The following is a 54335-nucleotide window of genomic DNA, read 5'->3' as shown; positions in this document are numbered from 1 at the left end:
AAAGCGTGCCACCAATCCCGCTTGCCATAAAATGCGCTGCGCATTATTCCGTTTGAAATCAAAGTAACAAAGCCACCTAAACGGGTGGCCTTTGTGTTTTCGCGCCGGTTAATCCAGCTTGGGATGCTGGTCGATCAGGATCTGCTTTTTCTTTTCCAATTCGGCGATCTGCGCGTTGATGTCCTCGACTTTCTGTTCGATGTTGTCGTAGGTCTCCTGCAGCAGCTCTTTCGCTTCTGAGCGATCCGAAGCGGCCGGCGTCGCGCCGCGCAGCGGCTTGTTGGCGGTTTCTTTCATGTACAGACCGGTGATAAGACCGATCACCGCCACAACCATCAGGTAGTAGGCCGGCATGTACAGGTTGCCGGTCGCTTCGACCAGCCAAGCGGCGGCGGTCGGCGTCGCACCGGCGATCAGCACCGAAATGTTGAACGAAATCGCCAGCGCGCTGTAACGGATGTGCGTCGGGAACATCGCCGGCAGAATCGAGGCCATCACCCCGGTGAAGGAGTTGAGCAGCACCGCCAGCACCAGCAGACCGACGAAGATCAGGCCAATCACGTTGCTGTTGATCAGAATGAAGCACGGGATCGCCAGCGCCAACAGGCCGATGCTGCCGCCGATAATGAACGGCTTACGGCCGATGCGGTCGCTGGTCAGGCCGATTACCGGCTGTACGAACAGCATGCCGATCATGATGGCGATGATGATCAGAACGCCGTGATCTTCCGAGTAGTGCAGGTTATGCGACAGGTAGCTCGGCATGTAGGTCAGCAGCATGTAATAGGTCACGTTGGTGGAGATGACGATACCGACGCACACCAACAAACTTTTCCAGTGTTTGGCCGCGATCTCTTTGAACGAGGTTTTCGGCGGATTTTCGATGGCGTTGCGGTCATCTTTTTCCATCTTGTCCACGTGCTGCTGGAACGCCGGGGTTTCTTCCAGCGCATGGCGCAGATAGAGACCGATCAGGCCCAGCGGTGCGGCGATGAAGAACGGGATACGCCAGCCCCAGTCGAGGAAGTTGGCTTCGCCGACGATGCTGGAGATCAGCACCACCACGCCTGCACCCATCACAAAGCCGGCGATGGAACCGAAGTCTAACCAGCTACCCATAAAACCGCGTTTGCGATCCGGCGAGTATTCGGCGACGAAGATCGCCGCACCGGAATATTCACCGCCGACGGAGAAGCCCTGCGCCAGTTTGGCCAGCAGCAGCAGGATCGGCGCCCAGATGCCGATCGACGCATAGGACGGGATCAGGCCGATACAGAAGGTGCTGACCGCCATAATGATAATGGTGATCGAGAGCACTTTCTGGCGACCGAACTTGTCGCCCATGGCGCCGAAGAACAGGCCGCCGAGCGGACGCACCAGGAAGGGCACGGAGAAGGTCGCCAGCGCGGCGATCATTTGCACGCCGGGAGAGGCGCCGGGGAAGAAGACCTGGCCAAGCGCATAGGCGACAAAGCCGTATACGCCGAAGTCGAACCACTCCATCGCGTTGCCCAGGGCCGCCGCGGTGATCGCCTTCTTGAGTTTGCTGTCATCGATGATGGTGATGTCGTTAATGTGCATCGGTTTATGTCGTTTTTTTCTTAACTTCATATAATCATCCCTTAATGAATTATTCGTTGTTCGTGAAAGCGTAATCTCCGTTCACTGTTGTTTTCGAGTTATCAAATCGGCTAATCGAATCGCGGTTCAAGACGATTCATTATCCACATTTAAGTTGGGATGTGGATCACAAAATATCGTCGTTTATGCCAAGGTTATGTCATTTAGGTGACTAATTATTTTGCATCTATAGCTTAACGTTATATCTTGCGCCGATCAAATCCAGCAGTTTAACTTAAGTGTTTGCACCGATTTGGTGCGAGAATGGTCTAATAATTGTGCGATTTGACGGTTTTTCGTCTGATTAGGAATGTTTGAAGTATAGAGAGTACGGGAGATAAAACAGGAAAAATTGATGTGTTCACCGCTAAAAAATCACCTGGCCGGAGGATGGCCAGGCTGTTTGGTTTAGGGTGCCGACGAACCGCCGAATTCCAGATAGATTTTCGCCAGGTTCTGGTACTGCGCGAAGCGGTTCTCGTCCACCGCCAGTTCCGCCTGACGGCGCTGCTCCTGAGCATTTAGCCAGTCGGTAATGGTGACGGCACCCTGCCGGTAACGCACCTCGTTCAGCCGCTCCGATTTGCGCGCCAATGCCAGCGAGGCCTGCAGCTGCGTCTCTTGCGCCCGCAGCTGTGCGCGCAGCGACAGGGCGTTGTTCACATCGCCCATCGCCTTGTACAGCGCCTGCCTGAATTCCAGCACCTGCTGTTCGTAGTCGTTACGGGCGATCTTGATATCCACCCCCATTTGCCGCCATTGCAGGAACGGCAGCGTCAGGCTGGCACCGAGGCTGCCCGTCGGGTTGCGCAGGAACTCCAGCAGCGCGCTGCTGCTGGCGCCCAGCGAACCGGTCAGGCTGAACGCGGGATAGTACTGCAGACGTTTCTCGTCGACGTTGGCCAGGGCGGCGCGCAACCGCAGCTCTTTGGCGCTGAGATCCGGGCGCCGGCTCAAGACGCTGGCGGGAATGCCGGTGTTGATCTGCGGCATCGCCGTCGTCGGCAGGCGTGCGGGCGCTATGGTGGCCTGGCCTGAAGGCGCGCCCAGCAGCACCGCCTGTTCGTTCAACGCCTGTTGACGCTCGTGTTGCAGCGTCAGCAGCCGGCTTTCCTGCGTCAGCACGTTCTGTTCCGCGTTCACCACGTCCAGCGCCGAGATGCTGCCGGCCCGGTAGCGGGCGTTGGCCAGCCGCAGCGTCTGTTTGGCGTAGGCGATGCTCGCCTGGCTGACGCCGATCTGCTGATTGAGGAAGCCGATGCGCCAGTAATTCGTGGCGGCGTTGGCCAGCAGCGTCAGGCGCGCCGTCTGCAGATCCTGCTCGGAAGCCTGGCTGGCCCACTCGGCGGCATCGCGCTGGCGCGCCAGTTTGCCCCAAAGGTCGACTTCATAGCTCGTAGAGAGCGTCGCGCCGCTGGTTTTATTCCAGGCGGAGGACTCCGACAGCGGGCGATTGATGCCGCTGTTCAACGAGGCGTTGACGTCGGGGGCGGTGCTGATGCCGACGCGTTCCGCCTCGAGCCGCGCACGGTAGACGCGCAGCACGGCGACGGCCAGATCGTTGTTGCTGGCCATCACCTGTTGCAGCCAGCGATCGAGCTCGGGATCGTGGAAATCGCGCCAGTCGAACGGCGTCGGCGCGGCGTTGTCGGCGGCGTGCTGCCAGCTCGTCGGATAGTTGACCTGCGGCGCCCGGTAGTCGCTTTTCAGGGCATTGCCGCAGCCGGCGGTGAGCAGGGCTGCGAGGCTTAACGCCAGGGGAGATAAAATTTTCATGGGTTACTCGCTGGCCAATGAAACGACCGGATCCATCCTTGCCGCTTTGCGGGCGGGGAGATAACCGAAGATCATGCCGATTAAGGTTGAACAGAAAAACGCCGTCGCGGCGGCTTGCCAGGAATAGATGGCGGTGAACATGCCGCCCGCCAGCGAGGTGAACAGCGACCCGGCGGCGAACGACAGTGCGATGCCCAATGCGCCGCCGATCAAACAGACCAGCACCGCCTCGATCATGAACTGTTGCATGATGTCGCCGCGCCTTGCGCCGACCGCCATGCGCACGCCGATCTCATGGGTGCGCTCGGTCACCGAGACCAGCATGATGTTCATCACGCCCAGGCTGCCGATCACCAGCGAGATCGAGGCCACCATCAGGATCAGCAAACTGAGCGTCATCGAGGTGCGCTCGATCGATTTACGGAACTGATCGCGGTTGAACGTCATGAAATCTTTTACGCCATGGCGCTGAGTCAGCAACTGCGTGATGGCGCTGACGGCGGCATCGCTGGCGACGTCATCCTTCAAGCGCACGGTGATGCCGCTGAGCGTGGTTTTGCCGACCATACGGTACATCACCGTACTGTAGGGCATCCAGACGCTGATGCGGTTGGGCGCGTAGCTGTGTTCGCTTTTGGCGACGCCGACCACCCGTGCCGGCACCGAGCCGAGAAACACGATCTGGCCGAGCGGCTCGACGCCGAAATCGCCGAACAGCGCCTGGCGCGCATTGTCGTCGATGATCACTTCCTGCAGCGCGTTGCGATCGTCGCGGAAGGTGGCGCCTTGCACCAGCGTGATGCCGTTGACGCGGAAATAGTCGCGGCCGACGCCGGTGATTGACGCAGTGGCGGATTTGCTGCGAAAACGGATGCTGTCGGACGCGCTGACTTCCGGGCTGACGCTGTCGACGAAGCTTTGCTGCGCCAGCGCGTTGGCATCGGCCGGCACCAGGGTGCGGATGCTGTCGATGGCGTCGTCGAAGAAGTCACGTCCCGGATAGATGCTCACCACGTTGGTGCCGAGCCCCTTGATATTCTCCAGCGTGCGCTGTTTGGCGCCTTCGCCCAGCGCCACCACCGTGACCATGGCGGCGATGCCGAAGATAATGCCGGTCATGGTCAACGCGGTGCGCAGGCGGTGGGCGTTCATCGCCTTCAGCGCCATGTGCAGCGACTCGCGGGTGCGGTCGATAAGACTTTGCCAGCCGCTTTGCCGGCTGCGGTTCGGCGGCGGCAGCACTGCGGAGGGCGCCGATTGGCGGCCGCTGTCAGCGATGATCTCGCCGTCCCGCAGCTCGATGACGCGCTGCGCATGTTGCGCCACTTTCATATCGTGGGTGACGATCACCACGGTGTGGCCGCGTTGGTTCAGCTCGCTAAGGATCGCCAGCACTTCCTGGCCGGATTGGGTGTCCAGCGCGCCGGTCGGTTCGTCCGCCAGGATAATTTCGCCGCCGTTGATCAGCGAGCGCGCGATGCTGACGCGCTGCTGCTGGCCGCCGGAAAGCTGGCCGGGCTTGTGGTCTTCGCGCCCCTCCAGGCCCAACCGCGCCAGCAGTTGCGCCGCTCGCTGCCGCCGCTGATCGCGCCGGGCGTTGGCGTAGATGGCCGGAATTTCAACGTTGCCCAGCGCGCTGAGATCGGGCATCAGGTGGTAACGCTGGAAGATAAAGCCGATATGCTCGCGGCGCAGGCGGGCCAGTTCGTCCGGCGACAGGTGGGCGGCGTTCTGGCCGCTGATGTAGTAGTTGCCGCGATCCGGCACATCGAGGCAGCCCATGATGTTCATCAGCGTCGATTTGCCGGAACCGGAGGCGCCGATGATCGCCACCAGTTCGCCGGCGGCGATGGTCAAATCGATATCTTTCAACACCGTCAGCGCCTGGCCGCCGTTGGTGTAGGTTCGGCTGATGCCTTTTAGCTCGATGATCGCGTTCACAGGAAGATGCCATCCTCAGCCGGCTTGGCGGCGGGCTGCGACAGCACCACGGTTTCACCGGCTTTCAGGCCGCTGAGGATCTGAATGTCGACGTTGTTGGTGATGCCGGTGGTCACTTTGCGCGTTTCCAACCGCTGGTCTTGGGTCAGCACCTGCACCTGCTGCTCTTTGCCATCGATTTTATGCACTGCCTGGATCGGCACCAGCAGGGTGTGCTTCGCTTCGCCGAGCAGCAAGGACACCTGCGCGGTCATGGCGATGCGCAGGCGGTTTTCCGGGTTGGGCACGTCCAGCAGCGCGTTGTAATAGACCGACGCGTTCGAGGTGCCGGAGCCCGAAGCGGAGCTGGCGCCGGCGAGCGAGTCGTCTTTCATTACCGATTCCGGTGCCAGTTCGATGGTGCGCAGCGTGGCGTCGTAGCGTTTATCCGGATCGGAAAAAATGGTGAAGTACGCCTTTTGCCCCGGTGAAATGCGGGTGATGTCGGCTTCGGAGATCTGCGCCTTGATGGTCATCATATCCAGTCGCGCCAGCTTGACGATGGTCGGCGCGCTTTGGCTGGAGTTGACCGTTTGCCCCTGCTGCGTAACCACGGCGATGACGATGCCGTCCATCGGCGCGACCACGCGGGTATAGCCCAGATCGATTTTTTTCTTGTCGACTTCAATCTGCGCCTGCACCAGGCGGGCATTGAGCGAAAGCTGCTCGGCGCGGGTGGTGGCGAGCGTGGCTTCGGCGGTTTCGAAGTCCTCCCGCGAGCTGGCTTCGTCGTTCAGCATGCGGCGCTGGCGTTTGAAACGCGACTCGGCCTGTTTCAGCTGCGCCTGTTTGGCCTGCAGTTCGGCCTTGATGACGTTCAGCGCCGCCTCGGCGTTGCGCAGATCGTTGCGCTGTTGCAGATCGTCGATGTCGGCGATCGGTTGCCCTTTGGTGACGCGATCGCCCAGTTTGACCTTCAGCGATTTCACTTCACCGGAGACCCGCGCCCCGACGTTAACACGTTCGACGGCATCCAGTCGCCCGGTGGCCAGCACGGCGTTCTCGATATCGCCCAGGCGGGCCGTTGCGGTAACGTAATCCTGCTGCGGCGGGCGTTGCCAATAGAGGGCCAGCGCGATGGCGGCGCAGATGAAAATGATGACGACGATCAGCGTCAGACGACGGGGTGTGAGTTTCAGTGAAGTCATGCCCAGGTTTTCCATAACGATAAAAGCGGCGGTTCCAGTCTGCCATCATGGCAGCGCCAGCTTGAACTGGCGCTAAACGTGAGGCGCTTTCCCGCTGGAAAGGGGATAGTAAAGGCTTTCCCGCTAAAGATCACGGCGAGTTATTATCCTTCGGGGTGCAACCGGCTGTGTGGCGCGTTATACTGGCTAAAAAACCAGTATTCATTCATCAGCAGGATAACGCCGCCGCCATGATGCCAAACCGCCTCGAGCCGGAACTCGACATTTACCAATACCCGGAGCACCTGCGCGCCTGCCTGGCGCCGTTGCCCAAGGGGCCGGGCGTCTATCTGTTCCACGGCGAGAGCGAAAGCCTGCCGCTTTACATCGGTAAAAGCGTCAACGTACGCAGCCGCGTAATGGCGCATTTTCGCGCGCAGGACGAGGCGAAAATGCTGCGCCAAACCCGGCGCATCAGCTTTATCGAGACCGCCGGCGAGTTGGGCGCATTGCTGCTGGAGGCGCAGTTGATCAAGCAGCAACAACCGTTGTTCAACAAACGCCTGCGGCGCTCGAAACAGCTGTGTGCGCTGCGTCTGCAGGCGGACACGGTGACGATTGCCCACGCCAAAGAGATCGATTTCGCCGTCACTCCCCACCTCTACGGGCTGTTTGCCAATCGCCATGCCGCGCTGGAAAAATTGCGCGCCATCGCCGACGAGCATCGTTTATGTTATGGCAAGCTGGGGATCGACAAGCTGCCCGCGGGGCGAGCCTGCTTCCGCTACAGCCTGCGCAAGTGCGCCGGCGCTTGCTGCGGCGTGGAGTCGGCGCAGGAACATGCGCGGCGGCTCAGCGCGGCGCTTGAACAGCTGCGCATCGCCTGTTGGCCATTCGCCGGGCGCGTGGCGTTGGAAGAACAGGGCGAGACGCTGCGTCAGTACCATGTGATTCACAATTGGTTTTATCTGGGCTCGGTCAGCTGCCTGGCGCAGGCGCAGCGGCTGCAGAGTGCGGCCAGCCATTTTGACAGCGATGGCTACAAGATTTTGTGCAAGCCGCTCATGGCCGGCGATTATCGGATTATTGAGCTGCCGTAATGCCATAACGCTGTCGATAGCCTAAGACTTATCTGTAAATTCAGCGCATTATGCTAAAAAAGCTTGAGTCCATAATGTTGTTATGGATAATGGCGCCCCGAAGCGAAGGAACGCGCTATTAACTCAGTTGGCAGAGTGATTGGTTTTATAATGGCTTGTTTTGGCTTGAAAATTGATAGACGCGGGTTCGAGTCCTGCATAGCGCGCCAGCTTTCTTCCCTTCATCTCACCGCGCTTACCGTAAAGCGCACCCGGGTTGATTTGCACTATCGGCTCCTCGTTGGGATTTTCGGGTGTGCTTTACCGTAACCGCTGGCTTTCCTTCCTCTTTCTCTTTCGATCCTTTGCTAAACTGTAATCAGGCAGGCTTGCTGCCCGGCAACAGGAGGTCGATATGTCTCACTCCGAGCAACTGCAGGAACTCTTGCAACGCGTCGCCGCCCTCGAGGCGAGAGAGAAAGCGCTGAGCGCCGCGTCCAACGCTTATCAGGCGATTATCACCACCATGTTGGGCAATATGGAAAAGACCGAACGCGAGCGGATCATCGCGATGATCGATCAGGCCCATGAAATCGCCTACGCCCGCGCCATTCAACGCAGCAACGAACCGCAAAAGCAGAAAATCAAACAGGCCGACGATGTGGCCCAGCGCATGTTCATGTTTGCGCAAGGCAAGGCCGCCCAACCGCGCTGAAGCCGAACTATAACAGTTGCAGCCATTAAGTTGGCTAACTGATCTACCTGGCGAAACTGTACTTGTGTTACTTTTAGCGGTGAGATTTGATGGCAATGCTGTTTCCAGCATAAGGTTGTAACGATGGACGCGATTAAAAGCATCTTGGTTAAAGAGATTGAACAGATCAATCGGCGCGAAGGGCGTGACGGCAAGCCGCGCTTCAACAGCGAATTCGCTCGCACTCACCGCTATCTGTGCCTTGCCATGTTCGCCGGTTATTTCGCGGTGATCGCCGTGATGTACCAGGTGCCGTACATGGGGATATATGCTTTCCTGGGCTTCACCGCTTTTGTGCTGTTCATGTTCGCCATGCTGCTGATCGAGATCCGGCCGGTATACCGCTTCGAGGACATCGGGGTGCTCGATCTGCGGGTTTGCTACAACGGCGAGTGGTACTTTACCCGCGCGCTGTCGCCCTATGCGGTGCAGCAACTGCTGGAGGAGCCGTCCATCGGCGCCGCGCTGAAACAGAAGATGCGCGTGATCATCGGCAACAAGGGCGAAATCGACTTCTACGACGTGTACGACATGGCGTACGGAAAAAAGCCGCAGGATGAGCAGCCGCAGCTGGCGGCGGCAAACTGAAAGGTTTCCGGCCGGCGGCTTGTCGATTATACTCAGCGTTTGAACGCGAAGCAGAATGAGGATCAAGCGATGAGTGATGATATTTTCGATTTTGATATCGATGCCGAACTGGCGAAAGCCGAAGAAAAAGCGGCGCAGAAGGTAAAAGAGGTCCCTGAGTTCCTCGAAGACGAAGCGGACTGCGAAGGTTGCAAGATCTGATCGCCTGCCCCATAAAAAAAACCGCCGCGGCGGTTTTTTTTATGTCTGAGCGTCGTGGGGTGTCAATCCAGCACGAATCCCCAGATCAGCAACGTCGCCACCAGAATCAGGCAAAGCGCGGACACCGTCACCAGTATTTTCCCCAGAATGTCTTTTTCTTGTTCCTGCTGCGTCACGTTGAAATTATCCAATTAAAAGTCTATGGACCAAACCGGCGATGCTGAGATCGAGCGCCGCTACGCCCAGCGCCATAAGCATCATTACCGAAAGAAATCGAGTCTTGCCGTTCACGTCCTTCATCCCTGTGGACGCCGCTGTTAAGTTTTTATATCAAAGGGATATAATTCAGCGACGCCCTATTTCATGCATCATGATAGTGATTAAGAACGTTCTTAAGGCCAGAAGTTCCCTCGTCTGATAACGCAGCCGGTGCGGCAGCGTCAGTCGGTTACGATCCGCACGCCTATCTTGCTGACTTGATTGCCGTCCATTTCGGCGATGGTCCAGGTCAGGCCGTCCCATTCCACCTGGTCGCCGATCACCGGTTCGCCGCCGATCAGCTGAATGACGAACTGGCCCAGCGTCTGCTGCTCGTCCACGTCGTCTTGCAGATTGAGGCCATAAAGCTGCGAGATGTCGCTTAAACGGGCATCGGACTGCAGGATAAAGTCGCCGAAGAAGCGCTCGTCGAGCGTCACGGCCGGCGCCTGGCTAAACAGTTTGCCGAGGATGGGCAGGTCGTGCTCATGGCCGATAACGCACAGAATATCGTTCTCCCGCAGGCGGGTACTGCCGCTTGGATGCAGCAGTTCTTTGCCGCGGAACAGGGCGGCGATGCGGGTATTGGGTGGCATCTTCAGCTCTCGCAGCGCCGCGCCGACGCACCAGTTTTCCGCCGAAAGCTGATACACGAACTGTTCCCACTGGTTTTCCGGGTGCACGTCCAGCCCAACGCGGGAGATCGGCGTCAGCGCCGGCGGCACGATCACCTTGGCTTTTTTGGCGGCAAACGACAGCGTGGTGCCTTGCAGCAGCAGGGAGACCAGCACCACGAAGAACGCCACGTTGAAAAACAGCTGGGCGTTGGGCAGCCCGGCCATCATCGGGAACACCGCCAGGATCACCGGCACCGCGCCGCGCAGGCCGACCCAGGAAATAAAGCCGCGCTCGCGCAGGGTAAAGCTGCGGAACGGCAGCAGGCCGATAAACACCGACAGCGGACGGGCGAACAGGATCATCCACAGCGACAGCAGCAGGGCAGGGATGGCGATCGGCAGCAGCTCGTGCGGGTTGAGCAGTAGGCCAAGCACCAGGAACATGCCGATCTGGCTGAGCCACGCCAGGCCGTCGAAGGTTTGTACGATGCCGTGCCGGTTGCGGATCGGCCGGTTGCCCAGCAGCAGGCCGCACAGATACACCGCCAGAATGCCGCTGCCGTCCAGCGCGGTGGTCAGCGCAAAAATAAGAATGCCGCCGCTCACCGCCAGCAGCGGATAGAGGCCGTCCGCCAGTTTGATGTGGTTGATCAGCGTCAGCAGCAGCCAGCCGCCGCCCAGACCGAAGACGATGCCCATACCGAACTGCTGCATCAGATGCAGCGGGAAGGCCCAGCTCAGCGCGGTTTCCCCGGCGGCGATCATCGCAATCAGCGTGATGGTGAGAAACACCGCCATCGGATCGTTGCTGCCGGATTCGATCTCCAGCGTGGCGCTGACGCGTTCGTTCAAACCTTTGCCCCCCAAGAGGGAGAATACCGCGGCGGCGTCGGTGGAACCGATAATGGCGCCGATCAGCAGCCCCTGCAGCAGATCGAGATTGAACAGCCAGGCGGCGGCCATGCCGGTCAGACCGGCGGTGATCACCACGCCGATGGTGGCGAGAGACAGCGCCGGCCACAGGGCGACGCGGAAAGAGCTGACCCGGGTACGCATGCCGCCGTCGAGCAGGATCACCGCCAACGCGAGGTTGCTGACCAGATAAGCGACGGGGTAATTGCTGAAGACGATGCCGCCGGGGCCATCGACGCCGGCCAACATGCCGATCGCCAGAAAGATCACCAGGATCGGAATGCCGAGCCGGGAAGAAAATGAGCTGAGCAGAATGCTTGCCCCCACCAGCACGGCACCGATGACGAACAAACTGTTAATGGTGCTGGCATCCAAAATATCGCTCTCCTGAGGCTGGGGGATAGGGGGCACTGCGAGTGTGTCGATGATAACGTGTTTAGTGGGTAAAACGCCAAGGCTGATTGCGAAAACAACCGATCAATTATTGCCCTTTGGTGTGATTAAACGAAGAAAGTGAGGAGAAGAAGGAGATTCCCGCCTTTTATCCAACATTATCAGGCTGCTGTATTTCTGATTCGGCAATAATGTTCGATCGTGGCTGAGGGAAAAACCATTAAGCCCGCGCAGGCAGGCTTAATGGTTTGCAGGCGCGGTAGGATTAATGATCGAGCGATTCCAGCGCCCGTTTGATCAGCTCGGAGGCCAGCTTGCTTTCCGCTTCGGAAATGCCGTCGAGATTGAAGTTGGAGAGCTCAGCGACCAGAATGCTGCGTTCTTTGCCGCTGATTGAGGCGTCCAGCGCGGACAGCAACCTGCCGAGGATCTTCAGCAGGGTGGCGTTTTCCGCTATGGCTTCCTGAGCCGGAGTGTTCTTGTCGGTCATTCAAAATCCTCTCTGTCGTGACGGAAGGGAGATGCAGCTAACGCCATCGAATGAATTAAACGATCGCGCAGCCCTTCGGGGGTGTTGAGCCCAATCACTACCGTAAGGCAGGGATCCGGATTTCTACTTATGCATTGCAGTTATAACGGCTAGGTTATCTATGCAGCCGTATCACTTTGCCCTAACGGGCGACGTCAGGCTGAGCAATGTGTGCTCTGCATGCAAACGACCAGTATAGGCTTTTTGCGCGGCGATAATATGACAGAAAGCCCCTGCAAATGTTCTGGGTTACAGGGGCCAAGGTTATTGCGGCTTGCCGGAGAACAGGAAGCGCAGCAGCGGAACGCGTTTGTGCAGTTCATATAACGCGAAGGCCAGCGAGAACACAAACAGCAGGCCCAGCAAGAATCCCAACAGGTTGTTGCCGATATAAGGCGTCACGAAAGCGCCATATATCAGGGTCAACGGATGGTGCACCAGATATATAAACAGCGAGGCGTTGACCAGATAGGTGATGCGCGGCGAGTGATAATTCAGCAGGTTATGCCCGAAAGAGAACGCCACGTTGGTCATCAGGATCCCCATTAGGGTTTTGATCACCACTTCCAGCTCGAACATATAGCTGCTGTGCGCCAGCAGCTTTTGGTTCAGCATATATGCGATAAACAGCAGCAGCGAACCGAGCAGCGCCAGCGGTGAGCGGCGCAGAAAAATCTCCTTAAGCCACACATACTTAAACGCATAAGCGCCGAGGATGAAGAACGGCAGGTAGAACATCGTCTCCATCACCACGAAATTGAACAGGCCGTTGGATAATAGCTGCGGTGCAAAAATTAAAATAATGCGGTGCGTGGCCGAATAGCATATCGCATAAATAAAGAAATACAGTGAGATGTTTCCTAATCCACGCATTCTGTTTATTAACGCAGGAATATGTTCACGGGGTTGACGCTTGATGTTGCGGAACAGATAAAAGCAGGCGCAGGTTAACAATGACAGGGTCAATAAGAACCAAAGATGAGACACCAATTCCCAAACTGTTACATTTATTTTCTGATAGAGAGAAAACTCATCCCAGCCGTTTAATTTATCGGTGAAATATTTCAGCATGAAAAACTGCGGCACCGTGATTAGCGGGATGGAACTCAACAGCGGGATCGCCACCCGCTCCAGCCGGACCTTCAGCCACTGGTGGCGCTCGTAACGCTCGTAAAGCATGTAGGAGAAGTAGCCGGAGATCACGAAGAACACCTGCATGCGGAAGGCGTGGATGAAGTCGTTCAGCACCGTGAGTGAGAAAGAGGGCGACGGGCTGTTCACCGCCCAGGCGTGGCTGGAATAGATCAGGGAGAGGTGAAACGGGATGCCGAGCAACATCAAATAGGCTCTGATGGAGTCGAGAAAAAACTCGCGCTGTTTGCTGCCTTTAGTCATAGATTACCGCTGGTGATTTAATCGAGTGTTCATTAACACGCTTAATAAGTCGTCAAACGTTAAATTGTTATCCGGAACCCTACTATAGCCCCCCGCATTTTTCCATAGCGTCTTGTTGCGCGGCTTGCTACGCTGGTGTTCCATCAGCTGCTTAAACAATGAGCCGTAAACATGAACCATCCATTTATCATGTTGTCGGAAAGCTGAGTAATCCATTAATATGGATTTAAATGATTTGAGCACACGAATAGGGGGGGATGTGCTAGTTAATATATTATCCGGACAACCACGCGCCGCGAGCGTTCGTTGGTTAGGTGCTACCGTATTGTTCACGCTGTTCAGTTCGCCGGCATGGGCCTTTTCTATTGATGATGTGGCCAAGCAGGCGCAGGATCTGGCGGCGAAAGGTTTCGAAGCCCCGAAGAGCAACCTTCCTTCTCAGTTCCGCGAGATGAAGTTCGCAGACTATCAGCAGATTCAGTTCAATCACGATAAAGCCTATTGGAGCAAGCTGAAAACCCCTTTCAAGCTTGAGTTTTATCATCAGGGGATGTACTTCGACACGCCGGTGAAAATCAATGAAGTCACCTCCACCAGCGTAAAACAGATCAAGTACAGCCCGGATTACTTCAACTTCGGTTCGGTCAAACACGATCCTGAATCGGTGAAAAATCTCGGTTTTGCCGGCTTTAAGGTGCTCTATCCGGTCAACAGCGCCGACAAAAACGATGAGATCATGAGCCTGCTTGGCGCGAGCTATTTCCGCGTGGTGGGTAAAGGGCAGGTTTACGGGCTTTCCGCTCGCGGCCTGGCCATCGATACCGCTTTGCCGTCCGGCGAAGAGTTCCCGCGTTTCCGCGAATTCTGGGTTGAGCGTCCGAAGCAGGGCGACAAGCACCTGGTGATCTATGCGCTGCTGGATTCCCCGCGCGCCACCGGGGCTTACCGTTTCACGGTGATCCCGGGCCGCGACACCACTGTGGACGTCGAGTCCAAAGTGTTCCTGCGCGACAAGGTGGGCAAACTAGGCCTGGCGCCGCTGACCAGCATGTTCCTGTTCGGGCCGAACCAGCCGTCGCCGACGTTGAACTATCGTCCGGCGTTGCACGACTCCAACGGCCTGTCTATCCATGCCGGCAACGGCGAGTGGATCTGGCGCCCGCTGAACAATCCTAAACACCTGTCCGTCAGCACCTATACCGTGGAGAATCCGAAAGGCTTCGGTCTGCTGCAGCGCGGCCGCAACTTCAAAGAATATGAAGATCTGGACGATCGTTACGATCTGCGCCCGAGCGCCTGGATCGAACCGAAGGGCGACTGGGGCAAAGGCAAGGTTGAGCTGGTGGAGATCCCGACGGCGGATGAAACCAACGACAACATCGTCGCGTTCTGGACGCCGGATACGCTACCGGAAGCCAAAAAGCCGCTGACGCTGAGCTACCGCCTGAACTTCACCCGCGATGAAGACAAACTGCATTCGCAGGACATCGCCTATGTGGCCCGCACCATGCGTTCGACCGGTGACGTGAAGCAGTCCAACCTGATTCGCGAGCCAGACGGCAGCGTGGCCTTCCTGGTCGACTTCGTCGGCCCGGTGTTGAAAGGGCTGGACGCCAATACCCCGGTCGCCTCTCAGATCAGCATCGGCGACAACGGTGAAATGGTGGAAAACAACGTCCGCTATAACCCAGTGACCAAAGGCTGGCGCCTGACGGTGCGTCTGAAAGTGAAAGACGACAAGAAGCCGGTAGAAATGCGCGCGGCGCTGGTCAATGGCGATAAGACTCTGTCGGAAACCTGGAGCTATCAGCTACCTGCCAATGAATAAGCCTACTCAACCCGCCCAGGATTATCTTGCGGCGCTGCCTCTGACCGCCGAGCGGTCGGAGGCGCTCAACCCTCAAACGGCGGATGACGCTCAGGCACTGGAGGCGCTCCATCGGCAGATGGGCGCCGCCGACGCCAACGTCAATAGCCTGTCGGCGGATGACGTGGCGCTGGCCTCGGTCAAACCGCGTATCGAAAACGCCTGGCCGGATGCGGTCAGCGATGACGACTTCGATACCGACGCCGAAGGGCGCGCCATTCTGAAGGCGACGCCGCCGATCAAACGAACCACCATGTTCCCGGAAGCCTGGCGCACCAACCCGGTGGCGCGCTTCTGGGATTCTCTGCTGGGGCGTTCGCCGCACAACCGGCACGCCACCAAAGAGGAGGCCGAGGCCGAGAACCGCTGGCGTACCGTCGGCTCCATGCGCCGTTATGTGCTGCTGGTGCTGATGCTGGTGCAAACCGGCATCGCCACCTGGTACATGAAAACCATCTTGCCTTATCAGGGCTGGGCGCTGATCGATCCTATCGCCATGCTGGATCAGGATCTGATGCAGTCGGTGCTGCAGCTGCTGCCATATGTGCTGCAAACCGGCATTCTGATCCTGTTCGCCGTACTGTTCTGCTGGGTCTCGGCCGGTTTCTGGACCGCGCTGATGGGCTTCCTGCAGCTGCTGATCGGCAAGGACAAATACAGCATTTCTTCCACCATCAAGGGCGATGAGCCGATCAATCCGGCGCACCGCACCGCGCTGATCATGCCGATCTGCAACGAAGACGTCGAACGCGTGTTCGCCGGCCTGCGTGCGACCTATGAGTCCGTCGCCGCGACCGGTCAGCTGGAACACTTCGATATCTACGTCTTGAGCGACAGCTACGATCCGGACATCTGCGTGGCGGAGCAAAAGGCGTGGATGGAGCTGTGCCGCGATGTCGACGGCCACGGCCGCATCTTCTATCGCCGTCGCCGCCGCCGCGTCAAACGCAAGAGCGGCAACATCGACGACTTCTGCCGTCGTTGGGGCGGTGAGTACAGCTACATGGTGATCCTGGACGCCGACAGCGTGATGAGCGGCGAATGCCTCACCGGGCTGGTGCGTCTGATGGAAGCCAACCCGAACGCCGGCATCATCCAGTCCGCGCCGAAGGCGTCCGGCATGGATACCCTGTATGCGCGCGTGCAGCAGTTCGCTACCCGCGTTTACGGGCCGCTGTTTACCGCCGGCCTGCATTTCTGGCAGCTGGGCGAGTCGCACTACTGGGGCCATAACGCCATCATCCGCGTGAAGCCGTTTATCGAGCACTGTGCGCTGGCGCCACTGCCGGGCGAGGGCTCCTTCGCCGGTTCAATCTTGTCGCATGACTTCGTTGAAGCGGCGCTGATGCGCCGCGCCGGATGGGGCGTGTGGATCGCTTACGATCTGCCGGGCAGTTACGAAGAGCTGCCGCCAAACCTGCTGGACGAGCTGAAACGAGACCGTCGCTGGTGCCACGGCAACCTGATGAACTTCCGCCTGTTCCTGGTGAAGGGCATGCACCCGGTGCACCGCGCGGTGTTCCTCACCGGCGTGATGTCCTACCTGTCGGCGCCGCTGTGGTTCATGTTCCTGGCGCTCTCCACCGCGTTGCAGGTGGTGCACACCCTGATGGAACCGCAATACTTCCTGCAGCCGCGGCAGCTGTTCCCGGTCTGGCCGCAGTGGCGGCCCGAGCTGGCGATAGCGCTGTTCTCCACCACGCTGGTGCTGTTGTTCCTGCCGAAGCTGCTCAGCATCGTGTTGATCTGGGCCAAGGGCGCGAAAGAGTACGGCGGGGCGTTCCGTCTGTTCATTTCGATGCTGATGGAAATGCTGTTCTCGGTGCTGCTGGCACCGGTGCGCATGCTGTTCCATACCGTGTTCGTAGTGAGCGCCTTCCTCGGTTGGGAAGTGGTGTGGAATTCGCCGCAGCGTGACGACGACGATACGCCGTGGGGCGAAGCCTTCCGCCGCCATGGCTCGCAGATGTTGCTGGGCCTGGTGTGGGCCGGCGGCATGGCGTGGCTGGATCTGCGCTTCCTGTGGTGGTTGGCGCCGATCGTGTTCTCGCTGATCCTGTCGCCGTTCGTGTCGGTGCTGTCGAGCCGCGCGACGCTGGGCATGAAGAGCAAACGCGCCAAGCTGTTCCTGATCCCGGAAGAGTACAACCCGCCGCGTGAGCTGTTGGCGACGGAAGAATACCTGCATCTCAACCGCAATCGCGCGCTGACCAACGGCTTTATGCATGCGGTGGTCAACCCGTCCTTCAACGCGCTGGCGACGGCGTTGGCGACGGCGCGTCACCATCTGCGCGCGACGCTCGATCGCAACCGCGAGGAGCGGGTGAACGAAGCGCTGCAGCTGGGGCCGGAGAAGCTGGCGAAGGGCAAACGTCTGGAGCTGCTGAGCGATCCGGTCACGCTGGCTCGTTTGCACCAGCGCGTCTGGCTGTTGCCGGAAGGCGCCGCCTGGCGTGAGCACTATCAGCAGTTGCCGCACAACCCGCTGGCGCACCCAACGGGCCGGCGTTAATCGCTGAACGGCAACGCCCAGACGGGGAATGCGCATGGCGCATTCCCCGTTTTTTTTACCTTTTGCTTACGTGCGCCGGTGCCGGCGGAGAAAGGGAACTGTGGTAGACTGCGGCCGATGCGTTGTTCACTCGCGAAACAACCCCCTTGCTCAGAGTCAATGTCGTGAATCTCTCTTCCTACCTTCGGCTGGCCTGCGTGGCGGCCGGCGTGATGGCCCTGACCGGCTGTGGCAGCATTATCAGCCGCACCGTGCCCGGCGCGGGGCATGGCCACCAGTACTATCCCGGCGTGCAGTGGGATCTGCGCGATACGCCCTGGCGCTACGTCACGGTGATAGATGTGCCGCTGTCGATGGTGGTGGACACCTTTATGCTGCCGTTCGATGCGCAGCACGGCCCCTATGAATAAACCCGCTCAGCGGGTGGCGAACACCACCAGCTGATAGCCTTTCTGCCCGCAATGGAAAGGCGCCAGCGCCGTCATGCCCAGCCCTTGCACGTGAGCGGCCAACGAATGCGGATTGTCGTCGTCGATAAACAGCGCGCCCACGTCGTAGTCATGGCTGGTATGCGCTTTGACCGCAGCGTAAAGGCGCTTCAGCACGCCTTTGCCGCGCCAGGCGGCGGCGAGGCAGACCGGGCCGTAGAGAAACACCCGCAGTTCATTCAGCGCGCGTCCGGCGAAGGATTGCGTGGCGAGCGTCGCCAGCATCGCGTCCACCACCGGCGGGCGCGGTTGCACGTTGGCGGGCATCAGGCAAACAAACCCCGCCAGTTGGTTTTCCTGTTCAGCCACTAGTATGCCGATGCCGCGGTTGATCGCCGCCAGCTGCACCTCATTCATGCGCGATACGATAAATCCCTGCCGTTTTTGGCGCTCGTCGAGCGCTTCCGGCACGTTTTCTCCCTGCAGCTGCAAAATGGCGGGGTAGTCGGTGGGGCGAGCCCGGCGAATATTCATGCTGCCTCCTTGGCGATGAGTGCGTAGTGCGGGTTAACGTTCATCCCATTCATCGGCCGCGGCCTGGCCTTCTTCGGTATCCAGCGGCGGCTCGAGCTGGAAGTCGCCTTCTTCCCATTCGTACAGGGTATTTTCATCTATCCACTCGGCGGTGATCTCCACCTCGTCGTAGTCACCGTCGAAGATTGCCTGCGCCGCCGCACCGCTGCGCAGCGGCAGGCACTCCACCGCTTCGCCTTCTTCCTCGAAGAACTCGGCCTGCCACATCGTGTCGCCATCCTGCATCACGTACTTTTGCAGATTGAACTGCTGCGGCACCGTCGGCTCGTCATCGCCGCCGCCTTCGGCGGTGTCGATAAACTCTTCGCGTGCGGCCTCGATGGCTTCTTCCAGGGTTGCATACAGGCTCATGTTCGCCTCCGTTGACAATGAGAGTAGAGCGCCCGGCGGCACTGCCGGTGCGGTGGGGGAAACGTCAAACCTAATTGTTGTCTCACTGGCGCAGGATGCAAATTTTTTTGTTGTCCGCATTGCGACGATGGTTGTCCGCAAAGCGGGAGAAGAGGCGGCGAGGGCGGGAAATAATGGCGTCATCGTTCATTCAGGCGTCAGGAGAAGCCCATGTTAATCGACCCTTCAAGCAAATATCGACCGTTCCCGCCGGTGGCTTTGCCGGACCGCCAATGGCCTGCGCGTATGCTGCGGCAGGCGCCGCGCTGGTGCTCCAGCGATCTGCGCGACGGTAACCAGGCGCTGGCGGAGCCGATGGATAACGCGCGCAAGCGCGAGTTCTATCAATTGCTGTTGCAGTGTGGTTTTAAAGAAATTGAAGTGGCTTTCCCTTCGGCGTCGCAAACGGATTTCGATTTTGTGCGCACGCTGATTGACGAGCAGTTGATCCCGGACGACGTCACGATTCAGGTGCTGACGCAGTCGCGCGACGATCTGATCGACCGCACCTTCGAGGCGCTGCAGGGGGCGCCACGGGCTATCGTGCATCTGTACAACGCCACGGCGCCGATGTTTCGCGACATCGTGTTCCGCCAGGATAAGGCCGCCACCGTGGCGCTGGCGGTGAACGGCGCGCGGCGCATTCGCCGGCAGTGCGAGGCACAGCCCGATACCGCGTGGTGCTTCGAGTATTCGCCGGAAACCTTCTGTTTTACTGAATTGGCGTTCGCGCTGGAGATCTGCGAAGCGGTGGCGGCGGTGTGGCAACCGGGGCCGCAGCGGCCGATGATCATCAATCTGCCGGCGACGGTAGAAGTGAGCACGCCCAACGTGTATGCCGATCAGATTGAATGGTTCTGTCGCCACTTCAGCCGCCGCGCCGATGTAACGATCAGCGTGCATCCGCATAACGATCGCGGCACCGGCGTGGCCTGCGCGGAGCTGGCGCTGTTGGCCGGCGCCGATCGGGTCGAAGGCTGCCTGTTCGGCAACGGAGAGCGCACCGGCAATGTCGATCTGGTTACGCTGGCGTTGAATCTCTATACCCAGGGCGTGGCGCCGGGCCTGGACTTCAGCCGCCTGAAGCAGGTGGTGGAGGTGGTGGAGCTGTGCAATCAGCTGCCGGTGCACCCTCGCCATCCTTATGCCGGCGAGTTGGTGTTTACCGCCTTCTCCGGTTCGCATCAGGATGCGATTAAAAAAGGCTTCGCCGCCCAGTGCCAGCGCCAGGATGGCTGGTGGCAGGTGCCTTACCTGCCGCTCGATCCCGCCGATGTCGGCTGCAGCTATGAGGCGGTGATCCGGGTCAACAGCCAGTCCGGCAAAAGCGGGGCCGCCTGGCTGTTGGAACAAAATCACGGGCTGGCGTTGCCGCGCGGTTTGCAGATTGATTTCAGCCAAGTGGTGCAGCGCGCGACCGACGGCAGCGGCAAGGAAATGAGCGGCGCGCAGCTGTGGCGCTTATTCCGCGACACCTATGGGCTGGTGGAGCAACCGCGCTTGCAGCTGCTGAGCTACCAGACGGAAAGCCACGGCATAGAGGCCTACAGCTTCAATGCGCGGGTTGCCTGTGAGGGAGAGCCGCTGCGGCTGCAGGGCGCCGGCAATGGCCTGCTTTCCAGCGCGGTGGATGCGCTGCGCCAGCGCTTCGGCTTGCCGCTGGCGATCGAGGATTACCACGAGCATACGCTGGGGCACCAGAGCGACAGCCGGGCGGTGGCCTATATTCGCTGCTCGTTGCCGCAGGGTGAGGCGACCTACGGCGTTGGCATCGACGTCGACTCCGCCAGCGCCTCGCTGCAGGCGCTGCTCAACGTCGCCGGGCGCTATCTGGCGTCAACGTCGGCGCGGCCGGGCTGAAATAGTCGCTGGGCGCGACCCCCAGCACCCGGCGAAACATGGCGCTGAACGCGCTGGGGCTGTCATAGCCGAGATCCAGCGCCACTTCCAACACCGAGCGGCCGGTCGCCAGCGCGTTCAGCGCAGCCAGCAAACGGGCGCGTCGCACCCAATCGCTAAAATGCAGCCCGGTTTCGCGCTGGAAGCGCCGCGACAGGGTGCGTCCGCTGACGCTGAGATGAGCGGCCGCCTGTTCCAGCGTCCAGGGCTGCGCCAGCGTAGCCTGGATATGGCGGCACAGGGCGAGCAGCGAGGCCTCACGCGGTTCAGGCAGGTGCAGCGGCAGGATCGGCAGCATTCGCAACTCATCCAGAATCAGTTCCATGACGCGCTCATCGCGTCCGCCGCTCGGGTAATCGGGCGCAATCTCCATCGCACAGATAATCAACTCGCGCAGCAGCGGAGAAACCTGCACCACCTGGCATTGGGCCGGCAGATCGGCGCGCGCCAGCGGATCGACGAACAGCGTCCTGGCCGCCACCTGGCCGGTAATGCGCAGACTATGCACCACCTTAGCCGGCACCCAGACGCCGCGGCCGGGCGGCACCACCCAACTGCCGAGCCGGGTCGTGACCTGCACCACGCCGCTCAGGCTGTGAATCAGCTGCGCGCAGTGATGGTAGTGATCCGGCTCGCTGTCGCCGTGGCGATAATCCTTGGCCAACGGCCGGACAGGCTGGTCGGGCGGCAGAACGTCGTGAAACAACAGCATCGTAAGCAGGCTCCGCGCGGCAAAAGGGGGAAGACAGCATGCCATGCGGCGCTGTTTCACACCAGTCTGTGGCGCGGTACGGCGAAATGGTTTATAAAATAATATTATATAATTTTATAAATTGATGGAGGGGCAATGGATATTGACGCGATGCGCAAGGCGGCGGCGCAGGCTGGCGCGATGCTGCGCACCTTGGGCAACGAAGATCGGCTGCTGCTGCTGTGCCGGCTCAGCCAGGGCGAGATGGCGGTGAGCGAGCTGGCGCAGGCGCTGGATATCCGCCAGCCGACGCTGTCCCAGCAGCTTGGCGTGCTGCGCGAGGAGGGATTGGTCTCCACCCGACGCGCCGGCAAGCAGATTTACTATGCGGTGGCCGATGCCAAAGCGCTGGCGCTGCTCCATACCCTATATCAACTCTATTGCCCACAGCCGGAGAACCGCGATGACCATTGACTGGCAACACTTCACGCCGTATTCCGCGCTGGCGGGCGGAGCCATTATCGGCGCAGCGGTGGCGCTGCTGCTGCTGTTCAACGGCCGGATCGCCGGCATCAGCGGCATTACCGGCGGTTTATTGAGCGCGGGTGGCCGCGAGCGGGGCTGGCGCGCCGCATTTCTTGGCGGGTTACTGATTTCCCCCTGGCTGTATGCTGCCGCAGCGGCTTTGCCGTCTGCTGAGATCGCGGCCGGCAGCGGCGGGCTGGCGGTAGCAGGGCTGTTGGTGGGGGTGGGGACACGATTGGGCAGCGGTTGCACCAGCGGGCACGGCGTGTGCGGCGTCGCGCGGCTGGCGCCGCGTTCGCTGGCCGCCACGGCGGTGTTTATGCTGCTGGGCTTTACGACCGTGTGGCTGATGCGCCACCTGCTGGGAGGGTGAGATGTTTAAATCCCTGTTGGCGCTGCTGAGCGGCGTGATTTTCGGTCTGGGGCTGATCGTCGCCGGCATGGCCAATCCGGCCAAAGTGTTGGCGTTTCTCGACGTTACCGGCCAGTGGGATCCTTCGCTGGCGCTGGTGATGGTTGGGGCGATCGCGGTGGCGGCGCCGGCCTTCTTGTGGGCGCGGCGACGCGAGCGGAGCCTGTTGGGCGAACCGCTGCAGATCCCGGCCGCCGGGCGTGTGGAGCGCCGTTTGCTGGCGGGCAGCGCGCTGTTCGGCGTCGGTTGGGGCATCGCGGGCATTTGCCCTGGCCCCGCCTGGGTGTTGGCGGGGGCGGAGATACAGCGGGTATGGCCGTTCCTGCTGGCGATGCTGGCGGGCATGGCGCTGTATGAGATTATCATGAGGCGGAGGCGTACATGTCGATAGCCAAGGCGGTGTTGCGCATCGCGCGCCCGACCGATCGGTTGCAAGAGATTGCCGCGCTGTATTGTCGCGGGCTGGGGTTCGAAAAGCTGGGCGAGTTTGTCGATCATCAGGGCTTTGACGGCATAATGATCGGCCATCCGCAGCATGCCTACCATCTGGAGTTCACGCAGCATCGCGGGGTGCGGGTCGGGCAGGCGCCGACGCAGGATCATCTGCTGGTGTTTTATCTGCCTGATGAGAACGCATGGCGAGCCGCGTGCGAGCGGATGCGGGCGGCAGGATTCCTGGCGGTCACCGCTTATAACCCCTATTGGGATAGGGCGGGGCAAACCTTTGAAGATCCTGACGGCTACCGGGTGGTCCTGCAACATCAGGCCTGGCAAGGATAAAAAAAACCGGCGCCTTGAGCGCCGGTTTGCGAGATAAAAAAGGGGTATCCGTCAGGCGCTGGTCGCCGGTTTCTGCGCGCTCTTGGTCTGGGTATTTTCCAGCATGCGGCGAATCGGCACGATCAGCACGATAAGCACGGCGGCGCAGATCAGCAGCGCGACTGAGCAGCGAGCGAACAGATCCGGCAGCATATCCAGTTGGTCGGCCTTGACGTGACCGCCGATCAGACCGGCCGCCAGGTTGCCCAGCGCGCTGGCGCAGAACCACAGCCCCATCATTTGCCCGCGCATTCTCTCCGGCGCCAGCAGCGTCATGGTGGCCAGGCCGATCGGGCTCAGGCACAGCTCACCCAGCGTCAGCATCAGGATACTGCCCACCAGCCACATCGGCGATACGCCGGCGCCGCCGTTGCTCAGCACATTCTGCGCGGCCAGCATCATCAGGCCGAAACCGCCGGCGGCGCACAGGATACCGATCACGAACTTGGTGATGCTGCTTGGGCGCACGTTATTGCGCGCCAGCGCAGGCCAGGCCCAGCTGAACACCGGCGCCAGCAGGATGATGAACAGGGCGTTGATCGACTGGAACCACACCGCCGGGATCTCGAAGCCGCCGACCATGCGATTGGTGTAATCGTTGGCGAACAGGTTGAACGAGGTCGGTTTCTGTTCAAACGCCGACCAGAAGAACGCGGCGGAGATCAGCAGGATAAAGCACACCAGCAGGCGAGCGCGCTCTTTGCGGCTCAGGCCGGCAAAGGCGAACAGATAGATGAAGTACAGGGTGACCGACGCGGCGATCACGTACACCAGCACGCTGGCTACTTCGACCGGGTTGATGACGATGGTGCCCTGAGCGATCAGCACGATGACCGCAGCCAGGCCTACCGCCAATGCCAGCAGCCAGGCGCCGACGCCTTTTTTCTTCGCGATCGGGCTGTTCCAGGTGGAATCCAGGCCCACTTCGCGGTCATAGCGTTTCATCGCCGGGACGGCGAACACGCGGAAGATCACCAGCGCCACCAGCATCCCGATACCGCCGATGCCGAAGCCCCAGTGCCAGCCGTGTGACTTGATCAGCCAGCCGGAGATCAACGGGGCGATGAACGAACCGATGTTGATGCCCATGTAGAACAGCGAGAAACCGCCGTCGCGGCGCGCATCGCCTTTCTTGTACAGCGTGCCGACCATCACCGAGATACAGGTCTTGAACAGGCCGGAACCGAGCACGATGAACATCAGGCCGATGAAGAACAGGTTGGTGCCCATCACCGCGGACAGGGCGATCGACAGGTGGCCGAGGGCGATCAGAATCGAACCGTACCAAACGGCCTTGCGTTGGCCGAGCCAGTTGTCCGCCAGCCAGCCGCCCGGCAGCGCCGCCAGGTACATGCTGCCGGCGAAGATGCCGACGATCGCCGACGCGTTCTCGCGCGCCAGACCCAGACCGCCGTCGTATACGGTGGCGGCCATAAACAGGATCAGCAGCGGACGGATGCCGTAGAACGAAAAGCGCTCCCACATTTCGGTGAAGAACAGAGAACCCAGCGGATAGGGATGGCCGAAGAAGGTCCGGCTTTCTGACTTATTGACAGAGGATTGCATAACGATTTCCCAATAAAAAGGCGCTGCATGGCTGCAGCCCGTACTGTGGTTGTATGTGTATTTAATGAAGGCGATCCGCCCAATGCGGATTACCCGACAAAACCGCGGCTGCAACGCTGATAAACCGTGGAAAGCGTGCTGACCTTTTCTTCACTTGGCCGATGGTTCACATCTGGCATGATATTATTTAACCATTTGATAACTGGTCGTTGGTTTTGTCTAGTACCTGTATCCCATTTTTTAGACGAAAAGTCGACAAGCATCTCCTTTTCTGGTTTTTCTGTTGGTTGTGGCAGGAATATGATTGACAGCGGGTTTTATGCGCTGAAAGTTAATTAATTGTTGATAAACAAGATGTTGTAGTAAGAATGTTCCGAGTGGAGCGAAAATTCGCCGGCCCGCAGGAAGCATTATTAAAAGTAGGGGAAACGCGCCGTTGATCCGGCCAATCGCGGAAATTGGCGATAAATGCAGCTATTGTTCTTCCTGGAGCGTGTCTTCCCGCATATAGCCCGGCCGCCGCCGCAGACACCACCAGGAATAACCGGCGTTGAACAGCACCACCAAAGCGGTGACGGCGAAGACCGCGCGAAAACCGTAGCCGGCGGAGACCGCGGCGCCGAGCAGCGGGCCGCTGACGTTGCCGACGTCGCGGAACGACTGGTTGTAGCTGAAAATGCGGCCGGCGACCTGATTGGTGCAGTTATAAATCAACAGCGTCTGTACCGCCGGCAGCAGCGCGCCGTCGGCCGCCCCCAGCAGAAAGCGCAGTACGCCGAGCTGCCACGGTGTTTGCACGAACGCCATCGGGATCAGCAGCAGCACCGAGACGATCAGCATAAAGACCAGAATGCGTTCCGGGCCGATGCGATCGCCCAGTTTGCCCAGCCGTGGGGTGCTCATCAATGCCGCGACGCCGGGCACCGAGGCGATCATCCCGCTGATAAACGCCAGATTATGGGTCGCGCCGGCCAGATCGCGCACATACAGCGTCAGGATCGGGGCAATTGAGCCGGTGGCGATCTGGATAATCATGGTGGTGACGAACAGGCTGAGCACCAGCTTCGGGTTCTTCAACGAGGCGAACACCTGTTTTGCGTGCAACATGTCGCGCTTTTGCACCGGGGTGAATTGCTCTTTGACATACAGCAGCGTCAGCACGAAGCAGACGAACAGCACCGCGGCGGTGATATAAAACACCGGACGCAGGCCGTACAGATCGGCCAGCAGGCCGCCGATCAACGGGCCGACCAGCGCACCGCCGACGCCGCCGGTAGACAGGGTGCCGAGCGCCCAGCCGCTGCGGTTGCGCGGCACCTGGGTGGCGATCAGCGCGTTGGCGTTGGGAATGAACCCGCCGAGCAACCCCAGCACCGCACGCAGCGCGAGAAACTGCCAGACCGTTTGCGCCATGCCCATCAGCACCATGACGATCGCCATGCCCAGGGCGGAGCGCAGCAGCATCAGTTTACGGCCGCGTCGGTCGGCCAGGGCGCCCCAGAACGGCGCGGCGATAGCGGAAAACAGGAAGGTAATGCTGAACAGCAGACCGGACCACATGTTGAGCGCCTGATGGCCGGTTACGCCCAGGGTCTCGACGTACAGCGGCAGAAACGGCATCACCAGGCTGAAGGCGGCGCCGGTGAGAAAGCACCCTACCCAGGCGACGAAAAGGTTGCGTTTCCAGTTAACGGGTTCTGCTGCCGAAGCCATAAATGTCCATTGCCGAAAGGTGACGCGTTTTGCCGGCGGCAAAAAGATGAGGGGCAAAACGTGAAAGTTAGCCTGATAAGTATGCGCCGCCAGCGCGGCTACGGCAAACCAGAGGACGGGAATAGGGCGAAAAATGAAATAAAGTTTTAAAAATGACGCTTAAACCTTATTCCGCGCTTGGCGCGCGGAATTTTCAGCGTTTTATAGGCCGGCCAGCGCCTCGAAACCGGCGGCGGTGGTGGTGGCGCTAAAGTCAGTGACCTCGTAGTGAGCCACGGCGTTGAACGGATCTTCGGCCAGGATGGCGTCCAGCCGCGCGCGCTCAATGCCCTTGGCCAGGATCACGCCGCCGGTGCGGGGATTCTTGCGGCCGGAGGCGATGAAGGTGCCGTCCTGAAAATATTTCTTAAGCCAGGCGATGTGCCCGTCAAGGTGGCTGTCGACGTCGGCGATCGGGCGATGGTAGGTCAGGCTGACAATGTACATGGCGGCTCCGGGGTTGGTGGCAAAGGCTTTACCATCCCACCCTCGCCGTCGATTCTCAAGAGGCGCGCAATAAAAAACCCGCCGGCGGCGGGTTTGCTTTATCAGTAGAGCGAAGGCTCGCCTTCCGGGCGGGTCTTGAAGCGGCGATGCAGCCACATGTATTGATCCGGCGCCATCAGGATCTCTTTTTCCACCACTTTATTCATAAAGGCGGCGGCATCGAGTTCGTTATCCAGCGGGAAGTTTTCCACCGCCGGCTGCATGATCAGCTCATAGCCTTTGCCGTCCGGCAGGCGGCGCGGGGTGAACGGAATGATCGCCGGTTTGCCCATCCGAACCAGCACGTAACTGCCGGTGGTGGTGGCGGCTTTGTCTACCGCGAACAGCGGCACGAATACGCTGCTGCGCGGGCCGTAGTCGTGATCCGGCGCATACCAGATGATATCGCCCTGTTTCAGGGCGCGGATCATGCCTTTGATGTCTTTGCGATCCAGCATCGATTTGTTGGAACGCATGCGGCCCCAGGTTTGCAGCCAGTCCATCAGCTTGTTGTCGTGCGGGCGGTAAACGCCGATGCCCGGGTTGTGAATGCCGAAGATGCGCGCGCCCAGCTCCAGCGTCAAAAAGTGCAGGCCAATCAGCAACACGCCCTGCTGGTTGTCGCGCGCCTTTTGGATGTGCTCCAGGCCGCTGACCTTGAACCAGCGCTCGATGCGCCAGTTGGGCCAGAACCACGCCATGCCGGTTTCAAACAGCCCCATGCCGACCGATTCGAAATTCTTTACCACCAGCGCATCGCGTTCGGCCTGCGGCATGTCGGGAAAACAGAGCTCGAGGTTACGCTGGGCGATAGCGACGCGTCGCTTGAGAAAGCGCATGGAAAATCGCCCAATCGAGGTGCCGAGCCAGTAGATGACGGGATAAGGCAGCAACACCAGCAGATACAGCAAGCCGATGCCGACCCAGGTCAGCCAGTAGCGCGGGTGCAATAAGGAACGATTGAAAGTAGGAACTTGAGTCATGGGTTCTCTGTTTGAATACGGTTGTTTAAGTGTAATGACAGAGTCATAGCATGGTCTGGCAGCCGGGTGAGCTCGGCGGCAAGGTTCGTTTCTGCCGTTTGTTTGCGACTATTGTGGCATTTTTCTGGCGATCCGGGAAAACACAACGCATTAAAATCCCTTTTTGGGCGCTAAATATGCATCGAATGCCGAATTTTTCCACAATCTTTCCTGCCAAAGATAATGGCGATATTATTGCTGGTAATTATTCAGAGGGTAAATATGTTGGCACCATGGATCAGTGCGGGGCTGCTGGTTTTGGGCGGGGCGGTCGGCAGCGTCGGCGCGCATCTGCAGGTGAACGCGATATTGGCGCTCGCCGGCGTGATGATGGCGCTCGGTATGCTGGCTTCCGCGTTTACCGAAGGCGGCGGACGCTGAACGGGGCGTTTGCGCCAGGGCTGCGCGGCGGCGGTTTTTCGGGTATGATGTGCGCCGCGCGCGGGCCGGCAGGCTGCGCGCGATGATCAGTCACCTCCCGAAAGACAGGAAAGTACACCATGCCAGTGTTACATAACCGAATTTCTAATGAGGAACTGAAGGCGCGCATGCTGGCGGAAACCGAGCCGCGCACCACAGTTTCTTTTTACAAATATTTCTCCATCGACGATCCCAAAGCGTTTCGCGACAGCCTGTACGTTCAGTTCGAAAAACTGAAGGTGTTCGGCCGCATCTACGTGGCGAAAGAGGGCATCAACGCGCAGATCAGCGTGCCGCAGCATAACTTCGACGCGTTCAAAGCCGCGCTGTTCGCTTCGCACCCGGCGCTGGATCAGGTTCGCCTGAATATCGCGCTCGAAGACGACGGTAAATCCTTCTGGGTGCTGCGCCTCAAGGTGCGCGAGCGCATCGTGGCCGACGGCATCGATGACGAGAGCTTTGACCCAAGCAACGTCGGCGAATATCTGCAGGCCGATCGCGTCAATCAGATGATCGACGATCCGAATACGGTGTTCGTCGACATGCGCAACCACTATGAGTACGAAGTCGGTCACTTCGAAAACGCCATCGAGGTGCCGTCGGATACCTTCCGCGATCAGCTGCCGATGGCGGTGGAGATGCTGCAGGACAGCAAAGACAAAAACATCGTCATGTACTGCACCGGCGGCATTCGCTGTGAAAAAGCCAGCGCCTATATGCTGCACAACGGCTTTAAAAACATCTACCACGTGGAAGGCGGGATCATCGAGTACGCCCGCAAAGCGAAAGAGCAGGGGCTGCCGCTGAAGTTTATCGGCAAAAACTTTGTGTTCGATGAGCGTATGGGCGAGCGCATTTCCGACGATGTGATCGCCAACTGCCACCAGTGCGGGGCGCCGTGCGACACCCACACCAACTGCAAAAACGACGGTTGCCACCTGCTGTTCATTCAGTGCCCGAGCTGCGCCGCCAAGTTTGAAGGGTGCTGCAGCGAGATTTGCCGCGAAGAGCTGAAGCTGCCGCGCGAAGAGCAGCGCGCGCGCCGTGCCGGCCGTGAAAACGGCGTCAAGATCTTCAATAAGTCGAAAGGCCTGTTGCAGACTACGATGCACATTCCGGCACCGGAAGAAGAAGGCCCAGCCCGCTGAGCCTGAGGAAATGAGAAGCCCGGCCGCCAAGCCGGGCTTTTTTACTTATTTCTCGCGCACGCCTTCTACGGAGATGATCAGCTCAACGTCTTGCGATGCCGGGCCCAGATCGGTGGTGATGCCGAAATCTTTCAGCTTGATCTTGCCGTTGGCTTCAAAGCCGGCGCGGTAGCCGCCCCACGGATCGTTGCCCTGGCCAATCAGTTTGGCGTCCAGCGTAACCGGTTTGGTCACGCCGTTCAGCGTCAGGTTACCGACCACCGCATAACCGTCGCCGCTTTTCTTCACTTCGGTGGATTCAAACTTGGCCTGCTTGTTCTTCTCCACGTTGAGGAACTCGGCGCTGCGCAGGTGCTTGTCGCGCTCGGCGTGGTTGGTGTCGACGCTGGCGGTATTGATGGTCACGTTGACTTTGTCCTTGGACGGATCTTTTTCGTCGAAGGTGAAGCCGCCGTCGAAGTCTTTAAAGCTGCCGTACAGCCAGCTGTAGCCCAGGTGCTGGATGCGGAATTCGATAAAGGCGTGCTGGCCCTGTTTGTCGATCTTGTAGTCCGCCGCCAGTGCGGAACCGGCGCTCAGCAGCAGGGCGCCTGCGGTCAGGCCCAATACGGTCTTTTTCAACATAGCAATCTCCATAAATCCAAAGGTTAATCGGCGCTGCTACCCAGCATCCGTTTCAAAGTGACATCACGATCGATAAAATGATGTTTAAGCGCGGCCAGCCCGTGCAGTACCGAGAGCACTACCACGGCCCAGGCCAGGTAAAGGTGTATGGCGCCGGCGGTGTCGGCTTGCTCCGCCATGCCGGTCACGGTGGCGGGTACGTCGAACCAGCCGAATACGCTGATCGGTTGGCCGTCGGCGGTCGAGATCAGATAGCCGCTGATCAGAATGCCGAACAGCACGGCATACAGCGCCAGATGCGCGAGAATGGCGCTGACGCGAGTGAGGCGGCCATAGCTGGCCAGAGGCTTGGGCGGCGGCGAGACAAAGCGCCAGATCACGCGGATCACCATCACGATGAACAGCAGCGTGCCGATGCTTTTGTGGATCTCCGGCGCCTGGTGGTACCAGACGTCGTAATAGCCCAGCGTGACCATCCACAGGCCGAGGGCGAACATGCCGTACACCGTCAGCGCCACCAGCCAGTGGATCAACACTGACACATGGCCGAAACGATCGGCGGTATTTTTCCAGAGCATCCTGTTTCCTTCGATTACCGATTGGCTGGCTGCAATAATTAAACTTTAGGAAACATAAAATCAATAATAAATTTAACTATGTTACTTCTTAGAAATATTAGTCAGTGAATTTGTTTGAGATGTTCGGAGTTCATCAGATAAATCGTTGAAGATGATATGATTTCTTTCACGTGGCGATTATGCTAGTTGTTGAAAATTAGGCTTATTATCTATTAATGTCAGCTTTTGTCATTTTACGTAAACCGTTCATGGATTGCTGGGCGGGATTATTGGTTGGCAAAGGTTATGCCTATTTCTCGCGGCGAAGAGCAGGGCGGAAAGATTAAATTATTCGAACGGTTACGCTAAATCCTCTGCGGCGTGACGGCCGACTTTGCTACCATTAGCGCCAAGAGTCGGCTCTTTGTGGCCGGTTAACCCAGTGAAATAACAAGGAAACGTCATGGGCCGAACCCGAGTAACCGACAGCAGCCTGCGTTTGGCCGTCCTGTTGGCGATGTTGGTGATCATTTTGGCCGGGGTGAAAGCCGCCGCCGACATCGTGGTGCCGTTTCTACTGGCGGTATTCCTCGCCATGGTGCTGAACCCGCTGGTGACGATGCTGGAACGCCGCCGGGTGCCGCGCATCCTTGGGGTGACGCTGCTGGTGACGGCGGTGATCGTGGTCGTGATGCTGTTTATCGGCATGCTGGGCGCTTCGCTGAACGAGTTCGCCCGCTCGCTGCCGCAGTACCGCGGCATGATGATCGAGAAACTGCGCGAGCTGCAGCATTACGCCGATCGCTTCAATATCAGCCTCTCCAGCGAAGCGATGCTGCAGTATGTCGATCCCAGCGCGGCGATGAATCTGGTTACCCGCATGCTGGGGCACCTGTCTGGCGCCATGACCAACGTCTTCCTGCTGCTGATGACCGTGGTGTTTATGCTGTTTGAAGTGCAGCTGCTGCCTTATAAGCTGCAGCAGGCGTTGGATAAGCCGAACGAAGGCCTCGCCGCGATGCGGCGGGCGCTGGACGGCGTGACGCGCTATCTGGTGATTAAAACCATCATCAGCCTAGCCACCGGCGTGATCGTCTGGATCTTCCTGGCGGCGGTCGGCGTGCGCTTCGCCTTTATCTGGGGGCTGCTGGCGTTTCTGCTCAACTATATCCCCAATATCGGCTCGGTATTGGCCGCCATTCCACCGTTGATTCAGGCGCTGCTGTTCAACGGATTGGGCGATGCGCTGGTGGTGGCGGGCGGCTTTATCGCTGTCAACATGGTGATCGGCAATATCCTCGAACCGCGGGTGATGGGGCGCGGGCTGGGGTTGTCGACGCTGGTGGTGTTCCTGTCGCTGATCTTTTGGGGCTGGCTGCTCGGCCCGGTGGGCATGTTGCTGTCGGTGCCGCTGACGATCGTGGCGCGCATCGCGCTGGAGACCACCGAGGGCGGCTATCGGCTGGCGGTTATCCTGGGGGACGGCCGCCCGCCGCGCCAGCCTCCGGCGGCGCCGGAGTAAGGAAGATTTTTCCGCTGACGCCGGGCTGCGCGGCGTGTTGCAGCGCCGCTGCGTACTGATGCAGAGGGTAAATCGCGGCGGGCGGGCGCAGCGCCAGCTGGCCGCGGCGCAGCAGCTGGAATAGCTGATAAAACGCCGTTTGCCACTGCGCCGGCGCCGCCTGCGCATTCCATTTACGCAGGTGGAACAGCGAAGCGCGCAGCTTTAACTCGTCCACTACGCGCCGCCAGTCCACCTGGCGCCCGCCTAAAAGGCCCAGCGCCACGAAATCGCCGCCGGAGCGAACCGCTCGTGCCAGCTGCAATCCGTCTTCTCCGCCGATGCAGTCGATGGCGGCGCGGGCGCCAAAATGGGGCATTTGCGCCAGCTGCGGCGCTTCGATAACGCGCCAGGCGCCGGCGGCCAGCAGCGCCTGGCGATGGGCGGCGTTGCGCACCACCACCGCCAGACGAATACCACGCAGCGCCGTCAGCTGCGCCAACAGCAGGCTAACGGCGGAGCCGCCGCCGTTGAGCAGCAGCACGTCGCCGGCGTTGAGCGGCAGCCATTGCGTCAGCAACACCCAGCAGGTGAGCGGGTTGATGTAAATCTGCGCCGCGTCGTTGTCGTCGATGTCGTCCGGCACCCACACCACCCGATCCTCAGGCAGCGTGACGAAGGTTTGCCAGCTGCCGTCACCCGCTACCGCCAGCGCGCGTCGGCCGGTCGAGCGCCCGCTCTGCGGATCGACGATGACGCCTGCGCCTTCATAGCCCGGTACCTGCGGCAGGGCGATACGGTGCGCGTATTGGCCGTGAATCGGGATCAGGTCGGAAGGATTGATCGGGGCATAGCGCATCTGCAGCAGCAGCCGGCCGGGGCGCAGCGGCGGCCTGTTCACCTGCTGCAGCGTCAGCACCTGGGCGGGATCGCCGAAGCGGTTGAAGCTCAATCGGGGAAATGACGACGGCATGGGTTACAGTACGAAGAAAAAGTAGACATCCAGCGCCAGCAGCACCAGCCACAGGCAAAGATACAGCACCAGGTGCTCACGCACGTTGTTGACGATAGCCGCCAGTATTCGGTTTAACATTTCAGCCGCCAGAAGAAAGAGACCTTTGATTATAGTCCTTTTCTCTGTGTCTTTTATAGCGCGCCGCGCATGAGCGCTGGAAGAATGGCGATAAAAAAGCCTGCGTTATCGCAGGCTTGATGTCATACCGCCAGCAGCGCCAACGGCGTCGAGTTCGTTGGCGTGTTCGGCGGGTAGAAATAACGCAGCACGTTATACAACGAGTAGAACTCCAGCCGGTTGCGCGCGTTGATCTTCTCCGTGATGTGGCGCTTGTGCACGTACACCGTATGCGAGCTAATTTGCAGTTTTTTCGCGATGCGGTAGTTGGGCATCTCCGCCATCCAATATTTCATCACCGTCAGTTCCTGCGGGCTGAACAGGGAACGCTCTTCGCCGTCATCGGCCAGCGCCAGCGGATTTTCGCGCAGCGTGCGCAAGGTGAGCGGCAGAATGCTTTTATTGAACAGAAACGCGTTATCGGCGATGCGCATTGGCGTTTCGCTGTAAGGGTAAGGCGTATCGAGATAGATAAACAGCAGGGCAGACTGGCTGGCTTCCATAAACGCCAGCAGCTGTGCGTCCGCTTCGTTATAGCGGCACTGGTTGCTGAGGTTCACCAGAATGTGGCTCGGCTGAAAGCTGGCCAACAGCGGCGTAGCGTACTCAATGCTGTGGCAGCACTTGATCGTCGTAATCCCACTATCAGCAAAGTAGCTGGCTATACCGACCCGGGTGAAGCAGCATTCGTCCACGACAAGTAGTTTCATGGTGACGTCCTTGTTGAAAGCCGATGGAGCATATCTTCTGTAAAATAGGACTTACACTGCAAGTGTTCAATTCGGAAATTCAACTGCTGAATGCAAGAAATTTCCGTTATAAGAATTTTTACTTGGTATTTAAAAGAGTTAGCAGGTTAAGAAATTGTAACCGTCAGATTTCGCTGTCCAGGGCCCGACGGGAACCAGGACAGCGACAGCCTTCGCTTAGCTAAATCGTTTCAGACCAAAGCTGGAGACGTCGACCGGCGGCGCTTTGTCCTGCGCGAACAGCGCGGCAATCTCGCCCAGTGCGCTGGCGAACTTGAAGCCGTGGCCGCTCAATCCGCTGATGACCATCAGACGATCGCACTCCGGCAGGGTATCGATAATAAAGTCTTCGTCGGGGCTCATGTCATAACTGCAGGCTTCGCCGTGTAAACATACGCCTACACCCGGTAAAAACTGCCGCAGGAAGGTGAAGACTTCGGTGCCGTCGCTGGCGTGGCTGCCGAAAGGTTTACGCTGCTCGGGGGCATCCATCGGCTGGCCACCGTCGTGTTTGCCCACTTTCAGGCCGTCGTTATCCGCCGGGAAGCCGTAATAGTGCGTGCCGTCTTGCGCTTCAACGGTAAAGGCCGGGAAGCGATTGTTCACGCTGTAGCGGCCATCCGCCTGATGCCAGGAGAATACCTTGCGCAATGGCGCAACCGGCAACTGCGGCAACAGCGCTTTCACCCAGGTGCCGGCGGTGACCACCGCTTTTCGCGCCGTGAAACGCCCTTCGCCGGTGACGACTGCAACGCCGCCATCGAGAGGCTCCACCGCGCTGACCGGGCAGTTGAACAACTGGCTGCAGCCGGCCTCTTTCGCCAGCTTGATCAGGCTGGCCACCGCCAGTTCGGAACGCAGGAAGCCGGCGTCCGGCTCGAAAACGCCGACGTAACCTTCCGGCGTGCGGAATTCCGGCCAGCGTTGAGCGATTTGTTCGGCGCTGAGGGTTTGCGCGTTCAGGCGGAATTTTTGCGCGCTCTGCTGAGCATTGCGAATGAATTCGGAGTGCTGCGGCCCCAGGTTGAGTACGCCGCACGACTGGAACAGTTCCTCGCCGGAATGTTGAATCAGCGCATTCCACAACGCCTGCGCGCGCAGCACCAGCGGCACGTACTTTTCACCTTCGCCGTAAGCGTGACGGATGATACGGGTATCGCCGTGATGGCTGCCGTTGCGGTGCGGGGGAATGGCGCTGTCGATCATCAGCACTTTCAAGCCGGCGCGGGTTGCGTAATACCCTGCCGCTGCGCCGACTGAACCGCTGCCCACCACAATCAAATCATATTCCACGTGCCGACCCTCTCTGATAGCGATTTCTTATCGCCCCATGATAAAAGGTTGGCGGGCGCAATGCACTGATTGAACGGCGAAAGGCAAAGAAAAAGGCGCCGGGAATGGGGCGCGGCGCCTTAGGGGTTAGGGGACGATGAATCAATGTTTTCTGCGATCAAGATCCTGATAATCCGTAGCTTCAATCTTGGCGATGCCGGCCTCTAAGATATTGATTAATTGACGGGCGACATCTGTGGTCAGCCAAAGCGTTCTGTCTACTTGGGCTTCTTCGGGCGTTTGGTCTAGTGAAGACAGGTAATGAAGGCGTATCATCATGGCGTCGTAAACGTCGACAGTACTGATATCCCAACCGACAAGCGGGTGCGTCTGAATTACTTCATCATTTCTGTCCATAAAGACCCCTTATTGAGTAGTAACTACCGTGAGTGACTAACGAGGATCAATGCGGCTCATCATCATGAGAGCAATTACAGTATACGCATCTGCTTTCATCGGTGGAGGGGGTTGTCACCAAAATTTGCAAAATAAATATTTATTTGAGCAATTATTCTACAAATTTGTATGTGTTGCAGTGGGTGAGTACAGCGCGGCGCGTTATTCCGCGTCGGCAGGTGGCGATGCACCATACAGACATTTTTCCAGCTCTTCGGCCAAATGGGCGAAATGCTTTTGCGTTTCGGCGTCGCGATTCTGGCTGTGCGATTCCAGCTTCAGGCTGTGGATCAGCCGCTGGTTGGCTTTGTCATCCAGGCTGAAGGCCAGATAAGAGAAAGCCACTTCCAGTACGTTCAAGCGCCTTTTCTGATCGGCAATCAACGCCAGCAGTTCGCCAAACGTCATTGCGTCTTCGGATTTCACCTTGTCCGGGGCCATGCTTACTCCTTTGCGTTAAATACAGCGCTGAGGCGGATTTTGTTCCAGAGTAAGGGTAAGCGATGAATGGGCTGGGCGCCAGAAACAAAAAAGTGCCGGTGTCAAGTCTTTCGTGTAAATCACGAAGGGCTTGAAACCGTATGTGGGGCAGTAGGTTAGCTCTTTTCGGGGCCGCTTTGCAGCACTGCGGCTTCGTGGGCTAGGAGCCACATAAGAGCGTCGGGAGGGGAAGCCGCATCGCACTGTGTCGTGCTTGATTGCCGAGGAACGGCGGGCCTGCCGCATCATCATAGCCCAAGAGGCTTGGCGGCATCCAGAACGAAGAACGCGCAGCCTTGGGGCTGCGCGTTCGATGGATGCGGCGGGCGATGTACGACACCATCATGCCGGCTTCGATGGCGCGCTCCGCGTGGCCGTGCCCTTCCTGAATCCCCTGTCTCCCGCCATGAAGGCTTCCAGCATGTGCGGGATCAGCGTCATGGCATCTACCGCCTCGCCATACGCCTGCGCGTGCAGCGCGGCGTAGCGATCGAGGTCGGCTTTCAGGCTGGCCGGACAGGCGAAGGTCAGCTTGACGCTTTCGGTCTTGGGCAGCGGCCCGAGCCGCAGCTTCTTGGTCGTGCTCATTGCGAAGCCCCCCGGTTGAAGAACAGCGGCTGGTACGGCCGCAGCACAAGATCCCGGTTGACGATGATCCGCACCGGCAGGCCGGGCCGGCTGGTCAGCGTGGGTTGGATGTTCATGTTGCGCCGGGTCATCTCCTGGCCGACCTGATTGATGCTGTCCTGTGCGCTGTCGCGTCCGGCGATGACGATGCGGTTGCCGTCCTGGCGGTTCTCCGGCGCGGCCAGCTCGGCGCCAACGCCCAGCAGCGTCGTCAGCACAGCACCGGCGACGATGCGATCCCAATGCCAGTCCACGTCGTCTTCCAGGCCGGCGTAGCCGGCCGGGTCGGTGCCCACGAGGTTGTCGAGCGTCAGCGAGGACGTATCGGGCAGGATGATCCGGTTCCACACCACCTGCACGCGGCTCTGCCCGTAGCTGACCTGGCTGTTGTAGCGCCCGAGGATGCGCGATCCCTGCGGGATCAGCAGGAACTTGCCCGTGGCCGTGTCATAGACCGGCTCTGTCACCGTGGCGATCACGTCGCCCGGCAAGTCCGACTTGATACCTGTCACCAGCGCGCCGGCGATCACCGTGCTCGCCATCACCTGATAAGGCGATGCCGGCAGCGCCAGGTTGCCGGAATTGCGGGTTTCCGTAGAGCCGCCTTTCAGGAATGCCTCTTTCTGGTCTTGCCGGTTCTGCACGGCGGTCGGATCGGCTGGCTGTGCAGCCACAGAGGCCGGCCCGGCAGCGAGTGGGTCGAAGGCCGCGAGCGCGCTGGCAGCGCCAGGCACCCCCGGCGCCGCCTGCGCCACCGTGGCGGCGGCCTGGCCTTGGCCGCCCGAGCGGAAGAACACCGACGAAGCCGCCGCCGCATCAGCTTCCTTGCGCAAGGCATCCTCGGGATCGTGACCCGGAGGCGTATAGGCCGGTGTCACCGGCTGCTGCGAGTTCACGATGGCCGGGCCAAGATCGCCCGGTAGTGGCGGCCCCAGTTCGGGTGCGGCGGGCGGCAAGGCCGGCAGCTTCGAGTAATCGGTTGGCAGCGCGTCCAGCCCTTCGGACTTCGACACGCGATCGACGTTGTAAAGCTCGGCCTGCTCGCTGGCTCCGCGCCGCTGCGGCTGCAATGACCAGATCGTGGCCCCGAACACGGCGACCGACAGGCCGCCGGCAAGGATGGCCAGCGTGCGCCGATTCAGGCGCGTGACCGGGCGCGGCTGGGCGCGCAGCGCCACCGCCTCGGGCGCTACCTTGCCCGCCTGCGGCGTGGCAAGGTCAGGGGCGTCGTCTTGGCTCATGGTCAGTTCCTCCGCGCAACGCCGTCCGTGCGCTCGATTCGCACCACGTCGCCCTTGTCACTGCCCAGGCGCAGTTCGGCCGCGCCGAACAGCCGATCCACGATGTAGTACGGCGAGCGGAAGCGGTAGTTCACCAGTTGTCCATCGCCCTGCGCGCCGATGACGAACAGCGGTGGCAGCTCGCCTTGCGCGATGCCCGGCGGAAACTGGATATAGACCTTCTCGCCGTCATCGAAGGCGCGCAGCGGCTTCCACGGCGGATTGCTGCCGCTGATCGCGTAGCGGAACCGCAGCTTCTCCAGCGACAGTCCGGTATCGACCGGGGCGGCGGCACTGGCCGCCTGCGCCTGGCGCTGCAATGCCAGCATCCGGTCGCGCGGGTACTCCCATGACGCCGACGCCATCCACGTCTTTTCCGTCGAGGTCAGCTCAAGCAAATAGGTGCGGCGGCTGGTAGTGATGACGAGGTTGGTCTTGAGGCTCGAGCGAATCGGCTTGACCAGCACGTTCACGCGCAACTCGGCGCCGCTGCCGCTGGACGTGTCACCCACGATCCAGCGCACGGTATCGCCGGCGGCTACCGTCACCAGTTCTTCGCCCGGCTGGAGCGAAATCACGGTCACGCGACCCACGGCGGCATAGACCTGATACAGCGCGCCATCGGTGAAGGGCCAGACTTGAATCGCGTTGACGTAGCCCTCGCGCGTGGGTGCGACGCGGGCCTCGGCATTGGCGCGCGAGACGCGCACCTTCTCGTCGGCCGGTTCCGGCGTGGGTTTGGCGTCTTCTGCTTCGGGCGCTGGCTTCAACTGCGCCGGCATCGGCAACACCTCGGGTACGGCCACCACCTCCACCGGCGCGGGCGGCTCGGGCAGCGGCTGAGCCTGCACCGGCTCATCGAGCGAAATCACCGGCGGCGGTTTGCCCTGCGTGGCGCAGCCCGCCAGGGCCGCAAGCATCAGCACGGAAACGTAAATACGGAAAGACAGGTTCATGGCTTGGCTCCTTCGGAAGAATCCAGTTCTCGGCTCCACGACAAGCCGTTGACGTAGATGCCCAGGGGGTTCTTGCGCAGGCGTTCTTCGGTGCGCGGCGGCTGGAGCACGATGGACACCACGGCCGTCCACCGCTCTAGGCCAGCCGCGGCGCCGTTGACGTAGCGGCGTTCCGTCCAGCGCACGTTGAAAGACGTGTCGCTGGCGCGCACGACGCTGGCGATCTGCACTGTCACCGACTCCCTGCCGATGCGTGCGAATGGGTCGTTGACCCGCGCGTAGTCGTTGAGCACGGCTGCGCCCTTGTCGGTCGTATAGTCGTAGGCGTCCAGCCAGTTTTGGCGGACGACGATGGGGTCGATGGACAGCGAGCGCACCAGCGTCACGAAGCGCGCAATGTGGTGCGCGGTCTGCGCATCGTTGGGCCGGTAAGGCGTGGCGGCTTCGCCGACGGCGCGCACCTGGCCCGCGCTGTCCACCTCCACCACGTAGGGCGTCACGATGGACTGCGCCGAGCGCCACACCAGGCCGCCAGCCATCAGCAGCGCGAGTGTCAGGCAACCGAAGGCCATCAGCCGCCAGTTCTTCGCCTGCACGCGCGGCGAGCCGATACGCTCGTCCCATACCTGGCCGGCAGCTTGGTACGGCGTGGCAGGCTGCGGCGTGTCGGCATAGCGCACCTGCGGTTTCTTGAATCGCATTGTCAGTTCTCCTTATGAATCGGAATCGCGCAGGCTCGGCCCCTGGCCGGAGCCGCCGCCGTCGCCGCCGCGCAGCGCATGGGCGGTGGTGGTCGCGGCATGGGTGAGTTGCTGGCGGCGATGCAGCCGCTTGGCCCAAGCGGGCTGTGTATTGGCTGCGCCGGACGTGGCCTCGCCTGCGGCGGCCTGGCCGGATGCTCCGGCTGCCGAGTCGCCGTCAGCCGCCTGGCCGTTCCAACCAGAGCGGAAGGGAGCTGCCATGCGTTGCCCAGCAGCGGAAGCACGGGATGCGATGCCGCGCCCGGCGGACTGCGCGCCGGTCTTGGCGACGTTGCCCAAGCCGGCCATCGCGCCCTTCGCGCCACCGCCTGCGGCGGCGGAACCGGCCTGAAACGCCGAGCGTGCGCTGCTGGCCGTCGAGGCGGCAGCACGCGCGCCGCTGCCAGCGAGCTTGGCGGCGGCAGGCGCCATGCGCGCCCCGGCCATGACGGCGCCGCCTACGCCCGTCGCGGCAGCGCCGACGGCAACGGCCGTGCCGGCGGCGCCGACAGCGGCCCCGGCCATCGCGCCCGCGCCGAGTTGCGGCGCACCGGACACCAGGCCCGTGGCGATACCGGGGCCGAAGATCCCGAGCGCCAGCAAGGTGAGCGAGGCCAGCATGATGACCAGCGCATGGTCGATGGAAGGCTCGGCGGGATGGACTTGGAACTCCGCGAACACGCCCGAACCGATGCCGACGATGACAGCCAGCACCAAGACCTTGACGCCAGACGACACCACGTTGCCAAGCACCTTTTCCGCCAAGAAGCTCGTCTTATTCCAGAGCGCGAAAGGCACCAGCACGAAGCCTGCGAGCGTGGTCAGCTTGAACTCGATCAACGTGATGAATAGCTGGATCGCCAGCACGAAGAAGCTCAAGACCACAATCAGCCAGGCGAGGAACATCACCGTGATGGCGTCAAGATTGACGAACACCTCGGGGAAGCCGGCCATCTCGCCGACTTGCTCCAGAATCGGCGCTCCTGCGTCGATGCCGGTTTTCGCCAGCCGGCCCGGCTGCAAGAAGTTCTCCATCGTGATGGCCGAGCCGGTGGCGGTGATGCCCAGCCCGGCGAAGGAGCGGAACACGATGCCGGCCAGCCAGTTGAAGTTGCCGATGATGTAGGCGAAGGCACCGACGTAGAGCACCTTGCGCAGCAGCTTGGCGATGACGTCCTCGCCCTGGCCGGTGGCGTGGCTCATCGCCCAATACAGTCCGGCGATCGTCATGTCGATGACGATCAGCGTTGCGGTGAGGAAGGCCACTTCGCCCTGCAACAGCCCGAAACCCGAGTCGATGTAGGCGGCGAAGATACTGAGGAAGCGGTCGATGATGGTCACGTCATTCATGGCGCGTCCTCTTGATCGGATGCGGCCGGCGATTCGCTGCCGTCGTCCGATTCGGCCGGTGCATCGAAACTTGGCGGGATCGGCGGCAGGTCGGCCAGCGTCTGGTACTCATCCGGCCCGGCCTGGCCGGAGAAGAAGCGCCGCCGGAAGGCTTCGGCGGCGGCGCGGCAAGCGTCCTCGCCCGTGGCCTGCCGGTCGGCCGCGCATTGCGCGCGCAATGCCTTGAGCCGCACGGGATCGGCGGTCAGGGCATCGGCAAGGTTGTCGGTCGGCTGCTCGCTGCAAGCGGCCAGCAGCGCCACAAGCAGCGAAACCGACAGGGCGAGGACGCATCGCATGGCGGCCTCCGTCAGTTGCCGTAGAAGTCCACGCGCTGCGGCGTGTACGGCGTGCCTTCACCCAGGAAGCGCCGCCGCACCTCGCGGGCGCGTTCGGTGGCCGCCGCCTGCCGCGCCAGCTCCAGCGAGGCGGCCCGGTCTTGCGTGATCTGGAGCCGCTGCGACTGGATCGACTGCTTGGCCTGCAAAGCCAGCAACTGGTTCATGGCCTGCATCGCCTGCAACGCGCCTTCGGCCGACTGGCTCTTGCCCACGAGGTCGGCCAGCACGCTTTCGTCTTCGCCCAGGTTCTGCGATACCTGCGCTTGCATCTGCATGGTGGTCTGCAAGCCGTGGAGCGTGTTCCTCCAACGCTCCTGCGCGTCGCGGTACATCTGGTCGCCGCTGACGGTGGCGGCGTACTGCTCGGGATACAGGCGCGCGAACTCCCGATCCAGATTCGTCACGTCGTAGGCCAGGCCGCGCGCCTGGGCGATTAGCCGCTCGGTCGTCGCCAAATTGGCGCGCAACTGGTTCACCACGCTGGACGGCAGGCTGGCGAGGTTGCGCGCCTGGTTCATCAACATCTGCGCTTCGTTCTGAAGCTGCTGGATCTGGTTGTTGATCTGTTGCAACGTGCGGATCGCGGTCAGCGTGTTCTGCACGAGGTTCGTGGGATCGACCACGACCCATTGCGCATGGGCGGTGGCGGTGCAAAGCATGGCCGCGATGGCGGCGGCGATAAGGCGCTTATTCATGGCAGGTTCTCCAGAGGTTGGTCAGCGAGGGAACCCGGCGCGAGGCCGGGGAACGAGGGCAGCAGGTCGGCCGCCCAATCGAGGCCGCGATGGCGCAGCCAGGCGCCCGCGAAGCCGGGCACGCCGGCGTCCAGCAGCACGCGGTCTATGTCGCGCTGGTCTTGCGGCGTGGAAGCGCCCGCAAACGCCAGAGCCGCCGGCCCCAGGTCGAGTTCGAACAGGCGGTTGCCGAGGCGGGATTGGTAGTAGTAGTCGCGCTTGGGCTGCGCGGTGGCGACGATCTCGATCTGCCGCCTGTTGAGGCCGAAGCCCTCGTAGATCGTGCGAATCTGCGGCTCGGTGGCCTGCGGGTTGGGCAAGAAAATCCGACTCGCGCAGCTCTCGATGATCGCGGGCGCGATGCTCGAATCCTTGATGTCGGCGAGGCTCTGCGTGGCGAAGATGACGCTGACGTTCTTCTTGCGCAGTGTCTTGAGCCACTGGCGGATACGCGCGGCAAACACCGGGTCATCGAGGAACAGCCACGCTTCATCAAGGATCAGCAGCGTGGGCGCCCCGTCGAAGCGTTCATCGAAACGCGCAAAGAGGTAATGCAGCACGGCCATGACGGCGGCCTTGCTGTGCATCAGCTCCTCCATCTCGAAGCACTGCACGTCGGCCATGCCCAGCCGGTCGTGGTCGGCGTCCAGCAGCTTGCCGTGGGCGCCACCCAGCACATAGGGCGACAGCGCTTGTCGCAGCGTGTTCGATTGCAGCAGCACGGAAAGTCCCGTCATCGTGCGCTGCTCCACCGGCGCACCGGCGAGACTTCCCAGCGCCGACCAGATAGCCGCCTTCTCGTCGGGGCCGATCGCCACGCCTTCGTGCAGCAAGCGGCCTTCGATCCATTCGGCGGCCCAGGTGCGGTAGCCCTCACGGTCGATGCGCGCGAGTGGCTGGAAGGCGATTTCGCCATCCGTGCCCAGGTCGTAGTGTTCGCCGCCCAGGCCGAGGATGGCGGCCCGCATGGAGCGGCCCATGTCGAAGGCGAAGATGCGCGAGCCGCGATAGCGGCGAAATTGCATCGCCAGCGTGGCGAGCAAGACCGACTTGCCCATGCCGGTCGGCCCCGCGACCAGCGTATGGCCCACGTCGCCGATGTGCGTCACCAGCCGGAACGGCGTGGCGCCGTCGGTGCGTGTCACGATCAGCGGGGGGCCGTCGAGGTGTTCGTTCTTCTCCGGCCCGGCCCATACCGCCGACACCGGCATCATGTGCGCCAGATTCAGCGTCGAGACGATGGGCTGGCGCACGTTGGCGTAAGCATTGCCGGGGAGCGAGGACAGCCAGGCATCCACGGCATTGAGCGTTTCAGGGATGGTGACGAAGCCCCGACCCTGGATGACGCGCTCCACCATGCGCAGCTTCTCGTCTGCGACGGCGGCGTCCTCGTCCATGACGGTGACGGTCGCCGTCAGATAGCCGAAGGCGACTTGATCGCTGCCCAACTCCTGCAAGGCGGCGTCGGCATCGGCGGCCTTGTTGTTGGCGTCGGTATCGACCAGCGGGCTTTCCTGCTGGAAGATCGTTTCGCGCAGCAGCGCGATGACGTTCTTGCGCTTGGCGAACCACTGGCGGCGCAGGCGGGAAAGTTCTTTTTCCGCCTCGGCTTTGTCGAGGCAGAGAAAGCGCGTGCTCCAGCGGTACGCAAAACCGAGGCGGTTGAGGTCGTCCAGAATCCCCGGCCAGGTCGAGGTCGGGAAGCCCCGCACCGACACCAGCCGCAGGTGCTGATCGCCTAGCATGGGCGCCAGGCCGCCGATCAGTGCGGAATCGGTGAGCAGCGCGTCGATGTGGAACGGCACTTCGGGCACGCCGACGCGGTAGCGCCGCGTCGAGATGGTCGCGTGCAGGTAGGTCAGCGTCTGCGCGTCATCGAGCCAGTCAATTTCCGGCATCACGCCGTCGAGCAGGTCAAAGACGCGATCCGTTTCCGCGACGAAGGCTTGCAGCCGCTCGCGCCAGTCCACGCCATTTGTCGGCGTGTTCTCGTAGAGCATCTTGGCTGCACGAGCACGGGATTCCTCCGGCGGCAGGTACACCAGCGTCAGGCGATAGCCGCTCTCGAAGTGATGGCCGGATTCCTCAAACGCGGCCCGGCGTTCTTCCTCCACCAGCCACGAAAGCGGCTCGGGAAACTCCGAGCGCGGATAGTCGGCGGCCGCATGGCGCTCGGCTTCGATGAATAGCGCCCAGCCCGATCCCATGCGGCGCAGCGCGTTGTTCAGTCGCGCCGACGTGGCGATCAGTTCGCCTTGCGTCGCGCTGTCGAGGTCAGGCCCGCGAAACCGGGCCGTGCGCTGGAAACTGCCGTCCTTGTTCAAGACGACGCCCGGCGCGACCAGTCCGGCCCAGGGCAGCCAGTCGGCCAGCAAGGCCGGGCGCTGGCGGTATTCGGCGAGATTCAGCATCGCGGCGTCCTCCCCTCAAACATCCAGCAGCGGCTTGTGTTTGATGTGGCGGGCGAACACGGCCATGAACTGCGGATCAAGGCGCGCGCCCCAGACCGCCAGCGAATGGCCGACGATCCAGAGCACCACGCCCGGTATCCACAATTGCAGGCCCAGCCCGACAGCGGCGGCCAGCGTGCCGTTGGCGATCGCCACGGTGCGCGGCGCACCGCCCAGCAGAATCGGCTCGGTCAGCGAGCGATGCAGCGGCACCTCGAAGCCGGCGGCGAAGGTGTCCGGGGCACTCATACGACGGCCCCGCCGGAGAAGCTGAAGAACGACAGGAAGAAGCTCGAAGCGGCGAACGCGATGGACAGGCCGAAGACGATCTGGATCAGCTTGCGGAATCCGCCCGACGTATCGCCGAAGGCGAGCGCGAGGCCCGTGGCGATGATGATGATGACGGCCACGATGCGCGCCACCGGCCCCTGGATGGATTCGAGGATGGATTGCAGCGGGCCTTCCCACGGCATCGAGGAACCGGCGGCCTGCGCGGTTCCGGCCAGGAACAACAGCAGCGCGGCCAGCAGCAGCCCTTGTCCCGCAGGACGGGCCAGGCAGCGCAGCCGCGCAAGACGCAAAGCCGGATTTGCAGAAAAACGGAAAGCAGGAATGGTCATCTGCGTCATGGCAGTTCTCCAAGTGAGTCAGGGGGTGGGGAAGTCGCCGCAGCGGGTGCGGCATCGGGAAGTGGCTGAAGCTCGGGAAACGGCGTTTCCAGCGCGTCCGCCAGTTGGTAGCCCACTGCGTCGAAGCCGACGACACGGGCGATGCTCTCGATGCGGCGCTTGCGCCCGCGTCCGGCGATGTGGATCACCACGTTGACCGCCTCGGCGATCAGCGCACGGGGCGGATTCACCGCCACTTCGAGAATCAGTTGCTCCAGGCGCAGCAGCGCGCCGAGCGCGGAGCCGGCATGGATCGTGGCGATGCCGCCGGGGTGGCCCGTGCCCCATACCTTGATGAGATCCAGCGCCTCGGCGCCGCGCACTTCGCCAACGACGACGCGATCAGGCCGCAGGCGCATGGACGAGCGAACCAGCTCGGTCATCGACACCACGCCTGCGCGCGTGCGCAGGGGAACGTGGTCACGGGCCGCGCATTGCAGCTCCACCGTGTCTTCGAGCACCAGCACGCGGTCGCCCGTGGCGGCAATCTCGGCCAGCAGCGCATTGGCCAGGGTCGTCTTGCCGCTGCTGGTAGCGCCGGCGATCAAGACGTTCTGCCGCTCGCGCACGGCGCGAACGAGAAAGCCCGCTTGCGCGCTGGTCATCATCCCGTCGATGACGTACCGCTCCAGCGGAATGACGCCGATGGCGCGCTTGCGCAGCGCGAAGGCTGGCCCCGGCGCGGCAGGCGGCAAGATGCCCTCGAAGCGTTCTCCCGTTTCCGGCAACTCGGCCGACAGCAGCGGTTGGCCGCGATGCACCTCCGCTCCGACATGGGCTGCCACGAGGCGGATGATTCGCTCACCGTCCGCTTCGGACAGTTCCACGCCCATCGGCGCCCGACCACTGGAAAGCCGATCCACCCAGAGGGTGCGATCGGGATTCAGCATCACCTCCACCACGTCCGGGTCTTCGAGTGCCGCGGCGATCAGCGGCCCCATCGCCGTGCGCAGCATCTGGAAGCGGCGGTCGAGCGACGTGGCGCTCATGGACTGCGGAACGGCGCTCATGACGCACGCTCCTGCGCTTGCGCGGCTGCCGCCGCGTCTTCCATCCGCATCGGGTCGGGATGCAGTTCTTCCACCACGTCGCGCACCAGGCTGCGCCCGCGCAGCAGGTGCCGGCCCAACTGTTCAACGAACTGCTCGAAGCGCGCTTTGCCTTGGGCGCGGGCGGCCTCTTGGTGTGCCTCGGGGACTGGCGTGCTGACCGTGAGGTAGTAGCGAATGAACAGCGCCAGCGTCTCGATCTGGATGTTCTGGTCGCGCTCCAGGCGTTCGGTTTGGCGCGACAGGCGATCCAACCGCTTGGCGATGGCCGCCTCGCGCTGGTCGGCGGCATCGGGCGACAGCCAGGACGCCAAGGCAGCGGCGACGATGGACGACTTGGACACGCCTTTCATGGCGGCCAGCTCGTCCAGGCGCTTGGCGTGCTCTGGCTGGATGAATAGGTTGAGGCGGTAGTGGCTCATAGCTCGATTCCGTCGTTGGGGTCGAGGGAAGCCAGCCGCGCCGTGCGCTGCATGACCGGGTCAAGCTGGCGAGGAAGGGGAAGCGGCAGGTCGTCGTCGTCATCGAGCAGCGCGAGGTCGGCAGTCGGCACGGCCAGCTCGGGGGCGTAGGTGACGGTTTCGGAGAGTTCGGGTTGGCGGCGCGGGCCGCCGTCATCCGTGGAACCCAGGCCATCGGCGGATGCCGTGGCCGGTGCGGCGGGCACGGCGGGAACCGCCAACCCGCTCCAGTCGTCGGGCCGCGATGGCGGCGCGTCTGCGTACTGCCCGCCCGCCAGTACGGGCGGCGACAGCACGCGACGCTTGAAATTGCCGTCCGCGTAGTAGCGCAGCTTCTTCGCCTTGATTGGCGCGACGCTGGACACCATCACCACCGCCTCGTCGGGCGGAAGCTGCATCACTTCGCCCGGCGTCAGCAGCGGGCGCGCGGTTTCCTGGCGCGACACCATCAGGTGGCCCAGCCACGGCGCGAGCCGATGGCCCGCGTAGTTGCGCTGGGCGCGCAGCTCGGTGGCCGTGCCCAGCGTCTCGGAGATCCGTTTGGCGGTGCGCTCGTCGTTCGTGGCGAACGTCACGCGCACATGGCAGTTGTCGAGGATGGAGTGGTTTTGCCCATACGCCTTGTCGATCTGGTTGAGCGACTGCGCGATGAGGAAGCTGCGGATGCCGTAGCCCGCCATGAAGGCCAGCGCCGTCTCGAAGAAGTCCAGGCGCCCCAGCGCAGGGAACTCATCGAGCATCAGCAGCAGCTTGTGGCGGCGCTCGATGCCATCGGAGCCATCGAGCGATTCGGTGAGGCGCCGTCCGATCTGGTTGAGGATCAGGCGAATGAGCGGCTTCGTCCGCGAAATGTCCGAAGGCGGCACCACGAGGTACAGCGATACCGGATGCTCGACCGCGATCAGGTCGGCGATGCGCCAATCGCAGCGCGAGGTGACTTCGGCCACCGTCGGGTCGCGGTACAGGCCGAGGAACGACATGGCGGTGCTCAACACGCCGGAACGCTCGTTGTCCGACTTGTTGAGCACTTCGCGCGCCGCCGAAGCGACGACAGGATGCGGCCCATCGCCCAGGTGGGGCGTGGTCATCATCCGGTGCAAGGTCAGCTCGAACGGGCTGGCCGGGTCGGAGAGGAAGTTGGCGACGCCGCGCAGCGTCTTGTCTTCGCCGGCGTAGAGCACATGCAAGATCGCACCGACCAACAGCGCGTGGCTGGTTTTCTCCCAATGGTTCCGGCGCTCCAATGCACCTTCGGGATCGACCAAAATGTCTGCGATGTTCTGAACGTCGCGCACCTCATGCGCGCCTCGCCGCACCTCCAGCAGCGGGTTGTAGGCCGCCGACTTCGCATCGGTCGGGTTGAACAGCAGGCAATGCGAGAAACGCGAGCGCCAGCCTGCGGTGATCTGCCAGTTCTCGCCTTTGATGTCGTGGATGACGGCGGATGCGGGCCAGGAAAGCAGCGTCGGCACCACGAGGCCAACGCCCTTGCCCGAGCGCGTAGGCGCGAAGGTCAGGACGTGTTCCGGGCCTTCATGCCGCAGGTACTGGCGGTCGTGCTGGCCGAGGAACACGCCGGCCGGTTGCGTGAGGCCCGCCTTGCGAATGTCCTGCGCGCTAGCCCAGCGCGCAGAGCCGTAGGTGGTAACGAGGCGAGCTTGGCGCGAGCGCCAGACCGACATGGCGATGGCAACGCCCACGGCGACCATGCCGCTGGTGCCGGCGATGGTGCCGCCGGTGTCGAATACTTCCGGTGCATAGGCCCCGAAGAAGAACCACCACTCAAACAGTTTCCAAGGGTGGTAGATCGACGTGCCAAGGAAGTCGAACCAGGGCGAGCCAAGGCGTACTTGATAGCCAAGGGCGGCTGCTGTCCATTGTGTGGCGCCCCACACGCCGGCGATCACGATGCCGAATACGACGGCGATCTGACCGAACAGCACGTTCGTCCCTTGCATGACCTGGCCTCCGATTTCTCCTGAGCTGATTCCTCATGGAAAGAGCGGCACAAAGGCGTGCCGCAGGCGTCAGGATCGGTGCCGGGTCAGTGCCGGTCAAAGACCGTTTTCAGCAGAAAGGTCGAGCAAAAAGACAGAATGAGTGTGACGGCGAGCCAAAGAAAAACGCCGCAAGCGAAGGCGCATTGCGGCGTGTCGAACAGAAAAATGAAGGCGATGCGGCGAATCGCCAACGATCAGAACTTGGGCGGTTCCTTCGGCGGCGTGTACGGCGTTTCGACGTCGCCATAGAACCGCTTGCGTGTGGCCTCGGCCACTCGGTTGCACAGCAAGTCGCCGAGCTTGGGGCGATCGGTCTTGCATTGCTGGCGCAACTCTTTGAGCCGTTCGGGGTTGGCCGCCAGTTCTTCCACTGTCGGGATATTCGCTTCCGACGTGTTGGCCTTCTGAGGCGTCTCGGACTGGCCGCAGGCAGTCAATGCGGCCACCAACAAGAATGGGACGGTCTTCTTCATGGCGGAGGCTCCTCTAGGAAATCGGAATGACGACCCGCCTTGGGCCTTGCGGGTTCCGGTGACTCGATGGCCTGCACGCGCTCAACGAACCGCGCCAGCACCTCGGACGGCTCGCCGTCGGGGTACAGCAGGTAGGTTGTCAGCGGCGGCACGCGCAATGCCAGCGGCCGGGCCACCACGCCTGAATCGGGATTGGCGGCAATGCGCGCGGCGCCAGTAAACCCAAGCGCGAGGCCGGCCGATACCAAGGCCATCATCAGATCGCACGTAGCGACACGCTCTGCGACCAGCGGCTCAATGTCGGCTCGGCGCAGCACCCGATCGACGAATTTGGCATGGCCTTCGCACACTTGTGGATCGCACAGAACCAGCGGATAGCGCAGCAGTTCCTCCAGAGGGATGCGCTTGTGTGCCAGCAGCGGATGCCGCGCTGGCACCGTCACGATGAGCGTGTCATTCCAGGCCGGCATGGTGGCGATGCCATCGCCCACGTCATCGGACTGTGCAAACCCCACGTCGTACATATCTTCATGCAGCCCCTTGATCTGCTGAGACAATGGCACCTCGAAGAATCGCAGTTCAACCTCGGGTTCTTCTTGGCGGCACAACGCCAGCAAAGCTGGCAGGCGCGATGGCGTGATGCCATCGGACAAGGCCACACGCAACTGCCCATGAAAGCCATTCGCCGCTGCTTTCACACTGTCGCGCGCTTGTTCCAAGGCGGAGAACACGCGGCGCACATGCACTATGAAGAGTTTGCCAGCACGAGTCAGCCGCGTACTGCGTGTGGTACGGGCGAGTAACACAACGCCCAATTCTTCTTCCAACTCCTTGATGGCTCGGGACAGGGGCGATTGCTCGATGTGCAGCTTCTCTGCGGCACGTGCGAAGTGAAGTTCCTCCGCTACAGCGAGAAAATATCTCAGGTGTCTCAATTCCATCGAATACTCACTCCCTGCGAACCAAGAAAGAAGCCGCTCCTTAACCATTGCCGGAACCTCGACTTGTTCATCCGGGCCAGCGCCGATGCAGCGTGTCGATGACAAACGGATGTGCGTGCGGCGCTACGCCATACGACCGAAGATGCGCATGGTCATCTGGAAGATCGCCATGCTCATGCACAAGAACTGATTGGTCGTCTCGCGGCCAGCTCCGAACTGCGGCAAGCATCCCAACGACCGCAAGGCAACTCAGAGCAGCCAAGGCAACGCCAAGACCGAACTTGAGGCCGACCCAGCCTGCCAATGGGTACGCCAGCAGCCAACAGATATGCGAGAAGGAGAATTGCGCGGCGAACACCGCTGGTAGATCCTCCTCGTGTGCCGACCGCCGTATCAAGCGCCCTCCAGGCGTCACCAATCCGGCATAGGCAACGCCCAACACGCCCCATGCCGGCAGCAGCAACGCCCAATCTCGCCAAGATGGCAATGCGATCCAGGCGGCAGCAGTGGCCAGCAGCGCAAGCACCATCATCGTCGCGGCGGACAACATCACGCAGCGATCAGAGATTCGGTCAAGCACCTTGGGCAATAGCAGCGCGGCCAACGTGGAACCGCCTCCGAAGGTCGCAAGCGCCAGTGCAACCTGCTGTTCGCTGCCATCCAAGAAGTTCCGAACGATCACGATGGTGTTGACGAACACCATCGCCCCACCGGCCGCCGCGCAAAGATGCAATGCCAGCAGACCGCGCAACCGTGGCGTTTGGAGGTAGATGCGTGTTCCGCGAAGGAGTCTTTCGCCGAATCCACCGTTGCGCCTACTAGCGACGACGACTGCCGGAAGCGCCGCCGCCTTAATCAGTCCGGCCGAGAACAGAAAGCCGAAAGCCGTACCTACTAAGCCAGCAAGGTGGATGCTCATGTGACCCTCCGCCTCAGAAAAAAATGTTGTAGAGTATTATTCTACATTGAGATAATATCTACAACATGAAGATGATCACCCTGATTCTGTCTTTGCCCACCGAGAACGCCACAGCCCGGCAACGGGTCTGGCGTGCCCTCAAGGCATCCGGCGCCGCCGTCCTGCGCGACGGTGTCTACCTGATGCCGGAACACGAAGATTGCCGCACCACCCTGGAAGGGCTGGCGGCCGAAGTGCGCGAGGGAGGAGGGAGCGCCCATGTGCTGCACATCGAGGAGCCGGAGGGAGAGAGCTTCGTCGCCCTGTTCGATCGCGGCGCTGAATTCACCGCCCTGTCAGCCGAAGTGGCACAGGTGCGGGAAACGCTGACCCCCGAGACCGTTCAAGACGCGCTCAAGCAAGTGCGCAAGCTGCGCAGGGCCTTCACCAATCTAATCGAAATCGACTTCTTCCCCGGCGAAGCGCAACGGCAGACGGATGCCGCCCTGTGTGAACTGGAACTGGCCTGTGCGCGGGCCTTGTCCCCGGACGAACCGCAGGCGATGAACGGCGTGATTGAGCGCCTGGGCCTGTCCGACTATCAGGGCCGTACCTGGGCGACGCGGCGCCGGCCCTGGGTGGACCGGCTGGCCAGCGCCTGGCTAATCCGCCGTTTCATCGACCCGCAGGCGCGGATTCTGTGGCTGGACAGTCCTGACGACTGCCCGCCCGACGCGCTGGGCTTCGATTTCGATGGTGCCACCTTCAGCCACATCGGTGGTCGCGTCACCTTCGAGGTGCTGGCTGTGAGTTTCGGGCTGGAACAGGCTGCCATCGCACGGCTTGGCCTACTGGTGCATTACCTCGATGTCGGTGGCATCCAGCCGCCCGAGGCGGTCGGCATCGAGAGCGTACTCGCCGGGCTGCGCGAAACCCTTACCCAAGACGATTCGCTGCTGGCCGCCGCATCTGCTGTCTTCGACGGCTTGCTCGCCAGCTTTGACAACAAAGGAGCAACCATAACGTGACAAATAACGTGACAGAAAGTTTGACGGAGGACGTTGTAGTGGCGGCTCCGCCGCCGGTCGGTTTTTGGGAGGCTTTTCGTCTCTGGCTAAAACTCGGTTTCATCGGCTTCGGCGGCCCCGCCGGACAGATCGCCCTCATGCACCGGGAACTGGTCGAACAGCGCCGCTGGATCAGTGAACGCCGTTTCCTGCACGCGCTCAACTACTGCATGCTGCTGCCGGGTCCGGAAGGGCAGCAGTTGGCCACCTACATGGGCTGGCTCATGCACCGTACCTGGGGAGGCATTGTGGCGGGCACCCTGTTTCTGCTGCCGGGGCTGGGCTTCCTGATCCTGTTGTCGTGGCTCTACATCGCCTACGGCGACACGGCCCTGGTGGCGGGACTGTTCTACGGCATCAAGCCCGCCATCACGGCGGTCGTGGTGCAGGCCGTGCATCGCATCGGCTCGCGGGCACTCAAGAACAGCGTGATGTGGGCCATTGCCGCCGCCGCTTTCGTGGCCATCTTCGCGCTGAACGTGCCCTTCCCCTACATCGTTGCCGGCGCCGCACTGACCGGCTACATCGGCGGGCGCATTGCACCGCACAGGTTCAAGACGGGTGGTGGTCATGCCGCAGCGGACAAGTCCTACGGCCCGGCACTGATTGATGACGACACACCAACGCCCGAACATGCCCGATTCCGCTGGTCCGGCCTGTTGCGCGTGGCCGTCGCCGGCTTTCTCCTGTGGTTGATTCCCATGGCGCTGCTCACGGCAGGCTACGGCTGGGATCACAGCCTGACGCAGATGGGATGGTTCTTCACCAAGGCGGCCCTGCTGACCTTCGGCGGCGCCTATGCGGTACTGCCCTACATCTACCAAGGCGCGGTTGGCCATTACGCCTGGCTCACCCCGACGCAGATGATTGACGGCCTGGCCCTCGGCGAAGCGAATCCGGGGCCACTGATCATGGTGGTGGCTTTCGTCGCCTTCGTGGGCGCCTATGTGCAGGCGCTGTTCGGTCCCGACCTTCTGTTCGTCGCCGGTGCCGTCGCGGCGGCGCTGGTGACCTGGTTCACCTTCCTGCCTTCCTTCATTTTTATTCTCGCCGGCGGACCGCTCGTCGAATCGACCCACGGCAATCTTCGCTTCACGGCGCCCTTGACCGCCATCACCGCAGCCGTCGTCGGTGTGATCCTGAACCTGGCCGTGTTCTTCGCCTATCACGTGCTATGGCCCGAGGGCCTGGCCGGGCGCTTCGACTGGATATCGGCGCTGATGGCGCTGGGAGCGGCTGTAGCCCTGTTCCGCTTCAAGCGCAGCGTCATCCAAGTCATTGCCGCCAGCGCTGTCGTGGGCCTGGTGTTGAAAACCCTGATTCTGTGAGGAACGAAGCCATGTCACTTGAAATACGCGCCTTGCCAATTGATCCAACCAGTCTCAGGGGTCTATCGGAACGACTGATTGTCAGCCACCATGAAAACAACTATTCAGGCGCGGTCAAAAGACTCAATGCCATTCGCAGAAAGCTCGCAGAACTTGATTACTTGAATGAGGCTGGATTTCTGATCAATGGCCTCAAGCGAGAAGAACTGGTGGCCTACAACTCGATGGTGCTGCATGAAGTGTACTTTGCGGCGCTGGGCGGTGATGGCCAGTTGCCGCCCGGCGACTTACGGGACGCCATTGAGCGCGACTTCGGAAGTCTGGCTCGCTGGCAAACCGAGTTCTCTGCAATGGGCAAAGCATTGGCGGGGGGTTCTGGCTGGGTGCTGTTGGTCTGGTCAC

57 protein-coding genes and 1 tRNA gene (1 of these 58 running past the window's edge) are annotated in these 54335 nt (G+C 61.2%); 19 read left to right on the top strand and 39 right to left on the bottom strand.

Annotated features, from left to right (window positions below; all coding sequences use genetic code 11):
• Nucleotides 1-108: 108 nt before the first annotated feature.
• The 4 genes from proP to ACJ8HN_RS08695 form a co-directional block, all read right to left on the bottom strand.
• A complete protein-coding gene (gene proP, locus ACJ8HN_RS08710; protein ID WP_033638006.1) occupies nt 109-1611 on the bottom strand; it encodes a glycine betaine/L-proline transporter ProP in 1503 nt (500 codons plus the stop codon).
• Between the two features lie 417 nt (nt 1612-2028).
• Entirely contained in the window at nt 2029-3396 is a 1368-nt protein-coding gene (locus ACJ8HN_RS08705; RefSeq protein ID WP_442523268.1) for a TolC family protein, read from the bottom strand.
• A gap of 3 nt (nt 3397-3399) precedes the next feature.
• The gene (locus ACJ8HN_RS08700; RefSeq protein ID WP_442523267.1) at nt 3400-5337 is read right to left on the bottom strand and encodes a MacB family efflux pump subunit; all 1938 of its coding nucleotides are present in this window, start codon (nt 5335-5337) and stop codon (nt 3400-3402) included.
• Nucleotides 5334-6515 carry an efflux RND transporter periplasmic adaptor subunit gene (locus ACJ8HN_RS08695; protein ID WP_442523557.1) on the bottom strand — a complete coding sequence of 394 codons (1182 nt, stop codon included), beginning with the start codon at nt 6513-6515 and terminating at the stop codon, nt 5334-5336. Before ACJ8HN_RS08695 ends, ACJ8HN_RS08700 begins: the two co-directional genes overlap by 4 nt.
• A 239-nt stretch (nt 6516-6754) precedes the next feature.
• On the opposite strand from ACJ8HN_RS08695, the gene cho reads away from it, so the two are divergent.
• From cho to ACJ8HN_RS08670, 5 genes are all read left to right on the top strand, one after another.
• On the top strand, nt 6755-7603 hold the full coding sequence (cho, locus tag ACJ8HN_RS08690) for an excinuclease Cho (protein WP_060453041.1): 849 nt from the start codon (nt 6755-6757) through the stop codon (nt 7601-7603).
• Nucleotides 7604-7715: 112 nt separating this feature from the next.
• A tRNA-OTHER gene (locus ACJ8HN_RS08685) sits at nt 7716-7812 on the top strand.
• A 185-nt stretch (nt 7813-7997) separates the two neighbouring features.
• On the top strand, nt 7998-8297 hold the full coding sequence (locus ACJ8HN_RS08680; protein WP_442523266.1) for a sigma-S stabilization anti-adapter protein IraP: 300 nt from the start codon (nt 7998-8000) through the stop codon (nt 8295-8297).
• A gap of 123 nt (nt 8298-8420) precedes the next feature.
• Nucleotides 8421-8924 (top strand): YlaC family protein, encoded by a 504-nt coding sequence (locus tag ACJ8HN_RS08675; protein WP_033638009.1) that lies wholly within the window; start codon nt 8421-8423, stop codon nt 8922-8924.
• A 69-nt stretch (nt 8925-8993) separates the two neighbouring features.
• The gene (locus ACJ8HN_RS08670) at nt 8994-9125 is read left to right on the top strand and encodes a hypothetical protein (protein WP_015377413.1); all 132 of its coding nucleotides are present in this window, start codon (nt 8994-8996) and stop codon (nt 9123-9125) included.
• Between the two features lie 62 nt (nt 9126-9187).
• Here the strand turns inward: ACJ8HN_RS08670 and ACJ8HN_RS08665 are convergent, their stop codons facing one another.
• From ACJ8HN_RS08665 to mdoC, 4 genes are all read right to left on the bottom strand, one after another.
• On the bottom strand, nt 9188-9316 hold the full coding sequence (locus ACJ8HN_RS08665) for a hypothetical protein (protein WP_033638010.1): 129 nt from the start codon (nt 9314-9316) through the stop codon (nt 9188-9190).
• Between the two features lie 249 nt (nt 9317-9565).
• Nucleotides 9566-11287, bottom strand: a complete 1722-nt coding sequence (locus ACJ8HN_RS08660; RefSeq protein ID WP_033638011.1) for a potassium/proton antiporter — start codon at nt 11285-11287, stop codon at nt 9566-9568.
• A 283-nt stretch (nt 11288-11570) separates the two neighbouring features.
• Nucleotides 11571-11795 carry a hypothetical protein gene (locus tag ACJ8HN_RS08655; protein WP_033638012.1) on the bottom strand — a complete coding sequence of 75 codons (225 nt, stop codon included), beginning with the start codon at nt 11793-11795 and terminating at the stop codon, nt 11571-11573.
• Nucleotides 11796-12098: 303 nt separating this feature from the next.
• Complete coding sequence (mdoC, locus tag ACJ8HN_RS08650) at nt 12099-13229, bottom strand: glucans biosynthesis protein MdoC (RefSeq protein ID WP_442523265.1); 1131 nt, start codon at nt 13227-13229, stop codon at nt 12099-12101.
• Between the two features lie 259 nt (nt 13230-13488).
• Here mdoC and mdoG point away from each other — a divergent pair, with 259 nt between their 5' ends.
• The 3 genes from mdoG to ACJ8HN_RS08635 all read left to right on the top strand — a co-directional run bounded on the left by mdoG (nt 13489) and on the right by ACJ8HN_RS08635 (nt 18018).
• The gene (gene mdoG, locus ACJ8HN_RS08645) at nt 13489-15057 is read left to right on the top strand and encodes a glucans biosynthesis protein MdoG (RefSeq protein ID WP_170310366.1); all 1569 of its coding nucleotides are present in this window, start codon (nt 13489-13491) and stop codon (nt 15055-15057) included.
• Entirely contained in the window at nt 15050-17608 is a 2559-nt protein-coding gene (mdoH, locus tag ACJ8HN_RS08640; protein ID WP_033638017.1) for a glucans biosynthesis glucosyltransferase MdoH, read from the top strand. The genes mdoG and mdoH overlap by 8 nt, the downstream gene beginning before the upstream one ends.
• Before the next feature lie 164 nt (nt 17609-17772).
• Nucleotides 17773-18018 (top strand): YceK/YidQ family lipoprotein, encoded by a 246-nt coding sequence (locus ACJ8HN_RS08635; RefSeq protein ID WP_033638018.1) that lies wholly within the window; start codon nt 17773-17775, stop codon nt 18016-18018.
• Between the two features lie 6 nt (nt 18019-18024).
• Here ACJ8HN_RS08635 and ACJ8HN_RS08630 read toward each other — a convergent pair whose 3' ends face one another.
• Together ACJ8HN_RS08630 and ACJ8HN_RS08625 are read right to left on the bottom strand one after the other, a co-directional pair.
• Complete coding sequence (locus ACJ8HN_RS08630; RefSeq protein ID WP_442523264.1) at nt 18025-18570, bottom strand: GNAT family N-acetyltransferase; 546 nt, start codon at nt 18568-18570, stop codon at nt 18025-18027.
• 33 nt (nt 18571-18603) lie between these two features.
• The gene (locus tag ACJ8HN_RS08625; protein ID WP_442523263.1) at nt 18604-18981 is read right to left on the bottom strand and encodes a MysB family protein; all 378 of its coding nucleotides are present in this window, start codon (nt 18979-18981) and stop codon (nt 18604-18606) included.
• Nucleotides 18982-19191: 210 nt separating this feature from the next.
• On the opposite strand from ACJ8HN_RS08625, the gene leuA reads away from it, so the two are divergent.
• Complete coding sequence (leuA, locus tag ACJ8HN_RS08620; RefSeq protein WP_442523262.1) at nt 19192-20880, top strand: 2-isopropylmalate synthase; 1689 nt, start codon at nt 19192-19194, stop codon at nt 20878-20880.
• Here the strand turns inward: leuA and ACJ8HN_RS08615 are convergent.
• Complete coding sequence (locus ACJ8HN_RS08615) at nt 20831-21631, bottom strand: AraC family transcriptional regulator (RefSeq protein WP_033654140.1); 801 nt, start codon at nt 21629-21631, stop codon at nt 20831-20833. The two genes, leuA and ACJ8HN_RS08615, sit on opposite strands and share 50 nt — an antisense overlap.
• Nucleotides 21632-21766: 135 nt before the next feature.
• On the opposite strand from ACJ8HN_RS08615, the gene ACJ8HN_RS08610 reads away from it, so the two are divergent.
• Genes ACJ8HN_RS08610 through ACJ8HN_RS08595 form a run of 4 tightly spaced genes read left to right on the top strand, consistent with a single transcriptional unit; the run spans nt 21767 to nt 23327 of the window.
• On the top strand, nt 21767-22084 hold the full coding sequence (locus ACJ8HN_RS08610) for an ArsR/SmtB family transcription factor (protein ID WP_033638023.1): 318 nt from the start codon (nt 21767-21769) through the stop codon (nt 22082-22084).
• Entirely contained in the window at nt 22074-22508 is a 435-nt protein-coding gene (locus ACJ8HN_RS08605) for a YeeE/YedE family protein (protein ID WP_033638024.1), read from the top strand. Before ACJ8HN_RS08610 ends, ACJ8HN_RS08605 begins: the two co-directional genes overlap by 11 nt.
• Nucleotide 22509: 1 nt before the next feature.
• Entirely contained in the window at nt 22510-22938 is a 429-nt protein-coding gene (locus ACJ8HN_RS08600; RefSeq protein ID WP_033655073.1) for a YeeE/YedE family protein, read from the top strand.
• Nucleotides 22929-23327 carry a VOC family protein gene (locus ACJ8HN_RS08595; RefSeq protein ID WP_033655072.1) on the top strand — a complete coding sequence of 133 codons (399 nt, stop codon included), beginning with the start codon at nt 22929-22931 and terminating at the stop codon, nt 23325-23327. Before ACJ8HN_RS08600 ends, ACJ8HN_RS08595 begins: the two co-directional genes overlap by 10 nt.
• A gap of 51 nt (nt 23328-23378) precedes the next feature.
• Here the strand turns inward: ACJ8HN_RS08595 and ACJ8HN_RS08590 are convergent, their stop codons facing one another.
• The 4 genes from ACJ8HN_RS08590 to ACJ8HN_RS08575 form a co-directional block, all read right to left on the bottom strand.
• Nucleotides 23379-24932, bottom strand: coding sequence for a peptide MFS transporter (locus ACJ8HN_RS08590; protein ID WP_442523261.1), 1554 nt, complete (start codon nt 24930-24932; stop codon nt 23379-23381).
• 474 nt (nt 24933-25406) lie between these two features.
• A complete protein-coding gene (gene mdtG, locus ACJ8HN_RS08585; RefSeq protein ID WP_442523260.1) occupies nt 25407-26645 on the bottom strand; it encodes a multidrug efflux MFS transporter MdtG in 1239 nt (412 codons plus the stop codon).
• Nucleotides 26646-26846: 201 nt separating this feature from the next.
• Entirely contained in the window at nt 26847-27131 is a 285-nt protein-coding gene (locus ACJ8HN_RS08580; protein WP_033655070.1) for a YciI family protein, read from the bottom strand.
• 101 nt (nt 27132-27232) lie between these two features.
• Entirely contained in the window at nt 27233-28153 is a 921-nt protein-coding gene (locus ACJ8HN_RS08575; RefSeq protein ID WP_033638030.1) for a Kdo(2)-lipid IV(A) acyltransferase, read from the bottom strand.
• 261 nt (nt 28154-28414) lie between these two features.
• On the opposite strand from ACJ8HN_RS08575, the gene ACJ8HN_RS08570 reads away from it, so the two are divergent.
• Both ACJ8HN_RS08570 and trhO read left to right on the top strand, forming a co-directional pair.
• Entirely contained in the window at nt 28415-28573 is a 159-nt protein-coding gene (locus tag ACJ8HN_RS08570; protein WP_086579609.1) for a histidine kinase, read from the top strand.
• 119 nt (nt 28574-28692) lie between these two features.
• Nucleotides 28693-29760, top strand: coding sequence for an oxygen-dependent tRNA uridine(34) hydroxylase TrhO (gene trhO, locus ACJ8HN_RS08565; RefSeq protein ID WP_033646457.1), 1068 nt, complete (start codon nt 28693-28695; stop codon nt 29758-29760).
• 45 nt (nt 29761-29805) lie between these two features.
• Here the strand turns inward: trhO and ACJ8HN_RS08560 are convergent, their stop codons facing one another.
• Nucleotides 29806-30384, bottom strand: a complete 579-nt coding sequence (locus ACJ8HN_RS08560) for a YceI family protein (RefSeq protein WP_016928208.1) — start codon at nt 30382-30384, stop codon at nt 29806-29808.
• 23 nt (nt 30385-30407) lie between these two features.
• Nucleotides 30408-30962 carry a cytochrome b gene (locus ACJ8HN_RS08555; protein ID WP_004927830.1) on the bottom strand — a complete coding sequence of 185 codons (555 nt, stop codon included), beginning with the start codon at nt 30960-30962 and terminating at the stop codon, nt 30408-30410.
• A 442-nt stretch (nt 30963-31404) separates the two neighbouring features.
• Between ACJ8HN_RS08555 and ACJ8HN_RS08550 the strand changes: the two genes are divergently transcribed.
• Nucleotides 31405-32463, top strand: coding sequence for an AI-2E family transporter (locus tag ACJ8HN_RS08550; RefSeq protein ID WP_033646455.1), 1059 nt, complete (start codon nt 31405-31407; stop codon nt 32461-32463).
• Here ACJ8HN_RS08550 and ACJ8HN_RS08545 read toward each other — a convergent pair.
• The 22 genes from ACJ8HN_RS08545 to ACJ8HN_RS08440 form a co-directional block, all read right to left on the bottom strand.
• Nucleotides 32411-33415, bottom strand: a complete 1005-nt coding sequence (locus ACJ8HN_RS08545) for a zinc-dependent alcohol dehydrogenase family protein (protein ID WP_033646454.1) — start codon at nt 33413-33415, stop codon at nt 32411-32413. The genes ACJ8HN_RS08550 and ACJ8HN_RS08545 overlap by 53 nt on opposite strands.
• Before the next feature lie 3 nt (nt 33416-33418).
• On the bottom strand, nt 33419-33535 hold the full coding sequence (locus ACJ8HN_RS08540; RefSeq protein ID WP_033638034.1) for a DUF2770 family protein: 117 nt from the start codon (nt 33533-33535) through the stop codon (nt 33419-33421).
• A 122-nt stretch (nt 33536-33657) separates the two neighbouring features.
• Nucleotides 33658-34284, bottom strand: a complete 627-nt coding sequence (locus ACJ8HN_RS08535) for a LuxR C-terminal-related transcriptional regulator (RefSeq protein ID WP_033646453.1) — start codon at nt 34282-34284, stop codon at nt 33658-33660.
• Nucleotides 34285-34500: 216 nt separating this feature from the next.
• Nucleotides 34501-35616, bottom strand: coding sequence for an N-methyl-L-tryptophan oxidase (gene solA, locus ACJ8HN_RS08530; protein ID WP_442523259.1), 1116 nt, complete (start codon nt 35614-35616; stop codon nt 34501-34503).
• Nucleotides 35617-35757: 141 nt separating this feature from the next.
• Nucleotides 35758-36012, bottom strand: coding sequence for a biofilm formation regulator BssS (gene bssS / locus ACJ8HN_RS08525; protein ID WP_004927812.1), 255 nt, complete (start codon nt 36010-36012; stop codon nt 35758-35760).
• A gap of 201 nt (nt 36013-36213) precedes the next feature.
• Nucleotides 36214-36492: a hypothetical protein gene (locus ACJ8HN_RS08520; RefSeq protein ID WP_033646451.1), complete on the bottom strand. Its 279-nt coding sequence runs from the start codon at nt 36490-36492 to the stop codon at nt 36214-36216.
• A 381-nt stretch (nt 36493-36873) separates the two neighbouring features.
• The gene (locus ACJ8HN_RS08515; protein ID WP_028240142.1) at nt 36874-37119 is read right to left on the bottom strand and encodes a DUF2274 domain-containing protein; all 246 of its coding nucleotides are present in this window, start codon (nt 37117-37119) and stop codon (nt 36874-36876) included.
• Entirely contained in the window at nt 37116-38399 is a 1284-nt protein-coding gene (locus ACJ8HN_RS08510) for a TrbI/VirB10 family protein (RefSeq protein WP_028240143.1), read from the bottom strand. The genes ACJ8HN_RS08515 and ACJ8HN_RS08510 overlap by 4 nt, the downstream gene beginning before the upstream one ends.
• A 2-nt stretch (nt 38400-38401) precedes the next feature.
• A complete protein-coding gene (trbG, locus tag ACJ8HN_RS08505) occupies nt 38402-39394 on the bottom strand; it encodes a P-type conjugative transfer protein TrbG (protein ID WP_028240144.1) in 993 nt (330 codons plus the stop codon).
• On the bottom strand, nt 39391-40095 hold the full coding sequence (gene trbF, locus ACJ8HN_RS08500; protein ID WP_028240145.1) for a conjugal transfer protein TrbF: 705 nt from the start codon (nt 40093-40095) through the stop codon (nt 39391-39393). The genes trbG and trbF overlap by 4 nt, the downstream gene beginning before the upstream one ends.
• A 12-nt stretch (nt 40096-40107) precedes the next feature.
• Complete coding sequence (trbL, locus tag ACJ8HN_RS08495) at nt 40108-41484, bottom strand: P-type conjugative transfer protein TrbL (RefSeq protein ID WP_028240146.1); 1377 nt, start codon at nt 41482-41484, stop codon at nt 40108-40110.
• Nucleotides 41481-41822, bottom strand: a complete 342-nt coding sequence (locus ACJ8HN_RS08490; RefSeq protein WP_028240147.1) for a hypothetical protein — start codon at nt 41820-41822, stop codon at nt 41481-41483. Before ACJ8HN_RS08490 ends, trbL begins: the two co-directional genes overlap by 4 nt.
• Nucleotides 41823-41833: 11 nt before the next feature.
• Nucleotides 41834-42559, bottom strand: coding sequence for a P-type conjugative transfer protein TrbJ (gene trbJ, locus ACJ8HN_RS08485; RefSeq protein WP_028240148.1), 726 nt, complete (start codon nt 42557-42559; stop codon nt 41834-41836).
• On the bottom strand, nt 42556-45009 hold the full coding sequence (gene trbE, locus ACJ8HN_RS08480) for a conjugal transfer protein TrbE (RefSeq protein WP_442523258.1): 2454 nt from the start codon (nt 45007-45009) through the stop codon (nt 42556-42558). Before trbE ends, trbJ begins: the two co-directional genes overlap by 4 nt.
• Nucleotides 45010-45024: 15 nt before the next feature.
• Nucleotides 45025-45297, bottom strand: coding sequence for a VirB3 family type IV secretion system protein (locus ACJ8HN_RS08475; protein WP_023083647.1), 273 nt, complete (start codon nt 45295-45297; stop codon nt 45025-45027).
• Nucleotides 45294-45668: a TrbC/VirB2 family protein gene (locus ACJ8HN_RS08470; protein ID WP_428839556.1), complete on the bottom strand. Its 375-nt coding sequence runs from the start codon at nt 45666-45668 to the stop codon at nt 45294-45296. Before ACJ8HN_RS08470 ends, ACJ8HN_RS08475 begins: the two co-directional genes overlap by 4 nt.
• Nucleotides 45669-45673: 5 nt before the next feature.
• The gene (gene trbB, locus ACJ8HN_RS08465) at nt 45674-46726 is read right to left on the bottom strand and encodes a P-type conjugative transfer ATPase TrbB (protein WP_028240150.1); all 1053 of its coding nucleotides are present in this window, start codon (nt 46724-46726) and stop codon (nt 45674-45676) included.
• Nucleotides 46723-47187, bottom strand: a complete 465-nt coding sequence (locus ACJ8HN_RS08460; RefSeq protein ID WP_028240151.1) for a ribbon-helix-helix protein, CopG family — start codon at nt 47185-47187, stop codon at nt 46723-46725. Before ACJ8HN_RS08460 ends, trbB begins: the two co-directional genes overlap by 4 nt.
• On the bottom strand, nt 47184-49184 hold the full coding sequence (locus tag ACJ8HN_RS08455) for a conjugal transfer protein TraG (protein ID WP_028240152.1): 2001 nt from the start codon (nt 49182-49184) through the stop codon (nt 47184-47186). Before ACJ8HN_RS08455 ends, ACJ8HN_RS08460 begins: the two co-directional genes overlap by 4 nt.
• A 236-nt stretch (nt 49185-49420) precedes the next feature.
• Nucleotides 49421-49699, bottom strand: coding sequence for an EexN family lipoprotein (locus ACJ8HN_RS08450; protein ID WP_028240153.1), 279 nt, complete (start codon nt 49697-49699; stop codon nt 49421-49423).
• Nucleotides 49696-50640, bottom strand: coding sequence for a LysR family transcriptional regulator (locus ACJ8HN_RS08445; protein ID WP_017677032.1), 945 nt, complete (start codon nt 50638-50640; stop codon nt 49696-49698). The genes ACJ8HN_RS08450 and ACJ8HN_RS08445 overlap by 4 nt, the downstream gene beginning before the upstream one ends.
• Before the next feature lie 67 nt (nt 50641-50707).
• Nucleotides 50708-51559, bottom strand: coding sequence for an MFS transporter (locus ACJ8HN_RS08440; RefSeq protein WP_051231742.1), 852 nt, complete (start codon nt 51557-51559; stop codon nt 50708-50710).
• 65 nt (nt 51560-51624) lie between these two features.
• Here ACJ8HN_RS08440 and ACJ8HN_RS08435 point away from each other — a divergent pair, with 65 nt between their 5' ends.
• The 3 genes in view from ACJ8HN_RS08435 to ACJ8HN_RS08425 are tightly spaced (at most 11 nt apart) and all read left to right on the top strand, a layout consistent with a single transcriptional unit that may run on beyond the window.
• Nucleotides 51625-52566: a chromate resistance protein ChrB domain-containing protein gene (locus tag ACJ8HN_RS08435; protein ID WP_028240154.1), complete on the top strand. Its 942-nt coding sequence runs from the start codon at nt 51625-51627 to the stop codon at nt 52564-52566.
• On the top strand, nt 52563-53933 hold the full coding sequence (gene chrA / locus ACJ8HN_RS08430) for a chromate efflux transporter (protein WP_404814402.1): 1371 nt from the start codon (nt 52563-52565) through the stop codon (nt 53931-53933). Before ACJ8HN_RS08435 ends, chrA begins: the two co-directional genes overlap by 4 nt.
• A gap of 11 nt (nt 53934-53944) precedes the next feature.
• Nucleotides 53945-54335 carry the 5' portion of a superoxide dismutase gene (locus ACJ8HN_RS08425; protein WP_028240156.1) on the top strand. It continues 209 nt past the right edge of the window, so only the first 391 of its 600 coding nucleotides appear in the window; it begins with the start codon at nt 53945-53947; the stop codon falls past the right edge of the window.

It is taken from the genome of Serratia sp. CY29653 (genome assembly GCF_052169255.1).
GTDB lineage: Bacteria > Pseudomonadota > Gammaproteobacteria > Enterobacterales > Enterobacteriaceae > Serratia > Serratia sarumanii.
The sequence above is the reverse complement of the archived record's forward strand: the minus strand, read 5'-3'. Positions and strand labels throughout refer to the sequence as shown.

What these genes read in the sequence shown, in the direction of transcription:
- proP (WP_033638006.1), bottom strand. Translation starts at nt 1,611, where the DNA reads ATGAAGTTAAGAAAAAAACGACATAAACCGATGCACATTAACGACATC.
- ACJ8HN_RS08705 (WP_442523268.1), bottom strand. Translation starts at nt 3,396, where the DNA reads ATGAAAATTTTATCTCCCCTGGCGTTAAGCCTCGCAGCCCTGCTCACC.
- cho (WP_060453041.1), top strand. Translation starts at nt 6,755, where the DNA reads ATGATGCCAAACCGCCTCGAGCCGGAACTCGACATTTACCAATACCCG.
- ACJ8HN_RS08680 (WP_442523266.1), top strand. Translation starts at nt 7,998, where the DNA reads ATGTCTCACTCCGAGCAACTGCAGGAACTCTTGCAACGCGTCGCCGCC.
- ACJ8HN_RS08675 (WP_033638009.1), top strand. Translation starts at nt 8,421, where the DNA reads ATGGACGCGATTAAAAGCATCTTGGTTAAAGAGATTGAACAGATCAAT.
- ACJ8HN_RS08670 (WP_015377413.1), top strand. Translation starts at nt 8,994, where the DNA reads ATGAGTGATGATATTTTCGATTTTGATATCGATGCCGAACTGGCGAAA.
- ACJ8HN_RS08655 (WP_033638012.1), bottom strand. Translation starts at nt 11,795, where the DNA reads ATGACCGACAAGAACACTCCGGCTCAGGAAGCCATAGCGGAAAACGCC.
- mdoC (WP_442523265.1), bottom strand. Translation starts at nt 13,229, where the DNA reads ATGACTAAAGGCAGCAAACAGCGCGAGTTTTTTCTCGACTCCATCAGA.
- mdoH (WP_033638017.1), top strand. Translation starts at nt 15,050, where the DNA reads ATGAATAAGCCTACTCAACCCGCCCAGGATTATCTTGCGGCGCTGCCT.
- ACJ8HN_RS08630 (WP_442523264.1), bottom strand. Translation starts at nt 18,570, where the DNA reads ATGAATATTCGCCGGGCTCGCCCCACCGACTACCCCGCCATTTTGCAG.
- ACJ8HN_RS08625 (WP_442523263.1), bottom strand. Translation starts at nt 18,981, where the DNA reads ATGAGCCTGTATGCAACCCTGGAAGAAGCCATCGAGGCCGCACGCGAA.
- leuA (WP_442523262.1), top strand. Translation starts at nt 19,192, where the DNA reads ATGTTAATCGACCCTTCAAGCAAATATCGACCGTTCCCGCCGGTGGCT.
- ACJ8HN_RS08615 (WP_033654140.1), bottom strand. Translation starts at nt 21,631, where the DNA reads ATGCTGTTGTTTCACGACGTTCTGCCGCCCGACCAGCCTGTCCGGCCG.
- ACJ8HN_RS08610 (WP_033638023.1), top strand. Translation starts at nt 21,767, where the DNA reads ATGGATATTGACGCGATGCGCAAGGCGGCGGCGCAGGCTGGCGCGATG.
- ACJ8HN_RS08605 (WP_033638024.1), top strand. Translation starts at nt 22,074, where the DNA reads ATGACCATTGACTGGCAACACTTCACGCCGTATTCCGCGCTGGCGGGC.
- ACJ8HN_RS08600 (WP_033655073.1), top strand. Translation starts at nt 22,510, where the DNA reads ATGTTTAAATCCCTGTTGGCGCTGCTGAGCGGCGTGATTTTCGGTCTG.
- ACJ8HN_RS08595 (WP_033655072.1), top strand. Translation starts at nt 22,929, where the DNA reads ATGTCGATAGCCAAGGCGGTGTTGCGCATCGCGCGCCCGACCGATCGG.
- ACJ8HN_RS08590 (WP_442523261.1), bottom strand. Translation starts at nt 24,932, where the DNA reads ATGCAATCCTCTGTCAATAAGTCAGAAAGCCGGACCTTCTTCGGCCAT.
- mdtG (WP_442523260.1), bottom strand. Translation starts at nt 26,645, where the DNA reads ATGGCTTCGGCAGCAGAACCCGTTAACTGGAAACGCAACCTTTTCGTC.
- ACJ8HN_RS08580 (WP_033655070.1), bottom strand. Translation starts at nt 27,131, where the DNA reads ATGTACATTGTCAGCCTGACCTACCATCGCCCGATCGCCGACGTCGAC.
- ACJ8HN_RS08575 (WP_033638030.1), bottom strand. Translation starts at nt 28,153, where the DNA reads ATGACTCAAGTTCCTACTTTCAATCGTTCCTTATTGCACCCGCGCTAC.
- ACJ8HN_RS08570 (WP_086579609.1), top strand. Translation starts at nt 28,415, where the DNA reads ATGTTGGCACCATGGATCAGTGCGGGGCTGCTGGTTTTGGGCGGGGCG.
- trhO (WP_033646457.1), top strand. Translation starts at nt 28,693, where the DNA reads ATGCCAGTGTTACATAACCGAATTTCTAATGAGGAACTGAAGGCGCGC.
- ACJ8HN_RS08560 (WP_016928208.1), bottom strand. Translation starts at nt 30,384, where the DNA reads ATGTTGAAAAAGACCGTATTGGGCCTGACCGCAGGCGCCCTGCTGCTG.
- ACJ8HN_RS08555 (WP_004927830.1), bottom strand. Translation starts at nt 30,962, where the DNA reads ATGCTCTGGAAAAATACCGCCGATCGTTTCGGCCATGTGTCAGTGTTG.
- ACJ8HN_RS08550 (WP_033646455.1), top strand. Translation starts at nt 31,405, where the DNA reads ATGGGCCGAACCCGAGTAACCGACAGCAGCCTGCGTTTGGCCGTCCTG.
- ACJ8HN_RS08545 (WP_033646454.1), bottom strand. Translation starts at nt 33,415, where the DNA reads ATGCCGTCGTCATTTCCCCGATTGAGCTTCAACCGCTTCGGCGATCCC.
- ACJ8HN_RS08540 (WP_033638034.1), bottom strand. Translation starts at nt 33,535, where the DNA reads ATGTTAAACCGAATACTGGCGGCTATCGTCAACAACGTGCGTGAGCAC.
- ACJ8HN_RS08535 (WP_033646453.1), bottom strand. Translation starts at nt 34,284, where the DNA reads ATGAAACTACTTGTCGTGGACGAATGCTGCTTCACCCGGGTCGGTATA.
- bssS (WP_004927812.1), bottom strand. Translation starts at nt 36,012, where the DNA reads ATGGACAGAAATGATGAAGTAATTCAGACGCACCCGCTTGTCGGTTGG.
- ACJ8HN_RS08520 (WP_033646451.1), bottom strand. Translation starts at nt 36,492, where the DNA reads ATGGCCCCGGACAAGGTGAAATCCGAAGACGCAATGACGTTTGGCGAA.
- ACJ8HN_RS08515 (WP_028240142.1), bottom strand. Translation starts at nt 37,119, where the DNA reads ATGAGCACGACCAAGAAGCTGCGGCTCGGGCCGCTGCCCAAGACCGAA.
- ACJ8HN_RS08510 (WP_028240143.1), bottom strand. Translation starts at nt 38,399, where the DNA reads ATGAGCCAAGACGACGCCCCTGACCTTGCCACGCCGCAGGCGGGCAAG.
- trbG (WP_028240144.1), bottom strand. Translation starts at nt 39,394, where the DNA reads ATGAACCTGTCTTTCCGTATTTACGTTTCCGTGCTGATGCTTGCGGCC.
- trbF (WP_028240145.1), bottom strand. Translation starts at nt 40,095, where the DNA reads ATGCGATTCAAGAAACCGCAGGTGCGCTATGCCGACACGCCGCAGCCT.
- trbL (WP_028240146.1), bottom strand. Translation starts at nt 41,484, where the DNA reads ATGAATGACGTGACCATCATCGACCGCTTCCTCAGTATCTTCGCCGCC.
- ACJ8HN_RS08490 (WP_028240147.1), bottom strand. Translation starts at nt 41,822, where the DNA reads ATGCGATGCGTCCTCGCCCTGTCGGTTTCGCTGCTTGTGGCGCTGCTG.
- trbJ (WP_028240148.1), bottom strand. Translation starts at nt 42,559, where the DNA reads ATGAATAAGCGCCTTATCGCCGCCGCCATCGCGGCCATGCTTTGCACC.
- trbE (WP_442523258.1), bottom strand. Translation starts at nt 45,009, where the DNA reads ATGCTGAATCTCGCCGAATACCGCCAGCGCCCGGCCTTGCTGGCCGAC.
- ACJ8HN_RS08475 (WP_023083647.1), bottom strand. Translation starts at nt 45,297, where the DNA reads ATGAGTGCCCCGGACACCTTCGCCGCCGGCTTCGAGGTGCCGCTGCAT.
- ACJ8HN_RS08470 (WP_428839556.1), bottom strand. Translation starts at nt 45,668, where the DNA reads ATGACCATTCCTGCTTTCCGTTTTTCTGCAAATCCGGCTTTGCGTCTT.
- trbB (WP_028240150.1), bottom strand. Translation starts at nt 46,726, where the DNA reads ATGAGCGCCGTTCCGCAGTCCATGAGCGCCACGTCGCTCGACCGCCGC.
- ACJ8HN_RS08460 (WP_028240151.1), bottom strand. Translation starts at nt 47,187, where the DNA reads ATGAGCCACTACCGCCTCAACCTATTCATCCAGCCAGAGCACGCCAAG.
- ACJ8HN_RS08455 (WP_028240152.1), bottom strand. Translation starts at nt 49,184, where the DNA reads ATGCAAGGGACGAACGTGCTGTTCGGTCAGATCGCCGTCGTATTCGGC.
- ACJ8HN_RS08450 (WP_028240153.1), bottom strand. Translation starts at nt 49,699, where the DNA reads ATGAAGAAGACCGTCCCATTCTTGTTGGTGGCCGCATTGACTGCCTGC.
- ACJ8HN_RS08445 (WP_017677032.1), bottom strand. Translation starts at nt 50,640, where the DNA reads ATGGAATTGAGACACCTGAGATATTTTCTCGCTGTAGCGGAGGAACTT.
- ACJ8HN_RS08440 (WP_051231742.1), bottom strand. Translation starts at nt 51,559, where the DNA reads ATGAGCATCCACCTTGCTGGCTTAGTAGGTACGGCTTTCGGCTTTCTG.
- ACJ8HN_RS08435 (WP_028240154.1), top strand. Translation starts at nt 51,625, where the DNA reads ATGAAGATGATCACCCTGATTCTGTCTTTGCCCACCGAGAACGCCACA.